General features: G+C 54.6%; 49 protein-coding genes and 1 pseudogene (1 of these 50 running past the window's edge). 39 read left to right on the top strand and 11 right to left on the bottom strand.

All coding sequences use genetic code 11. The annotated features are described in order from the left end of the window. Together KXU80_RS15135 and KXU80_RS15130 are read left to right on the top strand one after the other, a co-directional pair. A protein-coding gene (locus KXU80_RS15135; RefSeq protein ID WP_219834100.1) for a cache domain-containing sensor histidine kinase crosses the window boundary here: on the top strand, positions 1-163 show its end. 1,655 nt of this gene lie to the left of the window's left edge; only the last 163 of its 1,818 coding nucleotides appear in the window; its start codon lies beyond the left edge, outside the window; it ends in the stop codon at positions 161-163. Positions 164-226: 63 nt separating this feature from the next. After that, on the top strand, positions 227-1,618 hold the full coding sequence (locus KXU80_RS15130) for an ABC transporter substrate-binding protein (RefSeq protein ID WP_219834099.1): 1,392 nt from the start codon (positions 227-229) through the stop codon (positions 1,616-1,618). Positions 1,619-1,721: 103 nt separating this feature from the next. On the opposite strand, the gene KXU80_RS15125 is transcribed toward KXU80_RS15130, so the two are convergent. Beyond that, the gene (locus tag KXU80_RS15125; protein WP_219834098.1) at positions 1,722-2,924 is read right to left on the bottom strand and encodes a copper amine oxidase N-terminal domain-containing protein; all 1,203 of its coding nucleotides are present in this window, start codon (positions 2,922-2,924) and stop codon (positions 1,722-1,724) included. Between the two features lie 251 nt (positions 2,925-3,175). Between KXU80_RS15125 and KXU80_RS15120 the strand changes: the two genes are divergently transcribed. The 11 genes from KXU80_RS15120 (at position 3,176) to KXU80_RS15070 (ending at position 17,721) form a co-directional block, all read left to right on the top strand. After that, positions 3,176-4,624 carry an ABC transporter substrate-binding protein gene (locus KXU80_RS15120; RefSeq protein WP_219834097.1) on the top strand — a complete coding sequence of 483 codons (1,449 nt, stop codon included), beginning with the start codon at positions 3,176-3,178 and terminating at the stop codon, positions 4,622-4,624. A 106-nt stretch (positions 4,625-4,730) separates the two neighbouring features. Then, the gene (locus KXU80_RS15115) at positions 4,731-7,709 is read left to right on the top strand and encodes an extracellular solute-binding protein (RefSeq protein ID WP_219834096.1); all 2,979 of its coding nucleotides are present in this window, start codon (positions 4,731-4,733) and stop codon (positions 7,707-7,709) included. A gap of 21 nt (positions 7,710-7,730) precedes the next feature. Then, on the top strand, positions 7,731-8,681 hold the full coding sequence (locus tag KXU80_RS15110) for a carbohydrate ABC transporter permease (protein ID WP_219834095.1): 951 nt from the start codon (positions 7,731-7,733) through the stop codon (positions 8,679-8,681). Positions 8,682-8,697: 16 nt separating this feature from the next. Next, complete coding sequence (locus KXU80_RS15105; RefSeq protein WP_219834094.1) at positions 8,698-9,561, top strand: carbohydrate ABC transporter permease; 864 nt, start codon at positions 8,698-8,700, stop codon at positions 9,559-9,561. Positions 9,562-9,573: 12 nt separating this feature from the next. Further along, on the top strand, positions 9,574-10,998 hold the full coding sequence (locus KXU80_RS15100) for an NHL repeat-containing protein (RefSeq protein ID WP_219834093.1): 1,425 nt from the start codon (positions 9,574-9,576) through the stop codon (positions 10,996-10,998). Beyond that, positions 10,995-11,642 carry a Yip1 family protein gene (locus KXU80_RS15095; protein ID WP_219834092.1) on the top strand — a complete coding sequence of 216 codons (648 nt, stop codon included), beginning with the start codon at positions 10,995-10,997 and terminating at the stop codon, positions 11,640-11,642. Before KXU80_RS15100 ends, KXU80_RS15095 begins: the two co-directional genes overlap by 4 nt. A 9-nt stretch (positions 11,643-11,651) precedes the next feature. Next, positions 11,652-13,895: a DUF5696 domain-containing protein gene (locus KXU80_RS15090; protein ID WP_219834091.1), complete on the top strand. Its 2,244-nt coding sequence runs from the start codon at positions 11,652-11,654 to the stop codon at positions 13,893-13,895. 2 nt (positions 13,896-13,897) lie between these two features. After that, positions 13,898-14,767, top strand: coding sequence for a carbohydrate ABC transporter permease (locus KXU80_RS15085; protein WP_219834090.1), 870 nt, complete (start codon positions 13,898-13,900; stop codon positions 14,765-14,767). A 22-nt stretch (positions 14,768-14,789) separates the two neighbouring features. Then, positions 14,790-15,803, top strand: coding sequence for a carbohydrate ABC transporter permease (locus KXU80_RS15080; RefSeq protein ID WP_219834089.1), 1,014 nt, complete (start codon positions 14,790-14,792; stop codon positions 15,801-15,803). Positions 15,804-15,859: 56 nt separating this feature from the next. Next, entirely contained in the window at positions 15,860-16,855 is a 996-nt protein-coding gene (locus tag KXU80_RS15075) for a Gfo/Idh/MocA family protein (protein WP_219834088.1), read from the top strand. Continuing rightward, positions 16,852-17,721 (top strand): sugar phosphate isomerase/epimerase family protein, encoded by an 870-nt coding sequence (locus tag KXU80_RS15070; RefSeq protein WP_219834087.1) that lies wholly within the window; start codon positions 16,852-16,854, stop codon positions 17,719-17,721. Before KXU80_RS15075 ends, KXU80_RS15070 begins: the two co-directional genes overlap by 4 nt. A gap of 171 nt (positions 17,722-17,892) precedes the next feature. On the opposite strand, the gene KXU80_RS15065 is transcribed toward KXU80_RS15070, so the two are convergent. The 3 genes from KXU80_RS15065 to KXU80_RS15055 form a co-directional block, all read right to left on the bottom strand. After that, complete coding sequence (locus tag KXU80_RS15065; protein WP_219834086.1) at positions 17,893-18,438, bottom strand: DinB family protein; 546 nt, start codon at positions 18,436-18,438, stop codon at positions 17,893-17,895. 55 nt (positions 18,439-18,493) lie between these two features. Continuing rightward, the gene (locus tag KXU80_RS15060; RefSeq protein ID WP_258171021.1) at positions 18,494-18,889 is read right to left on the bottom strand and encodes a VOC family protein; all 396 of its coding nucleotides are present in this window, start codon (positions 18,887-18,889) and stop codon (positions 18,494-18,496) included. Between the two features lie 183 nt (positions 18,890-19,072). Next, positions 19,073-20,098, bottom strand: coding sequence for a substrate-binding domain-containing protein (locus KXU80_RS15055; RefSeq protein WP_219834085.1), 1,026 nt, complete (start codon positions 20,096-20,098; stop codon positions 19,073-19,075). 323 nt (positions 20,099-20,421) lie between these two features. On the opposite strand from KXU80_RS15055, the gene KXU80_RS15050 reads away from it, so the two are divergent. The 5 genes from KXU80_RS15050 to KXU80_RS15030 are packed head-to-tail and all read left to right on the top strand — an operon-like array spanning position 20,422 to position 25,585. Next, positions 20,422-21,774, top strand: a complete 1,353-nt coding sequence (locus KXU80_RS15050) for an ABC transporter substrate-binding protein (RefSeq protein WP_219834084.1) — start codon at positions 20,422-20,424, stop codon at positions 21,772-21,774. 15 nt (positions 21,775-21,789) lie between these two features. Next, positions 21,790-22,665, top strand: coding sequence for a carbohydrate ABC transporter permease (locus KXU80_RS15045; protein WP_219834083.1), 876 nt, complete (start codon positions 21,790-21,792; stop codon positions 22,663-22,665). Next, complete coding sequence (locus tag KXU80_RS15040; protein WP_219834082.1) at positions 22,652-23,491, top strand: carbohydrate ABC transporter permease; 840 nt, start codon at positions 22,652-22,654, stop codon at positions 23,489-23,491. The genes KXU80_RS15045 and KXU80_RS15040 overlap by 14 nt, the downstream gene beginning before the upstream one ends. 34 nt (positions 23,492-23,525) lie before the next feature. Next, positions 23,526-24,473, top strand: a complete 948-nt coding sequence (locus KXU80_RS15035; RefSeq protein ID WP_258171020.1) for an MTP-1 family protein — start codon at positions 23,526-23,528, stop codon at positions 24,471-24,473. A gap of 50 nt (positions 24,474-24,523) precedes the next feature. Beyond that, the gene (locus tag KXU80_RS15030; protein WP_219834081.1) at positions 24,524-25,585 is read left to right on the top strand and encodes a BtaManbiosPhlase; all 1,062 of its coding nucleotides are present in this window, start codon (positions 24,524-24,526) and stop codon (positions 25,583-25,585) included. Between the two features lie 91 nt (positions 25,586-25,676). On the opposite strand, the gene KXU80_RS15025 is transcribed toward KXU80_RS15030, so the two are convergent. Together KXU80_RS15025 and KXU80_RS15020 are read right to left on the bottom strand one after the other, a co-directional pair. After that, on the bottom strand, positions 25,677-26,222 hold the full coding sequence (locus KXU80_RS15025; RefSeq protein ID WP_219834080.1) for a GNAT family N-acetyltransferase: 546 nt from the start codon (positions 26,220-26,222) through the stop codon (positions 25,677-25,679). 104 nt (positions 26,223-26,326) lie between these two features. Then, on the bottom strand, positions 26,327-27,403 hold the full coding sequence (locus KXU80_RS15020; protein WP_219834079.1) for a hypothetical protein: 1,077 nt from the start codon (positions 27,401-27,403) through the stop codon (positions 26,327-26,329). 292 nt (positions 27,404-27,695) lie between these two features. Between KXU80_RS15020 and KXU80_RS15015 the strand changes: the two genes are divergently transcribed. The 5 genes from KXU80_RS15015 to KXU80_RS14995 all read left to right on the top strand — a co-directional run bounded on the left by KXU80_RS15015 (position 27,696) and on the right by KXU80_RS14995 (position 34,942). After that, positions 27,696-28,589 carry an ABC transporter permease gene (locus KXU80_RS15015; protein ID WP_219834078.1) on the top strand — a complete coding sequence of 298 codons (894 nt, stop codon included), beginning with the start codon at positions 27,696-27,698 and terminating at the stop codon, positions 28,587-28,589. Positions 28,590-28,592: 3 nt separating this feature from the next. Next, positions 28,593-29,489: a carbohydrate ABC transporter permease gene (locus KXU80_RS15010; RefSeq protein ID WP_219834077.1), complete on the top strand. Its 897-nt coding sequence runs from the start codon at positions 28,593-28,595 to the stop codon at positions 29,487-29,489. Between the two features lie 84 nt (positions 29,490-29,573). After that, positions 29,574-31,301, top strand: coding sequence for a type 2 periplasmic-binding domain-containing protein (locus KXU80_RS15005; protein ID WP_219834076.1), 1,728 nt, complete (start codon positions 29,574-29,576; stop codon positions 31,299-31,301). Between the two features lie 239 nt (positions 31,302-31,540). Continuing rightward, a complete protein-coding gene (locus tag KXU80_RS15000) occupies positions 31,541-33,349 on the top strand; it encodes a sensor histidine kinase (RefSeq protein WP_219834075.1) in 1,809 nt (602 codons plus the stop codon). Then, positions 33,350-34,942, top strand: a complete 1,593-nt coding sequence (locus KXU80_RS14995) for a response regulator (protein WP_219834074.1) — start codon at positions 33,350-33,352, stop codon at positions 34,940-34,942. It abuts the gene before it with no gap. 111 nt (positions 34,943-35,053) lie between these two features. Here the strand turns inward: KXU80_RS14995 and KXU80_RS14990 are convergent, their stop codons facing one another. Further along, the gene (locus KXU80_RS14990) at positions 35,054-35,932 is read right to left on the bottom strand and encodes a helix-turn-helix transcriptional regulator (protein WP_219834073.1); all 879 of its coding nucleotides are present in this window, start codon (positions 35,930-35,932) and stop codon (positions 35,054-35,056) included. A 304-nt stretch (positions 35,933-36,236) separates the two neighbouring features. On the opposite strand from KXU80_RS14990, the gene KXU80_RS14985 reads away from it, so the two are divergent. From KXU80_RS14985 to KXU80_RS14955, 7 genes are all read left to right on the top strand, one after another. After that, positions 36,237-37,430, top strand: a complete 1,194-nt coding sequence (locus KXU80_RS14985; protein ID WP_219834072.1) for an LLM class flavin-dependent oxidoreductase — start codon at positions 36,237-36,239, stop codon at positions 37,428-37,430. A 30-nt stretch (positions 37,431-37,460) separates the two neighbouring features. Then, complete coding sequence (locus KXU80_RS14980) at positions 37,461-38,756, top strand: ABC transporter substrate-binding protein (protein WP_219834071.1); 1,296 nt, start codon at positions 37,461-37,463, stop codon at positions 38,754-38,756. A 6-nt stretch (positions 38,757-38,762) separates the two neighbouring features. Continuing rightward, complete coding sequence (locus KXU80_RS14975) at positions 38,763-39,638, top strand: carbohydrate ABC transporter permease (RefSeq protein ID WP_219834070.1); 876 nt, start codon at positions 38,763-38,765, stop codon at positions 39,636-39,638. A gap of 23 nt (positions 39,639-39,661) precedes the next feature. Beyond that, on the top strand, positions 39,662-40,471 hold the full coding sequence (locus KXU80_RS14970; RefSeq protein WP_308858092.1) for a carbohydrate ABC transporter permease: 810 nt from the start codon (positions 39,662-39,664) through the stop codon (positions 40,469-40,471). A gap of 203 nt (positions 40,472-40,674) precedes the next feature. Continuing rightward, positions 40,675-41,397, top strand: a complete 723-nt coding sequence (locus KXU80_RS14965; RefSeq protein ID WP_219834068.1) for an SDR family oxidoreductase — start codon at positions 40,675-40,677, stop codon at positions 41,395-41,397. Between the two features lie 50 nt (positions 41,398-41,447). Continuing rightward, a complete protein-coding gene (locus tag KXU80_RS14960; RefSeq protein WP_219834067.1) occupies positions 41,448-42,068 on the top strand; it encodes an NAD(P)-dependent oxidoreductase in 621 nt (206 codons plus the stop codon). Positions 42,069-42,260: 192 nt separating this feature from the next. After that, on the top strand, positions 42,261-42,686 hold the full coding sequence (locus KXU80_RS14955) for a GNAT family N-acetyltransferase (protein WP_219834066.1): 426 nt from the start codon (positions 42,261-42,263) through the stop codon (positions 42,684-42,686). A gap of 142 nt (positions 42,687-42,828) precedes the next feature. Here the strand turns inward: KXU80_RS14955 and KXU80_RS14950 are convergent, their stop codons facing one another. Then, positions 42,829-44,574: an alginate lyase family protein gene (locus tag KXU80_RS14950; RefSeq protein WP_219834065.1), complete on the bottom strand. Its 1,746-nt coding sequence runs from the start codon at positions 44,572-44,574 to the stop codon at positions 42,829-42,831. Between the two features lie 175 nt (positions 44,575-44,749). After that, entirely contained in the window at positions 44,750-45,094 is a 345-nt protein-coding gene (locus tag KXU80_RS14945; RefSeq protein WP_219834064.1) for a winged helix-turn-helix transcriptional regulator, read from the bottom strand. 124 nt (positions 45,095-45,218) lie between these two features. Here KXU80_RS14945 and KXU80_RS14940 point away from each other — a divergent pair, with 124 nt between their 5' ends. The 4 genes from KXU80_RS14940 to KXU80_RS14925 all read left to right on the top strand — a co-directional run bounded on the left by KXU80_RS14940 (position 45,219) and on the right by KXU80_RS14925 (position 47,792). Continuing rightward, entirely contained in the window at positions 45,219-45,572 is a 354-nt protein-coding gene (locus KXU80_RS14940; RefSeq protein ID WP_219834063.1) for a DoxX family protein, read from the top strand. A 202-nt stretch (positions 45,573-45,774) separates the two neighbouring features. After that, on the top strand, positions 45,775-46,674 hold the full coding sequence (locus KXU80_RS14935; RefSeq protein ID WP_219834062.1) for a phytanoyl-CoA dioxygenase family protein: 900 nt from the start codon (positions 45,775-45,777) through the stop codon (positions 46,672-46,674). Next, positions 46,667-46,909 (top strand): hypothetical protein, encoded by a 243-nt coding sequence (locus KXU80_RS14930; protein WP_219834061.1) that lies wholly within the window; start codon positions 46,667-46,669, stop codon positions 46,907-46,909. The genes KXU80_RS14935 and KXU80_RS14930 overlap by 8 nt, the downstream gene beginning before the upstream one ends. A gap of 19 nt (positions 46,910-46,928) precedes the next feature. Next, the gene (locus KXU80_RS14925; RefSeq protein ID WP_219834060.1) at positions 46,929-47,792 is read left to right on the top strand and encodes a helix-turn-helix domain-containing protein; all 864 of its coding nucleotides are present in this window, start codon (positions 46,929-46,931) and stop codon (positions 47,790-47,792) included. Here KXU80_RS14925 and KXU80_RS14920 read toward each other — a convergent pair. Together KXU80_RS14920 and KXU80_RS14915 are read right to left on the bottom strand one after the other, a co-directional pair. Then, positions 47,789-48,766 (bottom strand): DUF2167 domain-containing protein, encoded by a 978-nt coding sequence (locus KXU80_RS14920; RefSeq protein ID WP_219834059.1) that lies wholly within the window; start codon positions 48,764-48,766, stop codon positions 47,789-47,791. The two genes, KXU80_RS14925 and KXU80_RS14920, sit on opposite strands and share 4 nt — an antisense overlap. Before the next feature lie 444 nt (positions 48,767-49,210). After that, the gene (locus tag KXU80_RS14915) at positions 49,211-50,140 is read right to left on the bottom strand and encodes an ArsR/SmtB family transcription factor (protein ID WP_219834058.1); all 930 of its coding nucleotides are present in this window, start codon (positions 50,138-50,140) and stop codon (positions 49,211-49,213) included. Between the two features lie 168 nt (positions 50,141-50,308). Here KXU80_RS14915 and KXU80_RS14910 point away from each other — a divergent pair, with 168 nt between their 5' ends. From KXU80_RS14910 to KXU80_RS14895, 5 genes and pseudogenes are all read left to right on the top strand, one after another. Next, entirely contained in the window at positions 50,309-53,059 is a 2,751-nt protein-coding gene (locus KXU80_RS14910) for a glycoside hydrolase family 2 protein (RefSeq protein ID WP_219834057.1), read from the top strand. A gap of 196 nt (positions 53,060-53,255) precedes the next feature. Continuing rightward, a pseudogene (locus tag KXU80_RS28470) lies at positions 53,256-53,423 on the top strand (YiaA/YiaB family inner membrane protein); the annotation flags it as partial. Positions 53,424-53,555: 132 nt separating this feature from the next. Beyond that, positions 53,556-53,747, top strand: coding sequence for a YiaA/YiaB family inner membrane protein (locus tag KXU80_RS28080; RefSeq protein ID WP_258171462.1), 192 nt, complete (start codon positions 53,556-53,558; stop codon positions 53,745-53,747). A 215-nt stretch (positions 53,748-53,962) separates the two neighbouring features. Next, positions 53,963-55,588: a response regulator gene (locus tag KXU80_RS14900; RefSeq protein ID WP_219834056.1), complete on the top strand. Its 1,626-nt coding sequence runs from the start codon at positions 53,963-53,965 to the stop codon at positions 55,586-55,588. Then, on the top strand, positions 55,581-57,386 hold the full coding sequence (locus KXU80_RS14895) for a cache domain-containing sensor histidine kinase (RefSeq protein ID WP_219834055.1): 1,806 nt from the start codon (positions 55,581-55,583) through the stop codon (positions 57,384-57,386). Before KXU80_RS14900 ends, KXU80_RS14895 begins: the two co-directional genes overlap by 8 nt. The last annotated feature ends 285 nt before the right edge of the window (positions 57,387-57,671 follow it).

Below are 57,671 nucleotides of genomic sequence, written 5' to 3'. Positions count from 1 at the left end.
GATCGAGGGAAGCCATTTTGCACTTCGCAATATTAATGCTCAGATTCAAATCGCTTACGGCTCGCCGTACGGTATCGAAATCGACAGCTGGAGCGGCCAGGGGACGCGGGTCACGCTGACCGTTCCGCTGTTAAGGAGTGATCCCGTCAGACAAATCAGCTAGCGCCGGCAGGCGCCAAGAGGATTCGGATTGCAAGATGCCTGACAGAGGGGGATGAATGTAACGATGAAGAAGCTTCTGATTCGCCGAAGAACACCTGTATCGATCTTGGTTGTCTTCACGGTCGCCGTCATCTTGTTCGTAAACGCCTGCGGGTTCGGCACCGGTTCGAGCACGAAGGCCGGAGCGCTGGATGCAGAAGATCCTTCCCTGAATGAGAACGAGGCAGGCGGCGAGCCCGTTACGATCAGCTTATGGTTTCCATGGGGCGGCGGCTTCAAGAAGGAGTTCGACGACACGGTCGTCAAGCCGTTCGAGGCGGCGAACCCTGATATTAAAGTCCAGCTGACGTTCGTCGAGAACTCGGATAATTCGCAGGCGTCAGACAAGCTGTTGACGGCAATTGCCGGCGGACGGGCTCCGGACGTCGCGATGCTGGACCGGTTCGTCGTCGGGGAATGGGCGGCCATGGATGCGCTGGAGGACTTGTCGGAGAGGGCGAAGCAGGATCAAATCGCCGGCATGTATTACCCTGCCATGTGGGCGGAGGCGCAGTATGACGGGAGAACCTATGCCCTTCCGTGGAATACGGACAGCCGGGCGATGTTCTACAACAAGACCATGATGAAGGAAGCGGGACTCGACCCGGACAAACCTCCGGCCACCATTTCCGAGCTTGATGGCATGGCGGAGAAGATGTTTAGGACGAACGGCAAGGGAGACTACGACCAGGTGGGGATGATTCCTTGGCTGGGTCAGGGCTTCTTATATACGCACGGCTGGAATTTCGGCGGCGAATGGGAGAAGAACGGAGCGCTGACGCCGAATGATCCCGCCATCGTGAACGCGCTGCGTTGGATGCAGTACTATGCCAAGAAATACGGCACGAAGAAACTATTCAGCTTCACGAATGCCTTGAAACAGACCGGGAGAAATCCGTTCCTCTCCGGCAAGGTAGGCTTTATCTACGAAGGCAATTGGCTGTTGAACGAAATCGGGGATTCATCGTTCGACTGGGGCGTAGCACCGATGCCTACCGTGGACAGCAGCTTGGATGAGACCTGGGCGGGGGGCTGGTCATTCGTCATGCCGAAGGGGGCGCGGCATCAGGAGCAGGCCTGGAGGTTCATTACCTTCATTACGGGCAAGGAAGGCGCGCTGCTGTGGGCGAGCCGGGCAGGAAGCAAATTCGATATTACCAGCATTCCGGAGGTAAATGCGCAGCTTGGACTGGATCACAAAGAGAACCTGAGCGTCTTCGTCAATCTGCTGGCGCATGCGCATATCCGTCCGGTTACGCCTGTAGGCGGCTACATGTGGGACGAGATGTACCGCGTGCAGAATCTGGCGGTGCAGCTGCAGGGCGAGCCGCAGGCGCTGCTGAACCAGATGAAGAAGAAGGTCGATGCGGAGCTGGCTCGGGTGAAGGCAGGCGTGTTCGGCGAGACGTCGAAGTAGCGCCGAGAAGGGATACATAGCTGCGGCTCGAGGCGCTGGGCTGTATTCGAAAGGGGGGCTGCCTTTAGGCAGCCCCCCTTTCCATCGTCTGTATACACCTGCACTATGGCGCTAAGGTATACGTCAGGTCTTCATTCGGCCCCGATAAGGTTAGATGTCCGAACGTGAACGTATTCCCGGTTCTCTTCCCGAATTGAAGCCTGTCTCGCGGCGGAATCGTAACGTTTGGTTCTTGCTGCTCGAACAGCGACTGCTCTTCCTTGGAAAGCAGCTCCTTATACAAGATGATCGGCGCTGCTAAGTCGGGACGAACAAGGAGCAGCGTTTGTGAGGAATAAGGTCGAATGACCAGCGTATCATCGGCTGCGGAAGCATATTCCACGGTGTAGTCTTCGTCCTTGCCGCCAAGCTTCTTCAAATCATAGGTTCGGACGGCCTTGCCGGCTGCATCAACAAGGAGCAGCCGCGAACCGTCCACCATCGCGACTAATCCTTCCGCGTTCAGCATGCTCTGCACCTTGCTCACGCCATAATACGAGGCTGACGACGCCCTGACGAGCTTGCCCTCGTGAAGGAGCAGCCGGTAAATCGTATTGGCAAGACTCGGCTCGCCGTAGTTGTGCGTCACCTCTAGAACGACGGTTTGGTTGTCGATGCGGGACACCGACATATCGACGTATTGGCCCGCTCTGACAGCCGAATAGCCGATCTGATGCGGCATCTCGAAGCCTGCAGCCCTATAGACAATGCCGTTGTCTCTTCGCACCCAGTACCGATTATTGCCTTCGCCGGATAATACACTGCGGACGGTATAAGAGACGCCTATCAACTGACCGGGATAGGCTCGGATACTGCCGCCCGCCCAATTCGCGAGCTCCCGAAGCGGCAAGCTTAGGCTGCCGCTTCGGACCATTAATGCTGCAGACATCCTGCGGCTTATGCCGTTAATAACCGCGGTGCGGCTGCCGGCCTTCCAGCTTAGCGTCCGATTCGGACCGCTGATCTTCAAGCTCTTCGACTTCGCGTCGTAGGACCAGACCAAATCCCGGAACATGGCGGACGCCTGCCGGCAGGATAGATACGTTGTCCCTTGATGAACGAAGAAGTCTGCGTTCGGGTGCTTCCCATCGAAAATATAAGTGTCAGGGGAAATACCGGCATCGGGTAAAAGGGTTGACGCTGTGCGGTCGGCTATTGAAGCCGGCGTGTTTGCAGCGGCGGCGCGTGCCGGCTGTGCCTGGGTATTGTATAGTGCGGTGAAAGCGGCAAGGGCAATAACGGTCACCAGTATTCTCTTCAGCTTCATAGGCTGTACACCTCCTTTAGCATTTGTCATCCAGACGATTAACATTGTAAAAAAGTTACAGAACGTACAATTTCACGCATTAAGAAGAGTGCCGGCCGATTCTGGGCAGGCACTCTTCTTGCGTTCAGGCGCAAGGTAGCAAAAATACTACACCAAATCCAAAACCGCTCGCATTACCCCATTAAATAAATCCATCTACACTAAAGCTAGGCTCCAAATTCTCAATAAACCAGTTTGAAGGAGGCTTGTAAGTGGAGAACAAAAGCATGGGCACTCTGCGAGTAAGACCGGGCATGATCAAGTTTTTCGTAACGGCTTTAGCATTAAGTTTGGTATTGACAGGCTGCGGGGGGGCAAACGGAGGCGGCAATTCCAACACGGCGGACACCGATAATGCGGCGAAAACAAACAATGCCGCGTCGACGGACAACGCGGCGGCGGACACGAAAGACGCGAATGCGGCTAACAACGACGCAGGCAAGGACAGCGGCGAGAAAGTCACGCTCGACTTCTGGTCCTGGAGCGGCAAATTCCAGACCGATTTCACGAAGATCGTCATCAGCGAGTTCGAGAAGCTGCACCCGAATATCAAGATCAAATACATCCCAGACCAAGGCGGCAACGACAAGCTGACCACCTTGATCGCCGGCGGCACGCCTCCGGACGTCGCGATCCTCGACCGTTTCATGGCAGGCGCATGGGCAGCCAAAGGCTCGCTTGAGAGCTTGCAGCCCTACCTCGAGACTGACAGTGAAGTCGGCGCGGACGACTACTACCCGGCCGTATGGGCGGAAGGCAACTACAACAACGAACTGTACGCGATGCCGTTCGGAACGGATAACCGCGGCATCTACTATAACAAGACGCTGATGAAAGAAGCGGGCCTGGATCCGGAGAAGCCGCCGACCACGGTCAGCGAGCTGGACGCCATGGCGGAGAAAATCTTCAAGAAAACGACGAGCGGCGGGTATGAGCAGGTCGGCTTCATTCCTTGGATGGGACAAAGCTACCTGTACACGCAAAGCTGGAACTTCGGCGGCGAATGGACGAAGGGCGATGAGCTGACGCCGAACGATCCTCAGATCGTCAAGGCGCTGGAATGGATGGCCGGTTACGCCAAGAAATACGATATGGCCAAAATCAACAAATTCAACGACGTCATGGGCAAAACCGGCATCAACCCGTTCTGGACAGGCAAAGTCGGCTTCATGGTCGACGGCAACTGGATTCTGAACGACCTGAAGAGCAACGCGAAGGTCAAACCGACGTTCGAATGGGGCGTCGCGCCGATGCCTTCCGAAGATGGCTACCCGCAAACGACGTGGGCAGGCGGCTGGTCCTTCGCGATGCCGAAGGGTGCGAAGCATCCGAAGGAAGCGTGGGAATTCCTGAAATTCATCGCAGGCTACAAGGGTACGCTGCTCTGGGCAAAACGCGCGGATGCCGGCAATGACATTACGGCGATGCCACAAGTAAACGATGAAATCAAAATCGCGGACAACCCGCAGCTTAAAGTGTTCCTGGACATGATGCCGCAAGCGCATTTCCGCCCTGTTACACCGGCCGGACAGAAGATGTGGGACGAGACGTTCCGCGTGCAGGATCTCGCATTGAACGGCAAAGGCGAGCCGAAGAAGCTGCTTGACGAAGTGAAGAAGAATGTCGACAGCGAGCTGAAGAAACTGCAAGCAGCCAAATAGGGAATAGGCGGGGAAAGGGGTAGGTATCAGGCTGCCCCTTTCCCATTCCTGCGCGGATGCGCAGATCGCGGCCTGGTGGAATTGAACGACAAAGAGGTGACGGGGCTTGAAATGGAAGTGGAATAGGGCGTTGAAGTGGAAGAAAATCATGCTGATCTTGTTTGCTTTTCTTCTCTGCTCGGTAACCTTCGGCGAGAACCTGCAATCGTACGCCAGCGATCGTTTGCGGGACCGCAATCAGAACCAGGGCGTGCCGCAGTCGGATTCGGATCAGCTGTCCATTGACGATATCCTGCAGCCGACGTACGGCAAGACGCTTGCGGCCTATCAGCAGAAGGGCTATAAGCCGGCGGAGCAGCCGGATATCGTGGTCAAGGCCGATCAGTATTCGGCTTTCGGAGGCACGAAACCCGCATCGGAAACAGTCAACGGCCAATCTTCGGCGCTCGTATGGGCGAAGGGAACCGAATGGCTCGAATGGACGATGGAGGTTCCGGCGGACGGCCTGTACAATCTCGAGGCGCGTTACTATCCCCTGGCGGGGAAACGGCTGCCGATTCAGCGCGAGCTGCTCATCGACGGGCAAAGCCCGTTCCGCGAGGCGCAGCGCATTTTTTTCTACCGCAACTGGGTCGATAGGGGCAACCCCGTTCAAAACAATCAAGGCGACGACGTCAGGCCGAAGCAGCTGGAGAAGCCGTTGTGGATTGATCAGTCGATCGTCGACGGCAACGGGTTATATCCAGACGCATTCCAATTTTATTTGACCGCGGGCAAGCATGTGATCCGGATGAATTTCCTGGTCGAGTCGATGGCCGTCGATGAACTGCGTTTGACGGCGCCGGAGCGGCCGCCAAGCTACGACGAAGCAAAGCAAGCATACCAAGCGGAAGGCTACGAGCCGGTAACGAACGTGGATGTAAAGGTACAAGCGGAGAACAATCCGATGAAGTCCGATCCGACGATTCGCAGGGAATCGAACGGCGATCCGCTCATGGAGCCGGCGGGCAACGGTCGGATCAAGCTGAACGCGTTCGGCGATTGGCGCTGGCGCAAAGGCGGCCAGAAGGCGTCTTGGACGTTCACGGTGCCGAAGGACGGATTGTATAAGGTAGGTCTGAAATTTGGACAATGGTGGGGCGATGGGCTTCCGTCCTATCGTCAAATTCTTATAGATGGGCAGGTTCCGTTCAAGGAATTGGAGCTGTACCCGTTCAGTTACTCGCGCAATTGGCGCATCGAAACGCTGCATAAGACGAATGCCAAGACGGATGAGGATGAACCGCTGCTGATGCACCTGACGGCAGGGGAGCATACGATTTCCATGGTGGCCGAGGTTGGCCCGTATCAAGCCATCATCGAAGGGCTGACGGCGGATACGCAGAAGCTGTCCGATCTGTACCGCCGCATCATCATGGTGACCGGACCGACGCCGGATCCGAACTTCGAATACGAGCTTGGGAAGAAAGTGCCCGAGCTGATCAATGATTTGAAAGCGATCGCCGACGATTTGCTCGTCCGGATGGATGCGCTGAACGCCATATCGGAGAAACAGCCGAGCACGGTGAGCAGCCTGCGGATGATGAACCATACGTTCATGAAAATGGTCAACAATCCGGACATTATCCCGAGGCAGCTGTCGGAGCTCAGCAACAGCCAAACGAGCCTCAGCACCCTGCTGATGGGGTTACAGAACGTGCCGCTCGTGCTGGATTACCTGATGATCAGCGCGCCGGATACGCATTATCCGAAGGTAAAATCGAATATTTGGCAGAAGACCGTCAGCACGGTGAAGAACTTCGCGGCTTCCTTCACGAAGGATTACACCGGCGTGGGCAGCGTCTACGGCGAGGACGGAGAAGTGTCCGCCGAAGAAGGTCCGGTCCTCGAAGTCTGGGTCTCCCGCGGCAAAGAGTGGGCGGAGATCATGAAGGAGATGGCGGAGGAGGATTTCACGCCGAAGACCGGCATCCGCATTAATGTGAACACGCTGCCGGCCGGCCAGCTGAACTCCGGTTCCGTCAATACGCTGCTGCTCGCGGCAAGCTCCGGCAAGGCGCCGGACGTCGCAACCGGCGTCGACGCGCATCTGCCCGTCGAATTCGCGATCCGGGACGCGTCCGTGGATCTGTCGCAATTCCCGGATTACAAGGAAGTGAGCAAGCGTTTCCTCCAAGGCGCGCTCATTCCGTTCCAGTATAACGGCGGCAACTACGCGCTGCCGGAGACGCAGGATTTTAACGTGCTCGTGTACCGCAAGGATATTTTGAAGGAGCTCGGCGTCAACGTCCCGCAGACGTGGGAGGACACCTATTCGATGCTGCCGATCCTTCAGCAGAACGGGATGCAGATGTACTATCCGATTTCGTCGCTTGGCTTCATGCCGTTCCTCTATCAGAACGGCGGCGAATTCTACCAGAAGAACGGCCAGAAGTCGGGCCTCGATTCGCCGGAAGCGTTCCAAGCGTTCACAGAATGGACGGAGCTGTACACCAACTACAAATTCCCGGTCCAGGCAAATTTCTTTAACCGGTTCCGCACAGGGGAAATGCCGGTCGGGATCGCGGATTACCTGACGTACGTGCTGCTCTCGACAGCGGCTCCGGAGCTGGTCGGCCGCTGGGGCGTGGCGCCTTCGCCGGGCCACAAGAAAGCGGACGGCACCATCGACCGCACGAGCGGCGGAGCCGTGCAGTCCGTGGCGATCTTCAAGCAATCGAAACATCAGAAGGAAGCGTGGGAGTTCCTGAAGTGGTGGACGAGCGCGGAGAGCCAGGTGCAGTTCGGTCAAGAGCTGGAGGCGCTGCTCGGCGTCGAGGCCCGCTGGAATACGGCCAACATCGAAGCGTTCCAGCAGCTGCCTTGGCCGGAGGACGATCTGAAGTCACTGACCGACCAATGGAAGTACTACAAGGAGCAGCCGTACGTGCTCGGCGGTTATTTCACGGCGCGTAACATCGACAACGCCTGGAACCGCGTCGTGCTGGGCGGCCAGAACATCCGGGAATCGCTCGAGCAGGGCATTAAGGATATTAACAAAGAGCTTGAAGCCAAGCAAAAAGAATTCGGATTCACGCCGGAGTAGCGGCGCGGAAGGAGGAGCGGTATGCAAAGCAGCGTGGAAGTAAATAGTCCGCTTCAGCTGACAGCCGAAAAGGAAAGACGTTTCCGATTAACCCAGGCGGGGAGGAAGGCCGCGCTCGGTTACTTGTTCCTGAGCCCTTTCCTCATTCTCTTTATCATTTTCACGGTCATACCCGTCGTCCAGTCCGTCTACTTAAGCTTCACGTACTACAACATGCTCCAGCCTGCCAAATGGGTCGGACTCTCCAACTACAGCGTGTTGTTCCTCGAGGACGACACCTTCATCAAATCGCTTAAAAACACGTTCGTCTTCGCCATCATCGCAGGACCGCTGAGCTACTGCCTCTCCTTCCTGCTCGCGTGGGTCATCAACACGCTGCGGGCCAAGATGCTGTTCTCGCTCGCCTTCTACGTGCCGTCCATTACGAGCGGCATCGCGCTGTCAATTGTCTGGCTGTACATTTTCTCGGGCGACCGGTACGGCCTGCTGAACAACTGGATGCTGAACTGGGGCATGATCAGCGAGCCGATCCTATGGACGACGGATCCAGACACAATCATGCCGGTCATCGTCATCGTATCGCTCTGGATGAGCATGGGCACCGGGTTTCTGGTCTTCCTGGCGGGGCTGCAGAACGTATCGCCGGAGCTCTACGAGGCCGGCGCGATTGACGGCATTTCCAGCCGCTTCCAAGAGCTGTGGTACATTACGCTGCCGCTCATGAAGCCGCAGCTGCTGTTCGGCGCGGTCAACTCCATCGTCGCCGCCTTCGGCGTCTTCGACATCGCCGTCGCGATCGCCGGCATGCCGAGCCCGAACTACGCAGGGCATACGATCATCTCGCATTTGTTCGACTATGCCTTCATCCGCTTCGAGCTCGGCTATGCGTCGGCCATCGCGGTGTTCCTGTTCTTCCTGACGTTTGGCCTCGGCCGCATCGTCATGAAACTATTATCGTCCAAAGACCAATAGAGGAGGGCCAGCGTTCGTGACGATTAACTATGCGAAGTTTGTTGCCCGCTTCAACAGGGGATTGTTGTACGCATTCATGATCGCGCTGGTCGGCTTCACGGCCTTGCCGATCATCTACATGGTTTCGACGGCGTTCAAGCCGCTTGACGAGCTGTTCCTGTATCCGCCGCGGTTCTTCGTGCAGAAGCCTACCCTGCGCAGCTTCTTCGACTTGCTGACGGCGACCGACAGCTCGGTCGTTCCGTTCACGAGGTATATTTTTAACAGCCTGTTCATCTCCGGCTCGATCGTGGCGCTCAGCTTGTTCGTATGCAGCCTTGGCGCGTACGTGCTGTCCAAGTTCAAACCGCCGGGCGCGGGGTTTATTTTCTCCGTGATTCTGTCGGCACTCATGTTCGCGCCTCAGGTGACCCAGATTCCGACGTACATGATCGTCTCCAACCTGGGTCTCGTCAACACGTACTGGGCACTCATTCTGCCGAAAATCGCGGTCGCGTTCAACATTTTCCTCATGAAGCAGTTTTTCGATCAAATCCCGGATGCGCTGATCGAAGCGGCGCATATCGACGGGGCGTCAGACTGGAAGATTTTCTGGAAGGTCATCATGGCGGTGAGCAAGCCGGCTTGGGCGACGCTGATCATCTTCTCGTTCATCGGCAACTGGAACGATTACTTCTCGGCGCTCGTCTTCACGACCAGCGAGACGATGAAGACGCTGCCGCTCGCCATCCAGACGCTGGCCGGTGGTCCAGGTGTGGTTGCGAGGTCGGGCGCGCTTGCCGCGGGTACCTTCCTCGTGACTCTGCCGCCGATTGTGATCTTCTTGCTGTTCCAGAAGCTGATCATGAATACGATGGTTCATTCGGGAATCAAATCTTAGGGGGCGGACACGTTGCTGCACAAACGAATTACGGCGGGCATCATCGGCTGTCTGCTGCTGCTGATCGGCGGGTTACCCGCCTACGCACTCCCGCAAATGTCGTATACGCTTGACCCGATGTACGGCTACAGAATCCCGATTCCGCTCACCTATACCGTCGACCGCGTCGTGCTCGACATCGGCGATCTCGGGTTTAACAAGCCGAGCGATATGTTTCTCGATGATCAAGGGCTGCTCTATGTCGCGGACACGGACAATAACCGGATCGTGAAGCTGAACGGCGACGGCAAGGTGCTCGCGATCTTTGGCAAGGATCAAGGCGTCGAGCTCGATCAGCCGAGCGGCATCTTCGTCGATCAGCTGGGCGATATGTTCGTTGCGGATACGGGCAGCGGGCGGGTTATTCACCTGTCGCCGAAAGGCGAATTCGTCGAAGAGTTCGTCAAGCCGAAGTCGAGCCTGCTCAGCGAGGATCTCGAATTCGCGCCGGATAAGGTCATCATGGACCGCCGCGGCTATTTATACGTCCTGAATAAGAACGACTACAGCGGCTTCATGATGATCGATGCCATGAACCGGTTCCGGGGCTACATTGGCGCGAACCGCGTGCCGTTCGATTGGAAGAACCTGCTTATCCGCCTCCTGGCAACGCCGGAGCAGCGGGAGCAGCTGAACAACGCAGTACCGGCGCAGAACGCGAATCTGACGATAGACACCAAAGGCTTCATCTATTCGCCGACGGTACTTATCGACGCGGATCAGATCAAGAAGTTTAACGCCATGGGCGAGAACATCTACAAGAAAGCCGCCTTCGGCCAGCCTTCCATCGACAGCGGCACGCTGGAGCAGCCGTACTTCGTCGATCTTGCGGTTGACCAATACGGCGTCGTGAACGCGCTCGACGCCATGTCGCGCAAAATCTACCAATACGACCAAGAGGGTAATCTGCTGGCCGTATTCGGCGGCCAAGGCGACGTGAAGAGCCGGTTCGAGTACCCGACCAGCATCGTGGTGGATAAAGCCGGCAAGATCTACGTGCTCGACCGGGACCGGAACAACATCCAGGTGTTCCAGCCCACGCGGTTCGCGGAGTTGATCCATCAGGCGAGCCAGCTGCATTTCAACGGCCGCTACCAGGAGGCGCTCGTCCCATGGAAGGAAGTATTGAAAATCGACGAGAACTATCCGCTGGCGCATCGCGGCGTGGCCAAGGCGCTGATGAAGGAAGAGCGCTGGAAGGATGCCATGAAGGAATTTAAGCTGGGCGAGGATCAGGACGGCTATTCCAAGGCGTTTGCCGAGTACCGGCACGATATCATGCGCAAATACTTAGGCTGGCTGCTCATCGGCGCGGCGCTCATCGTTTACGCGATCTACCTCATCGTGAAAGGAATGATTCGCGTCACGAATACCGTCATAAGGAGGTATGGATTTTGACCAAAACGGAGCTCATGAAACAATCCGGGCTGCGGTCGCTGCGGCTCGGCATCGCCATCCTCTTCCATCCTGCCGACGGGTTCGAGGAGCTGCAGAAGAACAAGAGCCTGGTCTCGGCATTCGTGCTCATCGTGATGACCCTGTGCGTTCGGATCATCACGATCTACATGACGAGCTTCCACATTACGGCGCTGCAGCCGCAGTACGCGGATTTGAATCTGGAATTGATCCGCTTCGTAGTGCCGCTTATTTCCGGTGTCGTCGCTTGTTATTTGATTACTGCGATCATGGACGGCGAGGCGTATTTCAGCCAAATTCTGACCGCGATGTCGTACGCCTTGATTCCGTATATCGTGTTTGCCATTCCGCTCGCGGCCATCTCTCAGGTGCTCTCGAGAGGCGAGATCGGACTCTATCACAGCATCAATCTCCTGATTTGGATATGGGTCGCCCTGTTGATCTTCATTCAACTGAAGGTGCTGAACGACTATTCGTTTAAGAAATCGGTCGGCGTGCTTCTTCTAAGCGTTTTTGCCTTCATCATCTTCTGGGGCACCGTCGGACTTGTCTTCGCCTTGACGAACCACGTTCTACAGTTCGCGCGCGAAGTCTTCATCGAAGTCCGCTATTTAATGGAGAATTAAGGGGGTACCATGAATACGAGAAAAGCCAAACAATGGATCTATTATTCGGTAGTCGGCTTGGTCATCGCTGCGCTCGTTCTCCTGGCGCTCCCCTCTGTGAAAAGCGCGGTCGAACGAGCGAAGCAGGAGATCAAGGTGAAGACCGCAGCCGCCGACGAGGCCGCAGGAGACGCGCCGGAAGACGACAGCCAGCCTGAGGAGCTGGGCTCGTACGAGAAGGTAGCGGAGACGGACCGTCTCGAGCTCCGCTTCCGGGCCGCCGACTCCGCAATAGAGGTGGAGGACAAGAGCAACGGCCATGTCTGGCAGTCGACGGTGCCGCTGCAGGATGTGAACACCGACGGGAATGAGCTGTGGACGGCCAGCAGTCAGTCGATATTCCATTTGACCTTCACGGACCCGAACCTGCCGGCACTCGAAACACAGGAGACGAACTCCGTGCTGGAGAAGCCGAAGATGAAGGCAACGCCGCTTGCGGACGGTATTTCCGTCCATTATGAATTGGAGCGGCTGAAGATCAGCTTCGATATGAAATTCCAGCTGAAGGGCGACGCCCTCGAAGTCACTGTTCCGGGTCAATCCGTACAAGAGTCGAAGAACAACTGGCTGATGGCGATCGCGCCGCTTCCGTTCTTCGGGGCGGCGACGGACCACGAGCAGGGCTACTCGGTCTATCCGGACGGCCCCGGCGCGCTGTCGACCTTCAAGCCGATTCATCCTTCTTATCTGAACCCTTACCGGGCCAGCGTTTATGGTCCGGACACGATTACGTTCGAGAATTACAAACGGGAAATGAACGCGATGCTGCCGCTCTTCGGGCTGAAGGTCAGCGACAACGCATTCGTCGGCATGATCACGAAGGGTGAATACGATGCTAACATTTTGTACTCGCCGAGCGGGTATTTGATCAACTTGAACCGCGTATCCTCGGAGCTGGTGTACCGGCGCGAATACGAGGCGGTGAAGAAAGACGGGAACTTGACCAAGAAGCCGGAGAAAGACCTGCTGCGCGAGGACCATACGATCCGCTACGTATTCTTAAGCGGAGAAGAGGCCGACTACAGCCATATGGCTTCGGCCTACCGGAACTATCTGGTGAAGGAGCAGGGCGTGCAGCCGCGCATCAAGAAGGGAGATCCCGTTCCGTTTGGTCTCGATCTGCTGATGGGCATCACGGAAAACCGCATTCTGTTCGATCATCTCATTCAGACGACGACCTACGAGGAAGCGCAGCAAATCATGGAGGATCTCGGCAAGAAAGGCGTGCAATCCATCTCCGCCAACCTGCTCGGCTGGACGGGCAAAGGATACTTGTCTTACCCGTCAGGCTATAAGCCTTCCACGAAGCTGGGCGGCATGAGCGGCCTGAAGAAGCTGAGCGAATACGCCAAAGCGAAGGGCATTCCGCTCTACTTACAGGACAATTACTTGATGGCCTTCAAAGGGATCAAGGGCTTCTCGACCCGCAGCGACGTCGTCGTCGGGGCGAATCATTTTGCCGTGACCGACCGCTACAGCGAGCTCTTCTACTTGAGCGCTGGCAAGCAGAACGACGAGTTCCAGAAGAAGATCGTGGATCCGCTTAGCAAGCTGTCGATCACGGGCATTAACTTCGACGGCGTCGGCTACGAGGACTATTACGACTACAACGACGGTTACGAGCAGACGCGCGAAGGGACGGCCGGGCAATGGATGGAGATGATGGCCAAGTCCGAGAAGCAATTCGGCGGCGCCGCTTCCATCGGCGGCAACGGCTATACGCTTAAACACTCCTCGCGCCTGTTCGGCATTCCGATGGAGGACAGCGGGTTCTTCTTCACCGACGAGACGATTCCGCTCTATCAGATGGTCGTGCACGGGCTGATTCCGTACTCGGGCGATCCGCAGAACCTGTTCTACGATCCGCAGCTGCAGTACCTCAAGATGGTGGAATACGGCTATATGCCTTACTACCAGTTTACGGCGAATCACGCAGAGGATCTGAAGGACACCTACTATAACGATCTGTTCAGCTCGTCGTATACCAATTGGTCGGCCCAGTCGGTCCGGCAGTACAAGGAAATGAACGAGAAGCTGCAGTCCGTGTGGTCGCAGACAATCCGCGAGCACCGCAAGCTTCAGAAGGACGTGTACGAGGTGACGTACGAGGACGGCACCCGCGTCATCGTCAACTATACGCCGCGCGAGGTCCGCACCGATGACGGCCATGTCGTGCCGGACAACAACTTTATCGTCGTGCCGAAGGGAGGATAAGCATGAGAGGGCAGAAGATGAGTTTGGAACGTAAGAAAATGATGGCGGGCTATGTCTATATCGCGCCGTGGGCAATCGGTTTTGCGTTGTTTATGCTCTATCCGCTGGTCTATTCCCTTTGGCTCAGCTTCCATGAGGTGGCAGGGGTCGGCAATTTCGAGCTGACCTCCGTCGGCTGGGGCAATTTCAACAAGGCTTTCGTGCTCGATACGAAGTTTATCCCGCTGTTTATCTCGGTTATTCAGGATGCAGTTATCAATACGCCGCTCATACTCGTATTCTCGCTCTTTATCTCCATCCTGCTGAATCATAACATCCGGGGGCGCGCATTCTTCCGGGCGGCGTTCTTCCTGCCCGTGCTGATCGGCTCCGGTCTTGCGATGCAGCAGCTGCTGTATGCAGGCGTCGGCAAGGATACGCTCGTGAACGGGATCGGCGTGCCGGATGAGGTATTCCTCTACATGGGGCCGACGTTCTCGCAGATCGTCTTCGACATGCTGAGCCGGCTGACCGTGATTTTCTGGAAGACGGGCGTGCAGATTCTGCTCTTCCTGGCTGGTCTGCAGGGTATCTCCGTATCGCTCTATGAGTCGGCAAGATGCGACGGAGCGACGGAGTGGGAGATGTTCTGGAAGATTACGCTGCCGCTTATGACGCCGATTATTCTGCTCAATCTCGTCTATACGTGCGTCGATTCCTTCACGGATATCAACAACCGAATGATGGTGTATATCAAGGATACGGCCTTTACCAATATCGAGATGGGCTACGCTTCAAGCATGGGCTGGATTTACTTCCTGTTTATTTTCCTGCTGCTCGTCCTTGTGTTTGTGTCTACCCGCCGACTGATTATTTATACTGGCGAAAAATAAGCTGCAAGGAGGTATCCGCATCATGCTGTCGAACCCGATAGGTAAGACCAAACCGCAAAAAGCAGCCGCTCATGCGCAAGCACCTGCACAAGCACAAGCAAGAGCAGCCGGCAGTAAAGTCAAGGCTCTGCGAAATCATACAGTATTAAGCCGCATCGGAAGCAAAAGCCGCTGGATCGGGCTCATTTACCGCATCTTCGTTTACGTCATCCTGATCGACTTGGCTTTCGTGTTTCTGTATCCGTTTATCTATATGATGACGACCTCGCTCAAGCAGCCTGTGGATCTGATGAATTTCACGATCAAATGGATTCCGACGAGTCTAGCTTGGGAGAACTTCTATTACGGCATGAAAGGGCTGCAGTTCTTGACCCATTTCAATAACTCGGCGCTGATCGCGGTTCTCAGCGTGGTGGGTCAAGTGCTGTCCTGCTCCTTCATCGCGTATGGCTTCGCCCGGATCAAGTTCCCCGGGCGCGAGGTGCTGTTCGTGCTCTGCATGTTTACGATGATTATTCCGCCGCAGACAATTATCGTGCCGTTGTTCATGCAGTACAAGACGATGGGCTGGCTGGACAGCGTGCTGCCGCTTATCGTTCCTTCCTTCTTCGGCAACGGGCTTAGAGGCGCGCTCTTCATCTTCATCTTCCGGCAGCTGTTCCGGGGCTTGCCCTGGGAGCTGGAGGATGCTGCGCGGGTGGATGGCTGCGGCAGCTTCCGGGTGTATTGGAAGATTATTATGCCGCTGACGCCGCCCGCGATCGTCGTCACGACGCTGCTTTCCTTGGTCTGGCATTGGAATGATTTCTTCGAGCCGTCCATCTATCTGACGTCCGAAGAGAAATTCACGCTGCCGATGATGCTTCCTCGGCTGTATCAGTCGCTCGATACGTTAACGGGAAGCACGTTCGAAGTGTTCAGTTTACCCGTCGTCATGGCCGCAACGTTTTTTGCATTGTTTCCAATGCTCCTTGTCTATCTATTTCTTCAGCGCTATTTCATTCAAGGCGTGGAGCGTTCTGGATTGGTGGAGTAAGCCGAATACTGAAGCAATTGAGCTTGACAGTTCACTCACTTACAGGAGGTTAGGAAATGAGTAAAGTGCGCATTGGGTTTATCGGTACAGGCGGAATCGCGGGGCTGCATGCCCGGCAGCTGCTGGAATTGACGGAAGCGGAGATCACGGCCATTACGGATACAAGCGAGAGAAGCCGGGAGAGCTTCGTGACGAAGTTTAACCTCCAAGGCGTAGAGCAGTACACGAACTATCAAGATATGCTGGAGCAGGCGGAGCTGGATGCCGTCGTCATCTGTTCCCCGCACACGCTGCATTTCCAACAAGCCTACGATGTGCTGGACAGCGGGCTGCATGTGCTGATCGAGAAGCCGATGACCTGCTCGTCTGCGGAAGCAGAGCTGCTCATCCGCAAGGCGGAGGAAGCAGGCAAAATCATGCAGGTATCCTATCAGCGCCACTTCCAGCCGGAATTCTTATACATCCGCAATGCGATCGCAAACGGCGAGATCGGCAAGCTGACGTCCATCACGGCGTCGCTGTACCAGGAATGGAGACAGGGAACGCCGGGCTCCTGGCGCGCCAACCCGGCGCTATCCGGCGGCGGCTTCCTGATGGATTCCGGCAGCCACATTATCGACGTGCTGCTGTGGACATCCGGCTTGACGCCGATCGAAGTGAAGCCGCAGCTGCATATGCACGGCGCGGACGTGGAGATCGACACGTTCACATCGATCCGCTTCGCGGAAGGGCCGGTTGCCGGCTTGAACCTCGTCGGTTACTCCCCGTGTTGGCACGAGACCTTCGTCTTCTGCGGCGAGGAAGGCGGTATCTTCTACGACAACGGCAAAATCACGCTGCGCCGCTTGCGGCAGGAGCCGATCGTACCGGAGCTGCCCGTGCAGGAAACGAACCAAGACAAGAGCTTCATCGATTCGATTCTCGGACGGCATGAAGTGCTCGTGCCTGGCGAGTTTGCCCTGAAGGTCGTGAAGCTGTCCGAAATGATCTATCAAGCGGCCGGTTATGTGCCGGACGCAGCACTCGATTCCGAGGAGGAGCAAACAGCATGAATGTAAAACTTGGCATGCGGATTCCGCCGAAGATCGGATCGGAAGGCATTGAGAAGACCGCGCAATGGGCGGCAGGCGCTGGACTAAACGTTCTGGACGTCTCGCGGCTTACGCCGGAAGTGAAGGCAGCCTGCGAAGCGGCTGGCCTTGGCATCGGCTCGATCGATGCGCACCATACCGGGCAGCTGCTGAGCCGCGACGAGGGCCGCCGGGCGGATGCTTTGGAAGCGGCGAAGCGGGAGATGAGCGAGATCGCGGCGCTGGGCGGTCGCGTGCTGTTCATGTGCCTGGTACCGGAGGATCATACGCTGCCGCGCAAGGAGGGCTTCGCGATCTGGAAGGAAACCTTCCCGGAAATCGTAAGGCATGCGGAGCAGCAGGGCATCTATATCGCCATCGAGGGCTGGCCGGGACCTGCGCCGCACTATCCGACGCTTGGCTGCACCCCGGAGATGCTGCGGGCGATGTTCGAAGCGATTCCGTCGAAACACTTCGGCTTGAATTATGATCCGTCCCATTTGGTGCGGCTTGGCATCGATTACATTCGGGCGCTTGGCGAATTCGGCGAACGGATCAACCACGTCCACGGCAAAGATACTGAAATCCTGCATGATGAGCTGTACGAATGCGGCGTGCTGACGTCGACCTTCGGCGAGAAGTACGGATTCTCCGAAGGTTCCTGGCGCTACACGATTCCCGGTCATGGGGACGTCGAATGGGGCAAGGTGGCCGTTCGTCTCGACCGGCTCGGCTATGCGGGCGCGGTCAGCATCGAGCTGGAGGATCACCGCTTCTGGGGCTCCCTCGAGGCGGAGCGCCAAGGCATCGTGAAGGCGGCGGAGCATCTAGCACGCTGGTTTAAATAAGCTATCGAGGTACAGAGGAAGCCCCAAGCATTGTCGCTGACGATGCTTGGGGCTTCTTATGCGTAAGCGCCTGTTTATCTGAAATGGTACGTATCGGCCTTGCGGCTTGGAGACGCAGCTTTCTTGAAGCTGTACAACGCATTAACCTAATCCAGCGCTCTCTTATAATAATTATTCTACCTTCTCTAAATGCGACGAAGTATGCGTCCTATACCATTTGCGAAGCTGATTGATGTGCGCCTGATGATAGCGGCTATGGTCGGCCATATGCCACAGTCCCCAGCGCAGTGTTGCTTGTTTCTCATCGTCGTGTCCGAAGGTGACAACCCGAGCTAGATCAGCATCGGTTAACGAAGCACATGCTTCTTGCAGCAGATCTACTACGCTTTCATAGGCGGAGATAAGCGAATGCAAGGATTTGCCCTGAACCATCGGAAGCTTATTGTTGGTATCGATCATAGGGCCGTATTGTTCTCGTAGAGCATGAGGAAGCGGTTGTTCCATGATGCGATAAACCCAATTCAGATCCACGTACATGACATGTTGAATTAACTGGGCGGTACTATTGAAGCTGTGTGCCGGCCCTTTGTAATCGACTTCTTCTTGCGACATGCCGTCCGTGATGAGTTGCAGCCGTTTGTTATTCGTTTTCACCGCGGAATATAAGATTCCCACCAGAGGCGACATAGCTGCTTCACCCTGTAAATCGTAAAGCATGTTGTCTGTTTCCTCCTTCGTGCTTCGTGTATATTTCATATTCGATGGGGTGCAATCAGCTGCTGGATTTGCTCCCAGAACCGAAGCCAATCACATAGGCATCCGGGTCTTGTATACTAAACTCCTTCCAAGCTCCCCAATCATGCTCGGTTACATAGGGTTCGGAGACGATAATGGCTCCGCTTGCTTCGAATTCCGCATATAACTGGTCCAGCTCTTCGTGGGTCTTGACGTAGGCATAGGTATTCCAAGTCCCCTTGTTAGGTCGAACATCGGCTGGATCTTGCGCTTGAATGAATTTAAACCCTAATCCGAAATCATCTCTAATGGCCCAGTGTTCGTTCACTTCACATCCCAGTGCTTTCTCATAATACGTCTGCGTCTGTTCGAGATTAGAAACCAATAAGACAGTAAGCGAATTTTCGATCTTAGCTTTGGTTGTTTCCATCATAGATCGCTCCTTAATGGGAATTATATCCAAGTCAATATTAGCGAATATACGTTCGGTTGTAAAGGTTTTTTTGGAGGTGACTTACATGAAAGCGATGCTGTTTAAAGACAAACAAAAGAACCCCCGAGCATCGACGATGCTTGGGGGTTTTTGGTCGTGCAAGTCACTGCAGCCAGCCGGCAGCTATCGGCCTTCCGGAGCGGGACCTGTCGACTGCCGGACTAACAGGGACGTGGAGAGGAGCATCTCTGTCTGAGGCAAATCGGGCTGTTCAATCCGGCTTAGAAGACGCTCGACGGCGCAAGCTGCATAAAGCGGCAGGTTCACATCGATGGTCGTGATGGCAGGCATGGCGATCCGGGACAAGTAGCCGTTGTCGAAGCTGACGATAGAGACATCCTCCGGCACGCGCAGCCCCATTTGCTGCAGCGCGGAATTCACGATGAAGCCGAAGCCGTCATTGATGCAGAACCAAGCTGTTGGCTGCGAGGGCAGGCCATTCAACCGGCTGCGCACGGTCTCGTTGTCTTCGACAGCGTCTGTAATCAGCCACTGCTCCTGCAGAGTAAGCCCAAGCTCGTAAGCGGCGAGCCGCATTCCTTCCAAGCGCTCGTAATAGCTCGGGGATAGGCGGATGTTGCCAACAAAACCGATGTCGCGATGGCCGAGCTCCGCGAGATGCCGGATCGCATCGAACGCGCTGAAGCGGTTGTTCGTCAGGATAGAATCAGCGTGAAGCAGCGGATGGTGATGGTCAATCATGACCGCTGGAATGCCGGTATTCAGCACGGCTTGCAAATAAGGAGTCGTGATATGGGACAGAATCAGTACACCGTCCACGGAACGCTCCTCCAGAAATTCGGGCAGCGTAATGGATGCTGCGTGTGCCGGACTGATGGATTGTATCGTAAGGCTGCAGCCGTGTTTACTTAATTCTTTGTCGATGCTCAAATAAATGCCGCCGAAGAAGCTCTTCATGGAAAACGCATAATCCGATGCAATGAGGGCAATGGTACGTTTAGCATTCCCTTTAGCGGCATAATCAGGCAGCCGCTTTGCATAGGTGTAGCCCATTTCATCCGCGGTTTGGATGATCAGGCTGCGCGTTTCTTCGCTGACGCCGGGTTTGCCCGTGAGCGCTTGAGAAACGGAATTTTTGGATATGTTAAGCTTATCCGCTACATCCTGCATCGTTACTTTCGTCTTCAAAAGGGTAACCTCCGTTGTCGGCCGTTCAAAATGAAAAGAGAAGACCTGTATCTTTCATTGTTTCTATTTTCGCGTGGAGTGTCAAGTGGAATCATGCTTAGCGGTGTAGAGTTTGTAAAACTTATGTTTATATTGTAACGTTACTTAAGATTATTATCAACATTACATATTGATTATGAAAACGTAGCCATCTTTATTTTGTCACTTGACTTATATAATTACAGAGAGCATAATGAGACTCGTTCCTACATGACAGGTAAGTCCCGTAAGTTAAGATTGGTTAAAGCGGATTCATCACAACACTATGGAGGGGTTATGTGAAGATGAAAAAGAGAAATTCGGTTTTGCTGGCTGCCACACTTACAGCCGGATTGTTGTCGGCTTGTTCAACGGGCCAAGGTACTGCAACGAATAACAACAGCAACAGCAATAGCAGCAACAACGGTGCTTCCGCCGGCGGTGTGACGACCATCGAATTCTGGGCGGCGCCGAATCCGACGCAGCAGGCTTACTGGCAAGAGATGGCTAAGGCATATGAAGGTGTTAACAATAAAGTCAAAATAAATGTAAGCGCAATTAAAGAATCCCCAACTTCGGAAGCGAGCATTCAAGCAGCGATCGCCGCGAAGAGCGCGCCGACGATTTCCGAGAATATTAACCGGGGCTTCGCCGCACAGCTATCCGATAGCCAAGCGCTTGTGCCGCTGGACACGATTCCTGGCTTCACCGATGTTATCAGCGGTCGAGACATGACGAAGACGATCGAGCCTTGGAAATTCGCGGACGGCCATCAATACGTGCTGCCGATCTACTCCAACCCGATGCTGTTCGGCTGGCGTCTGGACACGCTGAAGGAACTCGGCTACGATGCGCCACCGAAGACGTACAGCGAAATCCTCGATCTGACGAAGAAGCTGAAAGCTAAATACGGCGACAAGAAATACCTATGGGCGAAAGCTGACCTAGCAGATCCTACGGCGTGGAAGCGGTGGTTCGACTTCTACATGCTGTATGATGCGGCATCCGGCGGCAACAAGTTCATCGAAGGCAGCAAGTTCACGGGGGATCAGAAGGCTGGGGAGCAAGTCCTGACATTCGTGGATAACCTTCGTAAGGAGAAGGGCATTCTTGCCCGCCAGGTAACGGATCCGTTCGAGACAGGCACAGGCATTTTCACCGACATTGGCCCTTGGACATTCTCGACATGGGCGGAGAAATACCCGAACCTGAAGTTTAACGATACGTACACGCTGACCATGCCTCCGGTACCGGATGGCGTAGACCCGGCGCAAAGCAAAACGTTCGCGGATACGAAAGGCCTCGTCATCTATGCTTCGGCATCCAAAGAGCAGCAGCAGGCTGCGGTCGACTTCATTAAATGGGTCTACAGCGATGCGGCTAACGACGCCAAATGGTTCAAGCAAACGAACCTGCCGCCGGCGCGCGACGACTTGTCCACGAATGATGCGTTCAAACCGATTTTGGAAGAAAACCCGCAGTTGAAACCTTACGCGGAGAATGTACCAAATGCAGTACCGCCGATGGACAACGCGAAATATAACGATTTGCAGACAATTATCGGCGTAGAAGCGTTCAACAAGGTCGTGAAAGGCCAAATTGCACCGGCAGATGGCTGGGCAGCGATGAAAACCGCCTTGGAAAACGCCCTGAAATAAGGGAGGCTCCACCACATGGACCAACGTAACAATAAATTGGGCTGGCTGTTTACCAGCCCTTATCTCATTTACTCGATCATTTTCTTTTTCATCCCGCTGATCTGGACGCTGTTCCTCTCCGCGACGGATTGGAATATGATCAAGCCAACGTTTAATTTCGAGGGTATCAGCAATTTCGCGGATGCGCTGAAGTCGCCAAGCGTTCACGCGGCATTCTGGAACACGTATCGCTTCATGCTTATCTTTGTACCGATCGTCACCGTTCTTGCCATCGGCGTAGCCGTGCTGGTGCATGGGCTTTCGCGTTTTAAAGGATTGTTCCTGATCGGATTCTTCCTGCCTTACTTGAGTTCCGGCGTTGTTTCGGCGCTGATCGTAAAAGGTTTGCTTTCCTATAACAGTCCGATTAACGAATTCTTTCGCAGCATGGGATTCGACATCGACTGGCTTGGGACGCCGTTCACGGCGTTATTCATCGTAGGGCTCATTCTCGCTTGGAAGTTCACGGGCTATTATGCCCTTATCATAACTTCGGGTCTTGAAAGCATTGATAAAGAGGTTTATGAGGCTGCGGCGATCGACGGGGTCAAGGATAGTCAACGGTTCTGGCGCATTACGCTGCCACTTCTGTATCCGTCGATGTACACGACGCTCATTCTGGCTTTCGGCGTCACCTTCGGGATTTTCACCGAAGTGTACCAGCTCACCGGCGGCGGTCCGGGCAATGCCACCAATACGTGGCAGATGGAAATTTTCAAACAAGCGTTCACGAACCTGCAGAGCGGTTATGCTTCCGCTGTAGCCTTGCTGGCTTCCATCGCGACGTTCATTTCCATTTTCATCATCCGCAAATTACTGGAGGTTTGGGGGAAGCGCAATGGTTGGGTCTAAACGGCACAGCGGCACAAAGCGGGCGATACGTTATATCCTGGCCATCGTGCTTCTGCTCATTATGGTGTATCCGTATTTATATATGGTGCTCAGTTCGTTCGCGGATTGGTCCCAAATCGATAAGACGCTTATTCCGACGAAATTTACGACCAAATCGTACGATTGGTTGTTCCACGGGGGAGAGACAGGCGTTACGCGGCCTTGGCTGCATGCTTTCCTGAACAGCGTGATTGTTTCCATCAGCTCCACGGTGCTGATGATGATCTTCGGCGTTATGGTCGCTTATGCGCTGGCGAAGATGAACTTCTTCGGCCGCAATGCCATTAACAACTTTGTATTGTTCCATATGTTCTTCCCGGCGATTATTCTGCTGATTCCGACCTTCCTGATCGTGCAGCGAGTGGGCTTATATGACTCGTATTTGGGGCTTATTCTTCCTAAAGCAGTCAGTCTGTGGGCGATCTTCATGTATACGAACTTCTTCAAGGCAGTGCCTCAAGTGTTCATTGAAGCGGCACGCTTAGATGGAGCGACCGATTTAAAGATCATGTTCCGCATCATGCTGCCGATGTCGAAGTCGATTACGACCGTCATCTTCCTGTTCCTGCTCATGGAACGCTGGACAGAGCTGTTGTGGGATCTGATCGCCGTTAAGAGCGATTCCATGCTGACCTTGAACGTGCTGTTGTCGCAGATGTTCGGGCCTTACGGCTCGTTCCCGGGACCGCTCTATGCGGCATCGACAATTCTGACGCTGCCGATCATTATCATGTTCTTGTTCTTCAGCAAGAAATTCAAAGAAGGCATGCAGTTCAACTTGAAATAATAGCAAACAGCTGAACAAGCGAGGAGAGAGAAGAATGGCTGCTAGTTGGGGAAAAAGCATGGGGCCGCAATTGTGCGGCGAGCTGCTTAGCGCCTACCGCGCTTCTGGCGCACGGGCCGAACAAGCGGAGCGTATCGCATTCGGCGGTTATGCGGATAAGGACGTGTACAACATTGCTGCTCCATTCATGGATAATGGCGTGGAAATTATTGCAGGACGCGTGGAATCGCGCGACAGCGAGCATTCCGAGGTCGTCTTCTTCGCGGAGCGGGAAGGCACATGGCTGCCGCTCGCAGATGCACCGGTGCTCGTGCTGCAGGATCCATTCCACTGCCGGATCGGCGGGGAGCTGGTGGTCGGCGGCGTGGAAATTTATCCGCATCCCGTGAACGAGGGAGCGCTGATGTGGCGCACCGTCTTTTACCGGGGCGGGGATATCCGCAGCCTGAAGCCGTTCTTCAAAGGGCCGGACGGCATGAAGGATCTCCGGCTCGTCGAGCTTGCGGACGGCAGCATCGGCATTTTCACGCGTCCGCAGGGCGAGAAGGGCGGCCGCGGCAAGATTGGCTACGCCCGCGTTGCGACGCTTGATGAGCTGACGCTGGATGTTATTAATGAAGCACCGCTGCTGGTCGGCCAATTCGCGGAAGGCGAATGGGGCGGTGCCAACGAAGCGCATCTGCTGCAGGATGGCCGCGTCGGCGTGCTTGGGCATGTCGCGAAATTCGATGAAGCGGGCGATCGCCATTATTATCCGATGGCGTTCCTATTCGATCCGGCGGACGCCTCGTTCTCGGTCATGAAGCTCATCGCGGAACGCAGCCGCTTCCTGCCTGGCCCGTCCAAGCGGCCTGATCTGCAGGACGTCGTCTTCAGCGGCGGGCTGGTTCGCCGTGCGGACGGCAGCGCCGTGCTGTATGCGGGCATCAGCGATGCAGATGCCCAGCGGATCGTTATCGAAGATCCATTTCGAGGCCTATAATCTTCTTCACCGAAGTCACCGAAGAGTTAACATGTAGAGGAGTAAATGCTATGAATATTTACCGTTATGAACAAAATCCGCTGGTTACGCCGGCTGACGTAAAGCCGCATCGCGACGATTTTGAAGTCATCGGCGCGTTTAACGCTGGCATAGCGGAATACAACGGCGAAGTTATTATGCTGCTTCGCGTAGCCGAGCGTCCCATCAGCCCCGACCCCGAGGTTGTGCTGGCGCCGGTGTACAATGTGGAGACGTCGGAGCTCGAATTGATTCCCATTCGCAAGGACGACGAGCGTTATGACTTGTCCGATCCGCGCGTCATTATTTTGAAGGAACATGCTCCGGCATTCGAATACCTGACTTCGCTGTCCTACCTGCGGATCGCCCGCAGCTCGGACGGCCATCATTTCACCATCGACGAGAAGCCGTTCCTGTATCCGTCGCAGACGCTGGAGACGTTCGGCATCGAGGATCCGCGCATTACGCAAATCGGGGACACGTATTATATTTATTATTCCGCCGTGTCTCCGGTCGGCATCGGGGAATCGCTTGTTTCGACGAAGGATTTCGTGCATACGACGTATCACGGCATGATATTCGGACCGGATAACAAGGATGTGCTGATCTTCCCGGAACGCGTGAACGGCAAGTATTACGCGCTGCACCGCCCGACGACGAAGAGCGTCGGACGGCCGGAAATGTGGATCGCCGAGTCCGATAACCTGCTGTACTGGGGCAATCATAAGCATCTTATCGGCCTGCGCGACGGCATGTGGGACAGCGGCCGCCTCGGCGGCGGCGCGGTTCCGTTCCGGACGGAACGCGGCTGGCTGGAGCTGTACCACGGCGCGACCAAGGATCACCGCTACTGCATGGGCGCGGTGCTCTTGGATCTGAATGACCCGTCGAAGGTCATTGCGCGTTCCGTGAAGCCGGTCATGGAGCCGGAGGCCGATTACGAGGTGAACGGTTTCTTCGGCGGGGTCGTATTCTCATGCGGCGTGCTTGTCGACGGCGATCGCGTACGGATGTACTACGGCGCCGCGGATACGTCCATGGCTTGCGCGGAGCTGAGCCTGCAGGAAATTCTGGACAGCTTGGAGCCGGTATAAGGGCAGGCTGAATAGGAATAGAGAAGGCTTCCGAGTGAATCGGAAGCCTTCTTTTGCATCCCTAGGTCGAAGCATTCGGGGATTACCCACGTCAGGTCAGCATATTATTACAGTTTTTTAGAATGGCATACACATACGTATCGTACGCGTTGCCATTCTGATACATATAATCGCGAAGCAAGCCTTCTTTTTGGAAACCCAGCTTCGTCAGTAAGCGGTTGGATACTTCGTTGTCGATGAACACAACAGCCCCGATGCGAGTAAGGCTCATTTCATTGAATCCATATTGAATGACGGATGATACAGCTTCGGAGGCATACCCTTTTCTCCAATGTGCAGGGTTTAATTCATACCCTATTTCTGCCCGTTTATGTTTAGGCGACCAGGCATTAAAGCCAATCGTACCCATTAATCCTCGAGTGCCTTTTAGCTCAATCCCCCACCGTATGCCTCTCTTCTCGATATAGCTTTTGGCAAAGAAATCAATAAGCACCTTCGCTTGCTCGCTATGATTGAATGTCTCTTGTCCGTAATAACGTGTAACCTGTTCATTAGAAAAGCAATCAAATAAGTCCTTTTCATCATCGACAGTAATTTCTCTCAATCGTAATCTTGTCGTTTCTAATCTAGGAAACATCGCTTTCCCCCTCGTCCATTTACCGTATTAAGAAAAAAGGGGCGATCCCAAATGTCATTTCCCATGACGTTTGGGACAACCCCTTTTCCATCTAACACGCCGTCCTATTCGACGACGACATCGTTGTATTTATTGGCGCGCAGCGCTTCTTCAAGCGCGGCTTTCCACTCCGCTTTGCTTTCGCAGGACGGCGAAATGACGATTTTCTTCAGCAGGCCGGTATCGAAGCCGACAGGCAGCTGTTTTTTCGTCTGATTGAACTGCTCCTTGCTTTGCGGAAGCAGGACCGCTCTGACCTCGTTCTCCGCTTTAAACGCCTCGTCCTTGACCAGAACGCTGCGAATGCTGAGCCACGTCGATTCTGCCATTTCCGGATGGTCCTTCAGCCTCTGCTTAATCTCGTTCTTGGTCAGCGGTTTCTGGCCGGTTTCCTGACGGAATAACGTCGTGTATTCCTCGACGATGCGGCTGTGGATGGCATCGACGGCTCCTTCATGGCTTTTATAATCGAGCGGCGTATACGCGTCGGTCTGATCCTTGCTGCTCAGCTCGTCGATAATTTCATGGATGATGCCGGCGTAAGCCTGCTGCTGCTTCTCCAGCCGTTTGATGTAAGCGGCGAGAATACCCGCATACGACATACCGGGCTCTTGAGAGATGCTCTCCATGAACTTGGCAAGGTTGTCCCCGCCGGCTGCCTGCAGACGATCTACCTTCTCGGCATCGGCGTAATGGACTTTATTGAACAGCAGCTCGAAGCCGCGCGGCGCGCGAAGCGGGTTGCCGTCGAACACGAACGCGATCTCTCCGCAGGCCGTGCTCGGGAACGAAGCGGCTACCTCCTCGGTGAATGATGCGACGTAGCTGTTCTGCTTCAGCACGCGAGAGAGCGAACCTTCTAGCGATACGCCGGCTTGATAGGCTTGCTTCCGCAGCTGAGCGGCCGTCAGCGTATGCATGAAGAATTGCTGCTGATTCACGCCCGGCATCGTGCTGATCATCACGAGAGCCTGCTGGAAGGTGCTGATGAGATCCTGCATGTAATGCAATCGATTGAATTCTTTTAAATAGTGCAAAATGTCGTTTTGGCTGTCCAAGCTGCCGATGCGCGAAAGCAGCAATTCCTTGGAGCTTAGCATGCCGGAGGCGCTTTGAATATCTCTTGTGTAATGTACGATCATTGTTCTGTGCTCCCTTTTTTTCATGGAAAAATAGTCAGTGTCTATTTAATTATACAGAATCTATCGTGGTTTATCCAAGTTTCGCGGGAACCTCAACAAAATTCGGATTAATTGGGAGTTTATTCAAGATGGCTGCGCCCGTATTTTGTCGCGATAGCGGTGGGTTTTGTACACTTGAGCCGCGTCTGCGCCTAGGGCGTATCATTCTCTAATCATTACGATAAAAATCCAATCGTTGTCATATCGATCGCTTGCCGCTCTATTTGTATAATTAGCGTACAGAGGTGATCGCATGCTTGAGAAACTGGCAAAATACCGCTACCAGTACATTATGATTGCCCCAGCCGTCGTGCTGCTGCTGCTGTTCAGCTACATTCCGATGGCCGGCATTCAAGTCGCTTTCAAAAACTTCCATATCGGCTATACGATCTGGAACGCCCCGTGGGTGGGACTGGGCAACTTCTCTTTTCTCCAGGACGACCAGTTCTGGATCGTCGTGAAGAATACGGTCATCATCGCGGTGCTCAAATTCATATTCGGTTTCCCGGCGCCGATTCTGCTCGCCCTGCTCATTAATGAGGTGAAGCACAGCGGATTCAAGCGGTTCGTCCAATCGGTCAGCTACCTGCCGCATTTCTTCTCCTGGATCGTCGTTGCTTATATTTTGCAGTCGCTGCTGACGCTTGACGGCGGGCTGGTTAATCAATTCGTCGCGAAGACGGGCAACGATCCGATCTTCTTCCTGGGTTCGACAGAATGGTTCCGTCCGATGATCGTGGCTAGCGGGCTGTGGAAGGAAGTCGGCTGGAACACGATTCTGTATTTGGCGGCCATCACGACCATCGATCCGCAGCTGTACGAAGCGGCCAAGGTGGAAGGTGCCGGCAGACTCGCGCAAATCCGCCATATTACACTGCCCGGCATCCTGCCGACGATTTCGATCGTCCTGATCCTTAGCATGCCGAGCTTGATCGCGGTCGGAATGGATCAGATTTATCCGTTAATGAATCCAGCGAACCAGCCGGTCGCTGACGTACTCGACACGTACATTTTACGAAGCGGACTACAGCAGGGGTACTTCGGCATGGCGACGGCTGTCGGCCTGTTGTCATCCGTCATCAGCTTGATCCTCGTGCTCATCACGAATGGGATGTCGCGCAAACTCAACGGGGAGGGGCTTTGGTAAAGCATGAAACGTTCGGTAAGCGACCAAGCAGGTCAATTCATCATCATCGCGCTTCTCTTATTGCTGTGCTTCTCAGTCATCTATCCGTTTCTGTATATGCTGGCGATCTCCCTGAACGTAGGGAGCGACGCGGCCAAGGGCGGCGTGTACCTGTGGCCGCGCCAGTTCACGTTGTATAATTTTCGGATCGTGCTCGGCAACGAAATCATCCGACATGCCTATTGGATAACGGCAGCCCGGACGATCGCGGGCACGGTCATCGGGCTGCTCGTTACACTGCTCGCCGCGTTCGGCTTGTCCTACCGGGCGCTTCCCATGCGGAACACGCTGCTCGGTTACGTGCTGATAACGATGCTGTTCAGCGGCGGCTTGATCCCTTTCTACATCCAGCTTCACGATCTCTCGCTTCTGAACTCGTTCTGGGTGTATATCGTGCCAAGCGCGTTCTCGGCCTGGAACATGTTCGTCATGATGAAATTCATTCAAGGGGTCCCGGAGGCGTTGATCGAATCGGCCGAGATGGACGGCGCGCAGCCGTTCCGGGTGCTCTGGTCCATCATTTTGCCGCTGTCGAAGCCGATGCTGGCAGCGCTCGGCTTGTTCACTGGCGTTATGCACTGGAACGATTGGTTTGCGGGCGCTTTCTTCGTCTCGAAACAGAGCCTTATCCCGGTGCAGACGTTTCTGCAGCAGCTGCTATCCGCGCAGGATATTTCGGCCGTGCTCGGCTCGGGCAATAACGTGGAATCGATCGCCAGGGGCACGAGCCTCGCGAACGTGACGCTGATGTCCGTGAAGATGGCGACGGTTATGGTAAGCGCTATTCCGATTCTATGCGTTTATCCATTCCTACAGCGGTACTTCGTCAAGGGTGTACTCATCGGTTCCGTCAAAGGCTAAGGCGGATGGGGAGCCGGCAGCTATTAAACAACAGGTGTACGGAAACACCATATAACTGGAGAGACAGAAAGGGGAAAGCAACGCATGAAGATGCTTACGGCAAGAAAACGTATGGCGGCGGGGCTGGCAGCGCTTGTGCTTGGCCTGACGGCTTGCGCCGGCGGAGGCAGCTCCGGCGGCGATAATACGGCTGATAATGCAAAGGCGGGATCGAACAGCGCCAGCGCGAACCAACCGGCAGGCACGAATTCAGATGCAGGGGAATCTGCCGGATCCAAGGCGTTCAAGCTGTGGCTCGGCTGGACAGCGACGATCAACAACGACAGCATGGTGCAGAAGTATTGGAGAGAGCATGAACCGGGCATTGACGTCCAGCTTGAAGCGACGCAGGGCGACGCCATGACGGCCCTGAACCTGAAGCTGAATACGGGCGGCTTCGAGGATGCGGCACTATTCGGAAGAAGCGACATCGTCAATTCCTCGATGATCCGCTCCGGCAGCATTCTTCCACTCGATCAGTACTTCAATATGCCGGACAAATATCCGGGCCTCGCCTCCATTCCGAAGCTCTATCTGGACGGGATGAAGGACAAGGACGGCCATATCTGGTCAATTCCGACGTGGTTCGACCAGAACCCCGAAGATCCGTGGCCGGGCTGGGCTTCACTCGGGTGGTTCGTGCGGAAGGACATCCTCGATAAGACGGGCATGACCATGGATGATCTAAAGACGATCTCCGGAGTGGAGAGTTACCTCAAGGCCGCGGTCAAGCAGAAGGACCCGTCCGGTAAGGCGTATATCCCGCTCAGCTTCCTGTCGGACGCAAGCGACGAGAACGTTATTCTGAGCACGTTCGGGGTGTCGACAGCTACTGCCGGTGGTGTCATTCCAGTGGAGAAGAAGGGTGATGACTATCAGTTCATTTACGATAATCCGCAGTACAAATCGGCCTATCAATGGATGAACAGTATGTATCGCCAAGGGCTCATCGACGCCGAGGCGATTACGGACAAAGCGGAGCGCTACAAGGAGAAGACCAAATCCGGACGCATCGCGATGAACGCAGGCGGATTCTTCAACATGGATGCGCATATCTGGGAAATTCTAGACGGTCCGACCGAACCGGCGTGGTTCTATGAGACGATTCCGTATCCGCAAGTAACGGGCGTCGATCACATCGGAGCGAATCAAATCGTCAATCCGTTCCCGGGCAACGACCTATATATCAGTAAAGATTCGAAAAACCTCGATGCTATTCTTGCCTTCGTGGACTATATGCTGCAGCCAAAGCCGGAACAGCAGCAGGTCGCGAGCGAAGGCCCGGCCGGCGTGTTCTGGAATTGGGTAGATAAGCCGCTTGGCAAATGGCAGTACACGGATGCCAACTACCAGCAGCTTCACGATTCCGGGGATGCCGCCAAATTCGCGAGCACGAACCCGGGGCTGTACGGCATCTCCTCCTACAGCAACGCCTGGTACCCGTGGTGGAACTATGCCGTGACGAACCCGAAGGGTCGGCAGAAAACGATCGATTTCACCGAGCAAATCGGCAAAATGGGCGGCGTTCGCGTCGCGCAGCCGTACGACATGGTGAAGGCGAAGCCGGGCGGCGTGTGGGAGAAATATTTGCCGGAGCTCGAGAACGTCCGTAAGGAGTATAAAGCGAAGCTGCTGATGGCCAAAGACGACAAGGCGTTCGAAGCGGCATGGGCCGACTTCCAGTCCGCTCTCGAAAAACGCGCGCATTGGAGCGAGCTGAAGCAGGAGTGGAGTACATCCCTCCAAGAGCAAGGCGCCGCGGCGAAGGCATAAGAAGGCAGCGATTGCATCGAAACGGGCATGTTTGCTTGACCAAGGGGAGCCGTCTATCCGACGGCTTCCCTTTCGGCACGATTCGGCGCGGTTGACGTGATGGATTGACGGTGGGAGAGCAGGGGGCGCTTGACGGCATTCCGCGGGTGCAGTCGCCCCGAGCAGGTTCGATCTGGCTCGAACCGATAACCGGCCGGCCCGGGCGTATGATATACTGCGTTTAGAAAGGGGAGGGAGCCTTGCGGCTACGACTCGACAAATGGATTCTGGGCTTCACCCGCAGACTCAGCCTCCGCGGCAAAATTGTCGTGCTCTACGTGCTGATTCTGCTGCTGCCGACGCTCGTGTTCAGCAGCGGTGCCGTCTATCTGGTCATCCGCAGCTTTCACCACAGCTACATGAACACGGCGGAGGAAGCTGTACGGCAGACAGCGCAGATCGTTGATTTCAGCAAGAAGAGCTATGATCTATTAGCCGTTCGCACGGCGACCGACGGCGAGCTGATCGCCCGGCTCGGACGTGAGTACGCGGACATGACCGAGATCGTGGACACGGTTAATTACGTGGACAGGACGTTTCAAATCACGAGCAAATATTTGCCGGGCATCACGGATTTCCGCATCTACCATACGAACGGGACGCTGGTGCAGGACGGCCAGCTGCTGTGGCGTCCAGAGGCGCGGATGCTCTCCGGCATGGACGAGAGCGCTTGGTACGAGCAGTCGAAGAGGTCGCCGAACCCGTTATTCTGGAGCAGCGTGCCTGGCAATCCGAACCAGAGCATCCTGACGCGTAAAATCATCGACAATACCGGGGAACTGCTCGGCAGGGTTTATATCCTATTAAACTACGATACGGTGTTCGGCGAGCTGCTGGACCATCCGTTCAACGACGGCAGCCTGTACATCGTCGACGATTCCCGCCGCGTCCTGGCCGCAACGAACCGCGCGGAAATCGGAAAGCGCTTGCAGTTGAAGGTGTGGCCGGACGATAACGTGAGCACGAAGCAGACAGCCGCTCCGGACAAGAGCAGTGACGTGCTGGATTTGACCGGGACGAAGGAAATGCTGATGACGCAGCCTTTATCCTCCCATTGGACGCTTGTGGCGCTCATGCGCACGAAGCATCTGGACAATCAGAACCGGACGATCCTCATTGTGATCGTGGGGATCGTTACGTTCTTCCTCCTGCTTTCGCTGTCGTTGATGACAACGATCGTCCGCAATATCGTCCGGCGGATCCGTAAGCTCGGCACGCGCATGGGCGACCTGTCGCGCGGGGAATTCGAAGCGGTCGTCCGATACAGCGAGAACGACGAGCTGGGCGAGCTGGAAAACCGGTTCAATTCCATGTCGGAGCGGCTCGGCAAGCTGGTCGAGGACATCACGAAAGCAGGCCTGGCGGAGAAAGAGCAGGCGTTCAAGGCGCTGCAGGCGCAGATCAATCCGCACTTCATTTACAACTCGCTCGGTCTTCTGCGCTGGCGGGCGATGGACGCGGACGATCGGGAGCAAATTCAGATCATCGATGCACTGACGACTTTTTACCGGATTACGCTGAACAATCAGATCAGCGTCATCCGCATCTGGGATGAACTCGAGCACGTCAAGGCTTACCTTGAGATTTGCCAATTCCGGTATCCGGGGCGCGTGCGGGTGGAGTGGGACATTGACGAAGGTGCGATCGAGAGTTACACGATCAAAACCGTGCTGCAGCCGATCGTGGAGAACTGCTACCTGCACGGGGCTATTACACGCAGGCCCGGCGCGCTGATTCGCATTGCCGTAACCCGGCAAGCGGATACGATCCGCATGTCCGTCTACGATAACGGACAGGGCATTCCGGCAGATGTGCTTCGGGACGTCGAGAGGGGCACGCATGTCGGCAAGGGAAGCGGATTCGGAACGCCGAACATTAAAGAACGGCTCGCGCTGTATTTCGGCAGCGACGCGGCACTTGCGATTGAGAGCGAGCCCGGCGCATGGACGCGGGTATCGATCACGTTCCCGGCTTGCAGCGCGGAGCCGGCGATCAGGAGGGAATCCTAAATGCTTAAGGTGCTTATCGTGGACGACGAGCCTTCCAATATTCAAGGCCTTGTGCGTTATATCGATTGGCTCGGGCTCGGGTACGACAAGCCGGCCGCGATGGAATCGGGAGAGGAGGCGCTGGGGGCGCTGCGCGATGCTGCGTTCGATGTACTCATCTCCGATGTGTCGATGCCCGGCATGAACGGCATCGAGCTGGTGGCGGAGGCCAAGAAGCTGCACCCGCACCTGCAAGTGCTCATGATCAGCGGCTATAACGAATTCGAGTTCGTGCAGGACGCAATCCATGTCGGGGCGCAGGCGTACGTGCTCAAGCCGCTCAAGATGGAGGAAGTGTCGGGTCGGCTCGCGGGGTTCAGAGAGACGCTTCAGAAAATGCGGAGTATCGTCGAACAGACGAGCGAGCTGGAGAAGCGGGTGTCGGAGAGTCTGAAGCTCGTGAAGGAACGGTTCGTGAATGATCTACTTGCGGAAATTCCGCAGACGAACGACATGCTCGCCTCCTGGAACAGCCTCATCGCGCTGCCGGACGCTGTGGGAGGGTTTCAGCTGCTCGTCTTCGGGCTGGACCATTTCTTGTCGGCAGGCAAGGAGGCGAAGGACAGAATTTTGCTGGGCAGCGGATTCAAGCAAACGGTGGATGTCGGTTTATCCGACGCGGAGCCGATGTACTTGGCGCAGATTGCGCCGGATGAAATCGTCGTATTGCTATTCGGTCAATCGCCGCAAGAGCGGGCAAGAATCGAGAAGCGTGTATCTTTTATCCAAGGCATGATGCGCGAGCAGTACGGCCCCACCGTGACGGTCGGCTGCGGACGGGAGGGAAACCGCTGGGCGGAAGTACCGCTCTTGTACAAGGAAACCAAGTTCATGATGGCCAAGGCGCGGCTGATCTCCGATGGTCAGATCGTTCGGCATAACGACATGGACGTTAACGAATTCCAGGATTTTCGGCTGCGGGAAGAGCTGATGCCGAATATCGTGAAGCTTATGGAAACGGGCGATGCAGCGCAGGTCAGAGCGTATATGAATCAGATCTTGGATCTGCTGCTGGCGCAAGAGCCGGCTTCATTCTCCTACGTGCAGGCGTTCGGTATGAGCTTCCTGAGCGAGTTGATCCGGAATTTGAAGTGGAAGGACGAACCAGAGGGCAATTTGAACATTCTCATGTGGCGGCGGATGCTGGATTGCCGGAGCACGGGGGAAATCATACTTCTATTGGTCGATTATGTGGAACGGTACATGACGATTGAGAAGAAAGCGCGAATCCATCAGCAGCATAACTTGATCAAGCGGGTTGCGCTCTTCATCGAAGAGCGGCTGCAGGAGAATTGGACGGTGAAGCAACTGGCGGAGGAATTCAGCTTGAATGCCAGCTATCTGAGCGTCCTGTTCAAGCGGGAGCTCGGGAAGACCATCTCCGAGTTCGTCCAGGAGACGCGCATCCAGCGGGCGCGGGAGCTGCTTAAGAATCCGAATATTAAAGTCTATGAAGTAGCGGACCGGGTCGGAATTCAGACCTCGGCGTATTTCACGTATTTGTTCAAGAAGCTGGTCGGCTGTACGCCGCAGGAATACAGGGATTATCACTAGAAGCTCTCGCGCAGTCAGCGCCCGAGCTGCAGCTCCGCGCGCAGTCAGCGCAGGAACTGCAGCTTGGGCTTTTTTTGTTTATCACGTGCATCAAGGCTGCTGAATCAGACCTTATTCCTCACCCGGCTGCCCGCGGTACGCATTCGGTGACAGGCCGACAAGCTTCTTGAATGCTTTGGAGAACGTAAACAAATCGGGGTAACCGACGGATTGCGCGATTTCGGCTATTTTGTAGCTTGTTTGGGCAAGCAGCAGACGAGCTTCGTTCATGCGAAGCTGCTGCAGGAACTGGATCGGCGTGACGCCGTAAGCTTTGCGGAATTGCTTGGTGAAATGCGTCCGATCCACGCCGGCGTATTCTGCCACTTGTCCGATCGAAATTCCGTCCGCGTAGTGGATTTCCATGTACTCGGTCCCCTTCTGAAGCCAGCTTGACGGAGGGGCTGTTTCAAGCATCTCTGCTGCGCGGCAGGCGGACAAGGCATCGAATACGCGCAGGATGTATGCCAGCCGAGTCAGATCGGAAGATTCGCGTTCGGACGGCTCGCCGTGATGCAGCACTTCTATGAACTGCTCCATAAGCGCCAAAATCTCAGGCGTGAGCGAGCTGGGGGCATGAGGGTTCTGCGGCCGCAGGCCGATCCTTTCCAGCAGCTGCAGCGCGAGCTTCCCGTCGAAGGCAAAGAAAATTTTACGGAGCGGCTTCTCCGCATCCGTGAAATATTCATGTGTCACCTGCGGGAAGAGGCAGAACATATCGTTTGGCCGAAGCGGGTAAGTCCGTCCATTCTGGATAAAAGTGCCGTGGCCATCCTGCACGAAGATGAGGTAATAATACGGCGACGTTCGAGGGCCGATATGGTAGTTCGGCTTGGCGATGTTGCGGCCGAGCCGGATTGGCCAAGCGGCGCCGGCTTTCTCGAAGGAAGACGGCGTGAAGTAATGAATCTCCAAGAATTCATGATGATCCTCGCGTAAATGGCCGACCACGTTCTTCACCTCATTTTTCCAAGTTAGTAGTTGGAATCTGTTACTGTCAATATGAGTTTACAAAAGAATAGTAAGGCAATCAATCGATCGCGATAACTTATACCACGCAAAATGACAAAAATACTTAGACACGAATTGACATTGACGGGTCATGCGCAGGCTTGCTATGATTCAAATACAAATTAAACCTAGTGTATTTATCGGATATCTACCGGACCGCTGGAGATGCCTCAGCTAGAGACATAGCCGGTGGGAGGGGGATATTGAAACCATTGATGCATACAACGGAGAGGGGCTTTCCGAAATGACAGCGATACGAGAGGAAATCAGCTTTGGATGGTTTTTACCTACAGCTGGCGACGGCAAATACGTGGGGGTAGCACCGGAGCGTGAACCTTCGCTCTCCTATCTCATCGAAGTGGCGCGGGCGGCGGAACGCTCCGGCCTGGAGTACGTCCTTATACCGACGGGAGGCGCTTGCTTGGATGCATGGGTCGTCGGTTCGGCCGTCATGAGCCACACCAAGACGCTGCGGCCGCTTGTGGCCGTAAGGCCGGGTCTCGTAGCGCCGGTGCTTGCCGCACGTATGGGAGCCGCGCTCGACGTACTCTCGAATGGCCGGGCGATGATTAATGTCGTGACAGGCAGCTCGGTGCAGGACTTGGAAGAGCTCGGCGACCCGTTGGCGCATTCGCACGACGAGCGGTACATAAGAGCGCAGGAATATCTCGAAGTGATGCAGCAGGCATGGACGCAATCGGAAGGCCTCGCAGCGACGGAATTTCAGGTTAAGGATGCCTCCGCCCGCGCGGTTTCGGAAGAGAAGCAGCCTTTCCACGGGAAGTATTATCAATTTACCCGAGCGGTAAGCACGCCTCAGACGGTGCAGAAGCCGCATCCGCCGTTTTTCCTCGGCGGCAGCTCGCCGATCGCCAAGCGCGTCGCGGTGGAATATGCGGATACGTACCTGATGTGGGGCGAGCCGCATGCATGGATCGAACAGCAAATCGAGGAAATCGAAGGCATCCGTAAGCAGGTGGAAGCCGAGAAGGGCATTGAGAAGGTTATGAAATACGGTCTCCGCGCGCAGGTGCTCGTCCGGGATACGGAAGAGGAGGCTTGGGCAGCCGCTTGGGAGATTATCAGCAAAGTATCGCCAGAAGCGATCAAGCAGGCTGAAGCGGCATTCGCCAAGACGGATGCAACGAACCAGCAGCGCCAGAACGAGCTTCGCGAGCAGTCCAAGGGCCAGAACTTCGTCGTCGGTCCGAACCTGTGGACAGGGCTGTCCCTCGTCCGTTCGGGCGGGGCGATCCTGATCGTCGGCACGGCAGAGCAGGTTGCAGACCGTCTGATTGAATACGCGGAACTAGGCATATCGACCTTTATTCTATCCGGTTATCCGCACTTGGAAGAGGCCGAGAACTTCGGTAACAAGGCATTGCCGGTATTCCGGGAGAAATGGAAGCAGCGTCAGGCGGCTTCGGCACCCGTATAACACTTTTAATTCAACGGAGGTTATAAATTGATGAAACAGATCAAATTCAGAGCAGCTTTGCTCATTCTCAGCGTGCTTATCGTATCGGTGCTGTCTGCTTGCGGCAGCTCAAATGCGAATAAAAGCAACACGGCATCCGCTGGGAGCGATGCCGGCAATAAACCTTCGGGCGATCCCGTGACCATCAGCTTCATCCACTGGCGCGGCGAAGACGTGGAGGCGCTGAACGGCATTATCCAGAAATTCGAAGCAGCCAACCCCGGCATCAACGTCGAAATGCAGACGATGCCGTCCGAACAATATCAATCCACCGCGCAGGCGAAGCTGGCAGATGCCTCCGTAGGCGACGTATTCACGTCATTCCCGGGCGCGCAGTTTGGCGCCTTGGCCAAAGCCGGCGTTTTCGCGGATCTATCCGGCGAATCGTTCCTATCTAACTACAATCCTGCCCTGATCGAAGCAGGCAAGCAGGACGGCAAGCAGCTGGCGGTTCCTTATCAGCTTGTTTATAACGATCCCATCTATAACGTGAAGCTGTTTGAGAAATACGGCTTGACGACCCCGAAGGATTGGGATGGATTCCTGGCGCTCTGCGAGAAGCTGAAGTCCGAGGGCATCATTCCGATCGCATTCGCAGGTGCCGATATCGGTCCCGGTCAGCTGATGAACAGCATGGTGATGAACAATGAGCCGAGCACGGATATTTTTACGAAGGTGGAAGCGGGCGAAGCCAAGCTGACCGATCCGTTCTGGGTCAAAACACTGTCGCAATTCAAAGAATTGAACGATAAGGGTTATTTGCAAAAAGACGCTTTGGGCACGAAGGATGCCGCTGCAGGCGCGCTGTTCATTCAGGAGAAAGCGGCCATTCTAGCGAGCGGGTCGTTCCAATTGGCGCAAAACAAGAAGCAGAATCCGAACTTGGAGCAGCAGCTTCTCGCTCCAATTACGGTAGCCGCGGATCAAGCGAAGTATGAAGGTATTCATACGACGACGTTCATGCTGGCCGTGAACAGCAAGTCGAAGCATCCGAAAGAAGCGAAGAAGTTCATCGCGTTCCTGAGTGGTAAGGACATCGCAGGCGAATACGCGAATGCAACGGGCCAGAACGTGACTGTGAAAGACGTGCAGTACACCACGCCTGAATTGCAGGTCGCAACGGCATGGGCGAGCAAGAAGACGCTCTTCCAACCGCGCTTCACCATCACCAACGCGGATAACCAGAAGGCAGTCACGAATTCCATCCAAGCCGTGCTGAGCGGAAAGTCGCCGGAAGACGCCGCGAAAGAGGCTCAGGCGATCGTCGACCAGCATCTGACGAAGTAACACGTCATGCGGAATCGAAAGCTGTTATGGTTGTTCCTGCTGCCGGGCTTACTGCTCTATCTCGCAATATTCATGTATCCGACAGTCACGGGATTATTCTATTCCTTCACGAATTGGGACGGCGTTTCGCCGTCCTATCATCTCGTTGGACTGGATAATTATAAGGACACATTGACGAGCATCGTGTTTAGAAAAGCCTTATTCAATAACGTGAAATTCATGATTGCCGTCGTGTTGGCCCAAACAGCCGTTTCTCTCGGCCTTGCGCTGCTGCTGGTGAAGAACCACCGGATTCACGTGGTGCTGCGGGCGCTTTTTTTCTTCCCGGCGGTACTGTCCTCGGTCTCGGTCGGTCTGATTTGGTCGTTCGTGTACGATCCTTCCCTCGGCCTTATCAATGCCGCTTTAGATCGGCTTGGCGCTGACGCCTGGATGCAGAACTGGACGGGAAGCACGCATATCGCGCTCTATGCCATCGCTTTCGTACAGGTTTGGGCGCATGCCGGGCAGATGATGATCGTGTTTATCGCCGGGCTCCAGACGATTCCAGAGGAGCTGAACGAAGCTGCGCGAATCGACGGGGCAGGGAGATGGCAGATCTTCCGGAGGATAACGTGGCCGCTGCTCGCGCCATCCGCGACGATCGTGGTCGCCTATACGACCATTCAATCGTTCAAGGCATTCGACCTTATCTTCACGATGACCGACGGCGGGCCTAACTACGCTACCGAGATTTTGACAACGTACATTTACCATACGGCGTTTGCCAGTTATGCTTTCGGGCCGGCGTCAGCGGGTTCCGTGATTTTTCTGATCGTGCTCTCCGTGCTGACAGCGCTGCAATTCAGATTGCTGCGCGGCAACCGGATTGCCTATTCCTAACATGAAGGATGCAGTCTATGCGTATGAAAATAATGAAAAGGACGGTGCTGCTCCTCTATGGAGGTGTGATCGCGGCTCCGCTCTATATCGTATTTATCTCGATGTTCAAGTCGTCGCAGTCGTTCTTCGCGAGCCCGCTCGGCTGGCCGAAGCCCTTCACGCTGAACAATCCGATTACGCTGTTTCGCGAGCAACCGATGCTGCAATATTTTTTGAACAGCGTGGAAGTGACCTTCAGCACCGTCCTTTTGGAGCTGCTGCTCAGCACGCTGATTGCCTTCGCAATCTATTGCTTCGGCGGCAAGATTAGCGCGATCGTGTTCGCGTTGTTTACGGCTGGGCTGATCGTCCCGTCGCAGGTTAACATGCTGCCGATTTATTCGCTGAGCCATAAGCTCGGCTGGACGGATCACCATTACGGCCTCATGCTCGTATCTGTTGCGCTGCTCATGCCGGTGTCCGTATTTATGATCGCTGGTTTTATGAAGCTGCTTAGCCATGAGATTATGGAGGCGGCGAGCATTGATGGAGCGGGGGAGTGGCAGCTTTATGCACGCTTCGCGCTGCCGCTGTCAGCGCCGTCGATTGCGGCAGCCGCAACGTTCTTGTTCGTCTTAGTATGGAATGATTTGCTCATTCCGATGCTGATGCTGAACGGAAAGTCGAAGCTGACGCTGCCGCTTGCCATGCTTCAGTTTCGGGGAGAATTCGTCACGAATTACCCCATGCTGCTAACAGGCGTTGTTGTGACGGCCATTCCCATGACGGTGATGTTTCTGTTTCTGCAGCGGTATTTTGTTGCCGGGATGATGGCCGGGTCATTGAAGGGATAACTAATTGAGCATCATATCGTATGGAGGAGGCAGCGTAAATCGCTGCCTCTTCTTTGGTGTTTCTAAGCGTTCTACGCCATGTAGGAGAGATGTGGCGGCAGAAAGGAAGGCGTATAACTTGGGAGCGGCGCTGTCGTTCTTCCATGACCAGCGTTACAATGTAACCGTGACGCATCAGATTGCGGAGGGAGATGGGACGCTTCATGAAACGATATGCGATTGTAACCGGCGCGGACCGAGGATTGGGACTGTCGCTGGTCAAAGGACTTTTGCAGCGGGGGTATCATGTCATTGCGGGTAAATTTATGGAGGGCCTGTCGCAGCTTGATGAGCTGGCGGCCTCGTTTGGGGAGCAGCTGATGCTCGTCGAACTGGACGTTTCCAGCGACGGGAACGTGGCGTTGGCAGCCGAGCGGATCGCGGCCATGACGGAGTCGGTGGACGTGCTGATCAACAATGCCGGCATTCTAGGCGATTGCGAATCGACGATCCTGCAGCCGCTGCCTTTTGCCGAGATGCAGCAGGTGTTCAACGTCAACACGCTCGGTCCGCTTCGCGTGACGAACGCGCTGGCACCGCTTGTGCTCCGCAGCGATGAGAAAATGTTCGTCTATATTTCGTCCGAAGCGGGGAGCATAGGGGCAAACGCGCGAAGCAGCTGGTTCGGGTACTGCATGTCGAAGGCCGCGCTCAATATGCAGGGCGCGCTCATTCACGAGGGCGTGAAAGGTGCCGGAGGCCAAGTGCTGCTCCTTCACCCGGGCTGGGTCCAGTCGTACATGCACGGCGAGCTGAATACGGCCGCGCATCTGACGGCCGATGAGTCCGCAGGTCATATTATGGAGCGGATCGGAGAAGCCGCGGCGGCGCCGAGGACGGATAAACCGGTCTACATGGATTATTTGGGTCAGCCGCTGGCGTGGTAAGATAAATAGATATACCGAGCTATAGGCTCGACGAGAAAGCAGGACTTACGATGAAATTATTGATTCTAGGCGCCACGGGGCGCATTGGCAGGCATTGGCTTAGTCTGGCGGCGATGGATGGGCATGAGGTGACGGCGCTCGTCAGAGATCCAAGCCGCATGCCCCTGACGCATGCGAATATTCAGGTCGTTCAAGGCGATGCAACGAATCTGGAGGACTTGATTCAAGCTTCTAAAGGCGCTGACGCCGTGTTGAGCGCGCTAAGCACGGACGGCGGCCAAGTGCTGTCCGACTGCGGGCCGCTTCTTGTTCAAGCGATGCAGCTGAACGGCATTAAGCGCATCCTAACCATCGGGACGGCCGGCATTCTGGACAGCCGCACGGAGCCGGGGCTTCTTCGCTACCAATCAAACGAATCCCGCCGGACGTTAACGCGCGCGGCGCAGGAGCATCATCGGTTTTACTTGGAGCTGCTGCAGTCCGATCTGGATTGGACCATCGTATGCCCCACGTATTTGCCGGATGGCGAGCAGACGGGGCAATACCGGGTCGAGCGGAATATGCTCCCGATGGATGGGAGGCAAATATCGGTGCCGGATACGGCCGCATTCGCCTATATGCAGCTGTATGAGGATACGTATGTGCGTGCGCGCGTCGGAATTGCGTATTGACCACGCTGCGGCACGTCACGATCTCAATTTCACCTATACGATGACGTGGGAGCAGGGGATACGCGAAGTCGTTGCGGAGCACTAACTCATATGCAACGGTCCGAGGGTTTTGATATCGCTGCGTGCAGTCCGAAGGCTTCTGCTTGTGGTATAATAAATCGCAACGAAAACAAGCAAAGGCGGTACATAACGATGTTCATCGATATACGGTCCCGGCTGAACGAAGCCGATATTCAGGAGCTGCTCGGATGGTCGGTCTTTCCAGATCCGGAGCGGCTGAAGCAGGCCATCACGTTATATGCACAGGATACCCACAGGCTGTTCGGCTATGAATCCGAGGGCGAAGTAGTCGGCTTGATCGGCTATCACGCCGTGGACGGCGGCACGATCGAGATCGACCATATTGCAGTGGCGCCGACAGAACGATACAAGGGCTTCGGCAGAGGCTTGATTCTGGAGCTGTTGGAGCTGGAGAAGCCGGATGTACTTATTGCGGAGACGGACGAGGAAGCCGTCGACTTCTATCGAAGCAGCCGTTTCACGGTGGAGAGCCTCGGTGAGCTGTATCCCGGCACGGAGCGATTCAGGTGTACATATTACGCGGAAGACGAGGAATAGGCTGCAGCACCTGCCGTATAGGAAGGCGTGAAGCAACAAACCCCGTATGCATCGTTTAGCTGTGGCTGAACCATGCATACGGGGTTTGTTTTGCATGAACAAAAAAAGTTCTGCGGCAGGATTGCCGGGAACCTTACTGGTATTATTTAATGACACCTACATCATCGATGAACACGGTTCCTGTCGGCCCCCAGCCTCCGTAGAAGGCAATGCCGTTAATTGTGGAAGCAGGATTCGTAAAGACGACGTTGCTTGCTTTCAGTATGCCGTCTACGTAGATGTCATAGGAATTGGTGAGTATATTTGCTGTGACTTTGATCGTATACCAGGTATTTGGTTTGAAACTCTGGACATTGATATAGTTGCCGTTATTCAAGCGATAAGCTAGATTCGGTCCGGCGGTGTACAGTTCAATAGCGAAGTTCGTGCCGCTCTTTAATCCGAATTTTGCGTAAGGAAACAGGGCCTGCTCCATTACGCTCCATTGCGCGGTAACGGTACCCGACTGAGCGGTAAAGTTTTTTTGTACCAGCGAGGCGCCATTTGCATTGGTATCCGTGATCTTCAAACTTAGCAGCTTATCCTGGGACACATTAACGATGGATGCACTTGAATCGGTCGAATTCGTAACGGTCCAACCTACGGGCGGAGTTCCCGTCGGCATATTATCAAAGGTTTCGCTAACCAGCGTACGTGTGCTTTTCATTACGGTTGGAAACGTCCATGCGTAGTGATGACCTGTTTGCATTAGTGGACGTTTGGAAGCAGCAAAGGCTTCATAGGCCGGATCAGGATAATAATTTGCCATCGCTTCGAATAAATTGCTCGGCCAAGGATCGGATGCCGATGGAAGTTCTGGATTCGCAGCGTAGGGCCACGAAGATGGATGCTGCATGTAGTAAAGGAGGTAATCCAGCGCACTCTTAATTGTCTTCCCTTGCGGAGAAACCCAGTTAAAGAGATCCACGCCTTCCGAATCCAGTGCAACTTGGGCAGCTGCCGTCAATGGAGCCAGATAGAAGTACGTATACTGCAATCCGCTGGCGCCGCGTTTGACTTCCTCGGTAATCGCACCATTCGATGCAATTTGAGCGTCGATTTTCGCTTTGATGAGATCGATTTCGCTCCGAACATGGGCAGGGTCGTCCAAGTAGTGATAAGCCGAAATCGAACCCAGCACGCCCCACATACCCCAATTGTTTGTACGCATTTTATTCGCGTTGGCCACTTTGTCCAGAAACACATCGGATACCCAGCTTTTAAATTGAGCCTTGTCTGACGCATTCCAACCGGAGTAGTTTTGTAAGAGTTCAGCCGATTGGATAAACGCAACTCCTGCATAAGACATAACAAGCGAGCTGTCGTCGCCGCCCACGCCAGTATTGACTCGAGCCCAATTGTTCATGATTTCAATCGCCTTGTCGGCAAAAGAATTCGTTCCGGTAAGCGCATAGGCAGCAGCAGAGACATAAGCGGCCTTCACGTCATCTTGTAATAGGGCGGATGCAGCTATATGGGCGGCAGGACCTGAGTAGTAGGCGGGAACATAGAAGGTTTGTACGGCGCTTGGAACTTCAGTCTGCAGCCATTTTGCTTTGGCTACAAGACTGTCATAGGCAGGTTTCCATGGGGATAAATTAGCTTTTACATTTGATTTAATGGAATCGATTAAGGCTTGTGAATACAAACCGCCCGGATGGGGATAAGCGAATGCTTCTCCGATCATCGAAATCGGGATAAAGAGGAGTGAAGCAATTGTTGCAATCGTTATCTTTCTGAATAAAGATGATTTCATTCTTGGAGCCCCCGAGGAAAAGTATAGGTAAGGAAGGATGAGCAGGATAGAAATGCCTGCGACTAATCGCGTTTGAGTGAAAGAGGAGATCATAAAACCGTTTGTTTTACAAGTTTCGACAGTATCCTGCTGCTCATGATTATATAAGGGGAGGAAGAAATGAGCATCTAACTTTGGACCTATATCGTTACCATAATTATGAACAATTGCCTAAGGAGGCGAAGGTAAAAGGTCGAATGTTCTCCTAGAACGAACAAAGAGCAGCGGCTTATTTAGCCGCTGCTTCTCCTGCACCATATTTTTCCTCTAAATGTAGGATGTGCTTATGGCCCCAATCGTTCATCATTTCGACAATGGGGAAGATGGTCTGACCGTATTCGGTAATGGAGTATTCTACCTTGGGCGGGATCTGCATATAGATTTCACGATGGACGATGTCGTGGTATTCCAGCTCTCGTAGCTGCGCGGTGAGCATTTTCTTGGTGATGTCTGGGATGGCCTTCTGCAGCTCGCTGAACCGAAGCGTACCTCCGGTGCCTAGATGGTAAAGAATGATAGGCTTCCATTTTCCGATAAGGATATCAAGTGCCGCTTCTGCTTTACATTCGACCATATCCAGTCCTCCTCTATGGTATCTAAAATGATACTAAGATACATTAATGTGCCTACTTCCGAAGATGGCTTCTAGAGCGTATTATACGCCTAAAGACATACAATACACAAGGGAGCTGGTCAAAATGAATATCGCGTTGTGGATCGGTCAAGCATTGTTGGCATTAATGTTTTTGAATGCAGGGGTTATGAAGACGATTCAGTATGAGAAGTCGAAAGCTAAAATGCCATGGATGAAGGAATATTCCAAAGGGCTGGTTCATTTCATCGGCATTGCCGAGCTGCTTGCTGCTGTGGGATTCATTCTGCCGGCTGCACTTGGCGTGCTGCCATGGCTGACTGGCGCCGCGGGCGTAGGCATCGCTATCATTATGGTGCTCGCGATCGGCGTTCACGGCAGAAAGGGAGAATACGGCGCCGTCGTGATGAATATCGTCCTGCTAGCGATCAGCGTATTTATTGCAATTGGCCGTTTCTAAGCGGAGGGAGGTTCCTTCCTCCTCCTAGGTATAGTTTAACGACAAGACGCCGGTGTTCATCCCTCAGGGGTGAGCTGGCGTTTTTTGCGTCCTTGCATGCCGCGGCATGCTAACACCGATAGGAAAAGGGTGGTAAACTAGTGAGAGCGCGCTGCGTCCGAATAAAGTGGAAATCGTACAATGAACCGACGGAACTGCGCCATTGAGCGAACGGCTGTTATCATGGAGAATAAAAGCATGCATCATATTCGGCAAGCCCCGCAATTCCGCTTCCGAAGTCGTGTTCATGCAATCGGAAGCGCCGCGGGCTGCTGTACGCGAAGGGGAGATCGGCATGCTGACGCAAGAGCAGTTGAAGCAGTACGATGAGCAAGGGTATATCATTATGGAGCACCTATTTTCCGAGGCGGAGATGGATGGCATTCGCTGTCATATCGACGCGCTGGACGAAGCGTCTTCGCGCCGCTTGGAGCAAGGACGGGACTTCATCAGCCAGGCTAACCAGATTAATTTTACGAGCCATTTGAATTATCAGCATCCTGATCTGCAGCGTTTTATCGCGGACGATCGGTTTGTGGCGATTACGACGGCGATTCTGGGACCGAATACGCGGCTTTATTGGGATCAGTCCGTGTACAAACGCCCTGAGGCTAGCCGAGATTTCCCTTGGCATCAAGACAACGGCTATGTACCGACCGAGCCCGTGCATTACGTAACCTGCTGGCTGGCGCTGGAAGATGCCACGATCGCGAACGGATGCATTTGGGTTCAGCCGGAGAGCCATAAGCAAGGATTCGTCGAGCATGTGTATTCGGAAATCGGTTATGTGTGCTATCAGGGCGAGGACCCCGGCATCCCGGTCGAGTTGAAGAAAGGCAGCATGGTGGTCTTTCATTCCTTACTCTTTCACCGCAGTACGCCGAATCGGAGCCAGACGACACGCAAGGGCTATGTCATTCAATATTCCGTAACAGGCGCCTTCAACCCGGATACCGGCAAGGAATTTTTGAGCGGCCCGTTGATTGCCAAGAACGGCCAAAGCGCGTACAACGGCTTCGTAACGCAAGCGCAAGTCGAACAGGGCGAGCACTTCCATGCCTAGCGTGGTCCGTTGCTGCGCGAACAATGTGCGGCAGTTTCAATACGGCGTTACGCTGCAGGCGCTGGCTGACCGCGGCGAAGACGTGAAGCTGGAGCGCTGCGTAAGCTTCTGCATTGGCTGCCGGCGAGAGCCGCAGGCGATGATCGACGGGAGGCTGCAAGGTTCGGATAATCTGGCGGCGTTTAAGGTAATTCTGCTCGGCGAGGGACAGGAAAGAAACGACGCAGCGGGCTGAAAGCGAGAGGAGTATCAACATGATTGGACTGGCAGTTGAGGACGGGTGGCGGATAAGGCCGTCGGTGGTGGGCCATGCGTATTACGATACCTTGGATATCCAAGATATCGTCTATCCGCACTGGGTGGTGAGTTACATTACCGAGGGAGAGGTTGAGACCCATGTAGGCAGCGTGGCTAGTGCCGCACATGCGGGACAAGTGATGCTGCATGCCCCTCATCTGCCTTTCTCGGAGTATGCTAGCCGTGGGGGCAATCATCGCTGGTTCGCCGTGGAGGCTGTCCATGCGCACGAGGTGGATCTGTTCCGCAAATACCCCGTTAGCGAAGTGACGACGATTGCAGACCCCGGCAGGTATATGCAAACGTTCGATCAGATGCTGGCCGCTTGGGAACGCCAAGACGGACCGTTTCGTGAAATGGAAATATCGAGTCTATGTCAGCTGCTGCTCGCCCAGCTGCTTCAGAGCTGGGACAACGGCGGCAGAGAGCCAAGGAAGCTACCGAGCGAGAAGAACGACGATCGCTTCCAATTACTCATCACCTATATGAGCTCTAATCTGAATGAGAAAATCTCACGCGAACAGCTGGCCGGCCTCGTGCATATGAATCCGAATTACTTGGATCGCGTCTTCGCCGAGAAGTTCCGGCTGACGCCGATGCAGCTGCTGCGGGAGCTGCGTTTGCGAAGAGCAAGCCGCCTGCTGGAGGGTACGGAGCTGCCGCTATCGCAAATCGCGGCCCAATGCGGTTTGGGCGATGCGGCTTACCTTAGCCGCCAGTTCGCCAAGCGCTATGGGCTGACGCCAGGTGCTTACAGGGAACGGGCTAAGCGAAAGAATCAGCATTACTATGGCGTGTCCGTGCTTACGAAAACGAACTAACTCACATGCTCCGTTGTTGTTTCCTCTTGAGCTGCTTGGGCTGCAGCTTCTTTCTTCTTGGCAGCTTTGCCGCGTAAGAACCTCCACAGCGCGCCGCCTCCGGCAATCACGATAATCCAGAATTTTTTGGCGAAGAGCAGAATGGCCGCGAGCAGGCCGACCTTCTTGGCAACGAGCAGGCCGCCGCCTCCGAGAATCAATGCGGTCAGGCCGTATTTGGAGGTTTTGTCTGTCGAGGCGTCATAGTCCTCGTATCGTTTGCCGCTCTTCAGCGCGAAGGCAGGAAGGACCGACTTCTCCATCGTCACGCGGTCGGCATCCAGATGCGCCGGGTCCGATACCAGAATGGCCGATACGACGCCTTCGCGCGTTAGAATCCGGACGTTGTGGTTAATCAGCTTATTGCCTCCTGCATCATGCGCGAGAAGCGACCAAGACAGGCTGTGAAGCTGTTCGTCATAATGGGGCGGCACGCTCCAGCTGTCCACATAGAGCTTATTGGCGTCCTCCAAATCTTTATTGGCTTCTTCCGTTCCTATCTTGTAGCTGTCAAGGAGAGCATCCGCATCGATAGCATCTTTCTCGTCGTCTGCCACGTGGCCCGATTCCTCATATTCGATATAAACAACCCATTGCTGCGCTTCATCCACAGGGAAGACGCTGCCGATCTCGTTCTCGTTCGGCTTGCCGCCGATGATCGTCTCGTAGGTCATGGTGTCCGCTTTGTTCAAGAAGACGAGCTCCTTCGGCAGCGTCAGCTCCGCGAGACCGTCACCCAGCTCAAGCTTCTGTCCTGCGCCTTGGACCCAATTTAGTTTGGCTGCATTGGCAGCATTGGCAGCATTGGCAGCGGGTGCTGCTTCTTCTGCGGAAGCGGATTCCGGCAGTGCAAGCTGAAGCAGCAGCAGCGGCAGAATAAAGGCTGTTCCGGCTGCACCCTTCAGCCAAGTCGGCCAATTGCGTTTGTCGTTCATTTGTTCATGTCCTCCCCGGTTCTCTTGTTCTCTCTAGGATATAACTGGATTTCATTCCAACAATATCCGTTCTATTATCGGACCATCTTCCAGGAACTTTAATATTTTTTTGTAAATAAAGGAGTCAGCCGAAGGGGAACAATGAGTTATGCACAAAGTTATCCCCGTCATGCACATGCACCAAAACCATGAATCATTTGTAAATGAATAACTAATAAACATATCCACAGGACGAGTTATCCACATAGGGATACCGATCCAGGCCGAATAGCGGAGGCGTCGTAGTCCTTTCGTCCGAGGAGGAGCCGCTCCTTTAGAGAGAGCTTGTATCCTGCCATTGCTTCTTCCCTGTTACCCTGCCTCTGCAAACGACAAAAAAGCGTCCCGGCTTCAAACTGCTTGAAGCGGAACGCTATTCTCATATTCACATCTAACTCCGAGCGTCTATTCCGAATATCGGATAAACGAAAGAATCAGGTCCTGGCGATGGTCGCCGAAATCCGCGCCGAACAGATTAAGGCCGCGGCAATTCTCCGAATCCTCGCTTACCTCGAGCCGAATACGGATCGGCTTATTGTACTGCAAATTCAACGCGTCCAGCGCCGCCGCCGCGCTTGGAACACCATTCACGAGACTGCCTTCCTTCGTGATGCGCCACTGCGTCAATTGTCCGTATTCCGTACCGCTGCGCCATTTGTCGGGCGTTAATTTGCCCTTGCGGTCGCCAAGATCGCCTGGGCTTGTCCAAGTGCCGACGGGCACATCATTAATGAAGAGCGAAATATCGGACGGCCATTCCATTTGAAAGGAAGGTGCCTCGGCGCACAGCTCCGCGCTGAAGCAGAGCTCGTCGATCGTAACCCCCGGCGGCATGGGGTTGGCAAAATAATATTCCACGTAGCCGGCTCCGGAGAACCACAGCAGCGATGCATCGGCACGCTCCGGCATATAGAAGGAACGCGGATCGTCCAGCGATCCCACGTGGATGCAGTCCCGGTTGACGAGTCCGCAGGTTGGCTGCACCGAGCAGTGCGCGAACATCCCGATCGGCATATGCAGCTCTTCCGTGCGGTGCAGGCCTTCGCCGAGCTTCACGGGCAGGTCAAGATGGATGGACCGGCAGGTGACGGAACAGATTTTCTCGCGGTTTGCGCCCAGCGTCGAAGAGACCAGCTCCACCGCTTCTAAGATTTGCACATTGATTGAAATCGTCGGCTGCGCTACCCCGATCGCTTCCGCCAGCTGACTGACGCTCATCGGCTTCTCGCCAAGCGCCTCCAGTATGCGGACGCGCACGTCACCGGACAACGCTTTCGCAACGTCGACAATGCGTGCGGAGGGATAGCGTAACGTATCTTGTATAGATTCGCTCATGGGTTTGAATCCGCCCTTCATTGGTCGGTTAATATGCTTCTAGTGTACAAGAAAAATAGTATATTGTAAAAGTATAATACATATTGATAATTATATATACCGATGCTAGAATAGGTTAAAATCCATACCTTCATTCCATTAACCCATTTGAAAGGTTGTGCTCATTAGATGACAGCTCCAGCTTTGCAAACAGCGGCAGTAGAAGTACCGCGTCCCGAATATCCGCGCCCGGATTGGCAGCGCCGGGACTGGGTGAGTTTAAACGGAATCTGGTCGTTCCAGCTTCAGGAAGAACAAAATGAAAGCGGTTCTACGCAGCCGTTGGGCGAGTTCGACAGCGAGATTACCGTTCCGTTCTCTTGGGCAAGCCCGCTGTCCGGCATCGGACGCAATGAGCGCGGCATCGGCTGGTATAAGCGCGAAGTGGCTTGGACGCCGGCGGTTAGCGGCTCCGTGCTGTTCCTGCATTTCGGCGCGGTGGATTACCGCTGCGACGTGTGGATCAACGGTACGCATGTCGGCTCGCATTCGGGCGGTTACGGCGAATTCGAGTTTGACGTGACAGGCGTTTGGCGGACGGATACGGCGAATCTGATCGTTGTGCGTGCGGAGGATTTCGATTTGAAATCGCAAACGCGCGGTAAGCAGGGCTATGGCGAGATTCGCGGCATTTGGCAGCCGGTGTGGCTGGAGTCGCGTCCGCAATCCTATGTTCAGCAGGCGAAGTTCAGCACGAAGCTGGACGGTACCGTCCATGTTCAGGCGACGGTCGTTTCGAGCCAGCCTGGTGAAGCGGCCCTTCAATTCAGCTTTGCGGATGGTGCCGTGCAGCATGCCGAGAACGTGACGCTCGCTCTGGGCACGAACAGTATCAGCATTTCCTTCCAAGTAGCGGATCCGCAGCTGTGGAGCCCAGAATCGCCGCATTTGTACGAAGGGGAGATTACGCTCGCAAGTAGCGACGGCACAGATTCGATTGCAACGTACTTCGGCATTCGCGAAGTCGGTACGGCATTGTTCGGCGACCGCAAGTACCGCTGGATTACGCTGAACGGCAAGCCGGTGTATTTGAACGGTGCGCTGGATCAGTCCTTTCACGAGGAGGGTTTCTTCACTTATCCGACGGATGAGGAAATGCGCAACGAGATTTATTTGCTGAAACGGCTTGGTCTTAACTTTGTCCGCATTCACATTAAACCGGAGGAGCCGCGCAAGCTGTACTGGGCGGATAAGCTCGGCATGCTGGTGATGGAGGATATGCCATGCTTCTGGGGCAACCCGGACGAGACGGCCCGTGCAGGCTACGAACGCGAAGCGAAAGAAATCATCGACCGCGATTACAATCACCCGTCGGTATTCAACTGGATCATGTTCAACGAAACATGGGGCTTGTGGACGGATGCCGAGACGATAAGCTTGACGAGCCAAGGCGCTGACTCGAAGCAGGCGTATTTGCCGGAAACCCAGGAATGGGTCAGATCGATGTACCACTGGGCGAAGAACTATGATCCTACGCGCATTATCGAGGATAACTCGACGTGCAACTGGGACCACGTAGAATCGGACATCAACTCCTGGCATTTCTATATCAATGGCTACGAGAATCTGCGCGAGCATGTCTCGATGGTGGTGGACAATACTTATCCGGGCTCATCCTTCAACTATACCGGCGGCAACGTGCAGTCCGACGCACCGCTGATGAACAGTGAATGCGGTAACGTCTGGGGCTTTAAGGTTGGCGCGGGGGACAGCGACCTCGCATGGCATTACCGCTACATGATGAATGAATTCCGCCGTCACGACCAAATGTGCGGCTTCGTCTTTACAGAGCTGCGCGACGTGACGAACGAGTTCAACGGCTATTACCGCTTGGACGGCCGTGAGAAGTTCTTCGGCTATGAGGGCTTCGTGCCTGGCATGTCGCTTGCAGACCTGCATGCGCCGGATTTTATTGTCATCGACGCGCCGCCTTGCCAAACCGTGAAAGCGGGAGAGCGGGTATCGGTGCCTCTGCTCCGTTCGAGCTATTCGGACCGATACCACGGACAGAAGCTGCAGCTGCATTGGGAGCTGTGGCACGACAACCTCGGGGTGCGCGTAACCGGCGATCGTGGAACGGTCAAGCTGGACTGGAACGGCTACGGCGTAGCTCCGATTGACGCGCCGCTCGAATTCGACCTGCCGAAGCAGGATGCGGTGGCGGTGCTTGCGCTGACGCTGCGCGATGTGGCAGGCACGGTCGTGACGCGGAACTTCACGACCTTCGACGTTCGCGGCGGAAGTGAAGTGCCTGTCTATGATGCAGAAGGCCTCTTCATTGCCGTTCCCGTTACGGGCTTCGAAGAGCAAACCTTCGCCTACCAATGGAATGCCATTCAAGAAGGCAAGGCGAACGGCGGCAAAGAAGGTCGTTTCGTCTACGAGGTTACGCTTCCTGATGCAAGCGAGCATGGGCTGGTGCAGTATGTCGATATCGCTTTTGAAGCAAGCGCGAAGCGTCTGCTTGCGCGTAACGTTGAGGGCGTGAAAGAAGAAGCGCATACGATTTCGTTCATGCACGGCGCCGAGGCGAACGTGGAGTACAACTCCAATACGTACTATATGACGGACAGCGAACGTCATGAGTCGATTGTCCACGTTCTCGTCGACGGCGAGAAAGTCGCATCGTTCTACCTGCCGGATAATCCAGCGGATAGCCAAGGCGTACTCTCGTACCACTATCAGAAGACGCAGGATCAGCTCGATGAAGCAGGCTCCTACGGCTATCTCTGCAAGGTAGCCCTGCCGGCTGCCATCACGGCGAAGCTTGACCGCAGCCGCAGCTTCAAGCTGGCGCTCGAAGCAGGCGAAGGCGGCTTGGCGCTGTACGGCCGCAATGCAGGACGTTATCCGATCGATGTACTCGTGAACGTAAGATAGATTCCGCATAGCAGGTGGAAGTAAACAAACAGGGCAGCCGCCGGCTGCTCTGTTTGTTTTGGCTGTCTATGCCTGTGCAGCCTGAAGCGAGATGGTACCGGTACTAGAAGAAGTTGGTACTTATGGAGATGCGCGAGCCGGATTACAATGAAGCCATAACAAATAACCGCAGGCGGTTATCGGGAGGAACAACGAAATGGACTTGGAAAATATGACTTCGGCACGGAATAAAATGCGCTTCTATCGTCGCCGTAACACCCCGACGTATACCTTTATGGCATGGGCGGCTTTCGTGCTGGCAAGCGGCTTCGAATTCGTAGGGATCTACAATCTGGATGAGCCCTTGTCCGTTCAAGGCTACTACGCGGTAACGGGCGTGCTGCTGATCATAACCTCGTTCCTGCTTCAGAAAGTGGCGCGCGACAACGATGAGGATAACTTCCTGAAGGAGCACAATCCAAGCTACCGCCGGAGAAATACGACCGCGTTCTCGTTCATGTCTTGGGCCGGCTTCGTGCTTGCGATAATGGCACAATATATCGGTCTCTACAATCTGCAAGAGCCGCTTTATGTTAAGGGCTACTACGCGATCGGCGGTGCGTTCCTAATCGTCGCATGTCTTGTGCTGCAGAAGACGATTCGGGACAACGAAGAGGACAAACTGAGTCTTGAAGATACGGAGGAGTAGGAGCGCAGAAATTTGGCGTGATGGATCAGTAAGAAATTAGAAGGAATTATAGGGCTTCTTCCATTAGGGGGGAGCTCTTTGCATCCCGGTAATTAGTTCGTTCTTTATAGAAGAAAGAAGATTAAATCCCCCTTGAAAAGATAAGATCAACGTCTTGTTTCCGCTCGAATCTCGTTATATGCTTTGGTGACAAGATGGAGAGAGGCGGGGGCGCTATGCTGGTTCTGATCGTCGACGATGAGTGGGAGATTCGCGAGGGGCTGCGCCGGAATTTTCCGTGGACGGATTACGGAATCTTGGAAGCGATTACAGCCGATGACGGCGATAGCGCGCTGGAATTGGCTGTGCAGCGGAAGCCGGACCTAATCCTGACGGATATCCGCATGAAGCGAATGTCGGGTCTAGAGCTAATCGAGCGCTGCGGTGCGGTGCGCGCCGAAGGCTGGAAGTCCATCGTGATTAGCGGCTATGACGACTTCGAAATGGTGCGCAGCGCGATGAAGCTTGGTGCAATGGATTATTTGCTGAAGCCGATCAACACGTTGGACCTTGGCGATATTTTAATACGAATGATCGACCAGCTTCAGAAAGAAAAGCGCGACCGGGATAACGAAATCCTACTTCACTCGCATGTACAGAACGCGCTTCCGAAGATGCGCGAAGAAGTACTGCGCGAGCTGGTTGAATTCAAATATAACGCCTATCGGGAAACAAGAATCGCGCATCGGCTCAGGACGCTGGAATTGGATTGGCTCATGAGCGATCGATTGGCGCTGCTTCTTATTGAAGCTGATGATCTGAAGGCGGTCGAGAGCCGTAACGAACGGAATCTGATCTTGTTCAGTATTGGCAATGTCGTCCGTCAGACGCTGGAAGAAGACTGCATGCACCATTCCGTGCTTTATGCCGACGGCAAGAACCGCTGGGTGCTGCTGCTGGAATGCCCGGATGCTGCCAGGCTGGAGTCTTACAAGGAGCTTGGACAGCTGTGCATTCGCCGCATCCACCAATTCGTGAAGATTCATGTGAGCGCAGCGCGCTGTTCTTCCATCGGCCATGCGAGCGATCTGCACGCGCTTTATACGGAAACGGAGGAAATTTTAGAGCAGAAAGCCGTGTACGGCGGCAACCGGCTGTTGACGGGACTCGGCTGGGAGAGCGAGGAAGAGCAGGATAAGCTCTCTATTCGGCAGCCGGCGGAGGTGCTGGACCTGATCCGATACGGAACGGATGACGAGATTCGGACGGCGATGAAGCTTTTCGTGGAGATGGTCCAGTGCTGGTCCTTTACGCAGATCAAGGACATTCAGCAGCGCATCTTCGAATGGCTGCTCGACCTCTTCAAGAAAGCGCGGCATCACGGATGGTCGGACATGAGCTGGGAACGAAATCCGATGGCCGTCTGGGAGCATCTGGAGCAATTCGATACGTTGGAATCGCTGAAGGATCAAGTGGAACAATTTCTATTGGCTATTGCAGATGGCTTCCGTAAGCAAACCATGTCCCCGTGCCATATTATCCAAGAAGCAGAGAAGTTCATTCACAGGCACTATGCCGAGAGCTTGACGCTGCCGAGCGTGGCCGAGGAGGTTCACGTAACGCCGGTTTGGCTGAGCAAGCTGTTCAAGAAAGAAACGGGCAAAACATTTCTTGAATACTTAACCGACATTCGAATGGAGCGGGCGAAGGGGATGCTCGAAGAGGTGCAGTACAAGATTTACGAAGTATCCTCGGAGGTGGGCTACAAGGATCCCGTTCATTTTACGAAGCTGTTCAAGAAACAGACGGGCTACACGCCGAAAGAATACCGCAGGCTGCAAGGGATTGCAGGCCATGAATAGCCCCGTTTCGCTCCGCCTTGCGTCGTCGTTTCGAAACCGGATGATACTGATCTTCTTCATGATCATTATCGTCCCCTTTTTATTGTTTGCTTATTACGCGCATATTAAGGCCATCGAAGGGATCTCCAATGCGAACATGACGGCATCTATTAATTACTTGCGCCAATCGCGGGGCAACTTCGAGAGCTATTTGGAGGCATTGAACGATCAGGTCAACGGTTTGATCGGCAATAAGCAGCTTCAGCGCCTGCTTGGCGAGCCGCCGCCGGCTAACGCCGCATCGGAGGATGCGTTCACGCTGAATATGGTTAGCTTGATTTACCAGAAGACATCAACAATCGATGCCTTTCGGATCCATGTGTATCCAATCGATCCGTCCAAATACACGGATTACATGAGCACGATCGGCGAGCCGGACCACGTGCAGGACGAGCCGTGGTTTCAAAAATCAATCGGGACTGTCAGTCCGACCTGGCGGTTATCGATGCCGGAGAAAGGCAAGTTTCAACGGCCGCTGCTTACCTATATCAAGCGTTTCTCTGGTTTGTATGATCAGGCTCCGAGAGGCATCATCGCCACCGACTTGTCCGAGGACCAGCTGAAACGGTTCTTTTCTTCCGGTAGGGGAATGAGTAAACAGAAGGTGCTGCTGCTGGACGAGAAGGGGACGGTCGTCTACGACTCACAAACGAACGAGTGGACGGGCCGTCCGTTTCCTTCAGAGCCGTTTACTCGTCACGTCTCGGACGGCTCCCAGGGTTCTGGTTCGCAGACCGTTACGATCAATGGCAGCAAGTATCTAGCGACGTATGTCCGCATGGATAGCTATCCATGGGCAATCGCAAGCCTGACGCCGCTGAATGAACTGACGGGAGCCATTGCGGAGATTAACCGGCTGCTTGTTATTTTTCTAGTCATTTATTTGATCTGCTGTATTGGCGTGGTCCTCTATATTACGGCGTATTTTACCCAGCCCATTGCCCGGCTTGTCCGTTATATGAGAAGGCTGGAGGCGGGCAACTTGCAGCAGCTCATTCCGACTTCAACTCGTCAGGACGAGGTTGGCTGGCTGTACCGCGGCTATGGCAGCCTGATCCGCCGGATCGAAGGGCTAATAGAGGAGGGCGCGCGGGCGGAGCGGCAGAAGAAAGAGCTGGAGTTTCAGGTGTTGAGTCATCAGATCAATCCTCATTTTCTATATAATACACTGGAGTCCATTCGTTGGAAGGCGGAGAATCATGGCCGCAGCGAGATTAGCGAAATGGTTTCCGCACTTGGCAATCTGCTTCGGCTTAGCTTGAACCAAGGTAAAGAGGTTACGACACTCGGGCGCGAAATCGAGCAGGTAAAGGCCTACGTACAAATCGAGCAGGCGCGCATGCGGCAGGCGATCCGCATCTTGTATTCGGTCGACAATGAACTAAAGGACATACCGTTTCTTCGCCTGCTGCTGCAGCCGCTCGTCGAGAATGCCATTCAGCACAGTATACGGGACAACTTCGAGCAGGGTAAAATCCTGCTGTCCGCCCGCCAAGAAGGCAATGAACTCGTGGTCGATCTCGTTGACAATGGCAGCGGTATTCCTGTGGAGGTGCTTGAGAAACTGGAACAGGGAGCCAACCCGCACGGGAAATCAGCGGAAGGAGCCAAGGGCGTTGGTCTGCGCAATGTCAATGATCGTCTGAAGCTCTACTTCGGCGACAACTGCAAGCTGAGCATCGAGACCTCCCCGGGGCAGGGCACACGTATAACGCTTCGACATCCCATCTTAGGAGAGGATGCTCTGGGCAAGTCTTAATATGACTGAGGAGCATGGGCTGCGCAATCGAAAGTATGACCAAAAGTTGCTGTGCTATTCGCGTACGTTGATTGGGCTTCTCTCAATCAGTCTTGTTATAGAAGAGAAGGAGAAGCCCCGCTATTCCGTAGAGTCAATAACGTGAGAGATTCCACTTGTAGGGAAGGGGCTCGCTTATCTGCACCTGCATTTATAGCTAGAAAGCATGAGCAGAAAATGGATTTGAATATTTTTAAAAAACAGTTGCATCTTTCGAGAGGTATATGGTATATTCTAATTCCGGCC

Source organism: Paenibacillus sp. R14(2021), from assembly GCF_019431355.1.
GTDB lineage: Bacteria > Bacillota > Bacilli > Paenibacillales > Paenibacillaceae > Paenibacillus_Z.
The sequence above is the reverse complement of the archived record's forward strand: the minus strand, read 5'-3'. Positions and strand labels throughout refer to the sequence as shown.

Coding starts and splice junctions, on each gene's coding strand:
- KXU80_RS15130 (WP_219834099.1), top strand. CDS start 227: ATGAAGAAGCTTCTGATTCGCCGAAGAACACCTGTATCGATCTTGGTT.
- KXU80_RS15125 (WP_219834098.1), bottom strand. CDS start 2,924: ATGAAGCTGAAGAGAATACTGGTGACCGTTATTGCCCTTGCCGCTTTC.
- KXU80_RS15110 (WP_219834095.1), top strand. CDS start 7,731: ATGCAAAGCAGCGTGGAAGTAAATAGTCCGCTTCAGCTGACAGCCGAA.
- KXU80_RS15090 (WP_219834091.1), top strand. CDS start 11,652: ATGAATACGAGAAAAGCCAAACAATGGATCTATTATTCGGTAGTCGGC.
- KXU80_RS15085 (WP_219834090.1), top strand. CDS start 13,898: ATGAGAGGGCAGAAGATGAGTTTGGAACGTAAGAAAATGATGGCGGGC.
- KXU80_RS15080 (WP_219834089.1), top strand. CDS start 14,790: ATGCTGTCGAACCCGATAGGTAAGACCAAACCGCAAAAAGCAGCCGCT.
- KXU80_RS15075 (WP_219834088.1), top strand. CDS start 15,860: ATGAGTAAAGTGCGCATTGGGTTTATCGGTACAGGCGGAATCGCGGGG.
- KXU80_RS15070 (WP_219834087.1), top strand. CDS start 16,852: ATGAATGTAAAACTTGGCATGCGGATTCCGCCGAAGATCGGATCGGAA.
- KXU80_RS15065 (WP_219834086.1), bottom strand. CDS start 18,438: ATGCTTTACGATTTACAGGGTGAAGCAGCTATGTCGCCTCTGGTGGGA.
- KXU80_RS15060 (WP_258171021.1), bottom strand. CDS start 18,889: ATGATGGAAACAACCAAAGCTAAGATCGAAAATTCGCTTACTGTCTTA.
- KXU80_RS15050 (WP_219834084.1), top strand. CDS start 20,422: ATGAAAAAGAGAAATTCGGTTTTGCTGGCTGCCACACTTACAGCCGGA.
- KXU80_RS15045 (WP_219834083.1), top strand. CDS start 21,790: ATGGACCAACGTAACAATAAATTGGGCTGGCTGTTTACCAGCCCTTAT.
- KXU80_RS15040 (WP_219834082.1), top strand. CDS start 22,652: ATGGTTGGGTCTAAACGGCACAGCGGCACAAAGCGGGCGATACGTTAT.
- KXU80_RS15035 (WP_258171020.1), top strand. CDS start 23,526: ATGGCTGCTAGTTGGGGAAAAAGCATGGGGCCGCAATTGTGCGGCGAG.
- KXU80_RS15030 (WP_219834081.1), top strand. CDS start 24,524: ATGAATATTTACCGTTATGAACAAAATCCGCTGGTTACGCCGGCTGAC.
- KXU80_RS15025 (WP_219834080.1), bottom strand. CDS start 26,222: ATGTTTCCTAGATTAGAAACGACAAGATTACGATTGAGAGAAATTACT.
- KXU80_RS15020 (WP_219834079.1), bottom strand. CDS start 27,403: ATGATCGTACATTACACAAGAGATATTCAAAGCGCCTCCGGCATGCTA.
- KXU80_RS15015 (WP_219834078.1), top strand. CDS start 27,696: ATGCTTGAGAAACTGGCAAAATACCGCTACCAGTACATTATGATTGCC.
- KXU80_RS15010 (WP_219834077.1), top strand. CDS start 28,593: ATGAAACGTTCGGTAAGCGACCAAGCAGGTCAATTCATCATCATCGCG.
- KXU80_RS15005 (WP_219834076.1), top strand. CDS start 29,574: ATGAAGATGCTTACGGCAAGAAAACGTATGGCGGCGGGGCTGGCAGCG.
- KXU80_RS14995 (WP_219834074.1), top strand. CDS start 33,350: ATGCTTAAGGTGCTTATCGTGGACGACGAGCCTTCCAATATTCAAGGC.
- KXU80_RS14985 (WP_219834072.1), top strand. CDS start 36,237: ATGACAGCGATACGAGAGGAAATCAGCTTTGGATGGTTTTTACCTACA.
- KXU80_RS14980 (WP_219834071.1), top strand. CDS start 37,461: ATGAAACAGATCAAATTCAGAGCAGCTTTGCTCATTCTCAGCGTGCTT.
- KXU80_RS14975 (WP_219834070.1), top strand. CDS start 38,763: ATGCGGAATCGAAAGCTGTTATGGTTGTTCCTGCTGCCGGGCTTACTG.
- KXU80_RS14970 (WP_308858092.1), top strand. CDS start 39,662: ATGAAAATAATGAAAAGGACGGTGCTGCTCCTCTATGGAGGTGTGATC.
- KXU80_RS14965 (WP_219834068.1), top strand. CDS start 40,675: ATGAAACGATATGCGATTGTAACCGGCGCGGACCGAGGATTGGGACTG.
- KXU80_RS14960 (WP_219834067.1), top strand. CDS start 41,448: ATGAAATTATTGATTCTAGGCGCCACGGGGCGCATTGGCAGGCATTGG.
- KXU80_RS14955 (WP_219834066.1), top strand. CDS start 42,261: ATGTTCATCGATATACGGTCCCGGCTGAACGAAGCCGATATTCAGGAG.
- KXU80_RS14950 (WP_219834065.1), bottom strand. CDS start 44,574: ATGATCTCCTCTTTCACTCAAACGCGATTAGTCGCAGGCATTTCTATC.
- KXU80_RS14945 (WP_219834064.1), bottom strand. CDS start 45,094: ATGGTCGAATGTAAAGCAGAAGCGGCACTTGATATCCTTATCGGAAAA.
- KXU80_RS14940 (WP_219834063.1), top strand. CDS start 45,219: ATGAATATCGCGTTGTGGATCGGTCAAGCATTGTTGGCATTAATGTTT.
- KXU80_RS14930 (WP_219834061.1), top strand. CDS start 46,667: ATGCCTAGCGTGGTCCGTTGCTGCGCGAACAATGTGCGGCAGTTTCAA.
- KXU80_RS14925 (WP_219834060.1), top strand. CDS start 46,929: ATGATTGGACTGGCAGTTGAGGACGGGTGGCGGATAAGGCCGTCGGTG.
- KXU80_RS14920 (WP_219834059.1), bottom strand. CDS start 48,766: ATGAACGACAAACGCAATTGGCCGACTTGGCTGAAGGGTGCAGCCGGA.
- KXU80_RS14915 (WP_219834058.1), bottom strand. CDS start 50,140: ATGAGCGAATCTATACAAGATACGTTACGCTATCCCTCCGCACGCATT.
- KXU80_RS14910 (WP_219834057.1), top strand. CDS start 50,309: ATGACAGCTCCAGCTTTGCAAACAGCGGCAGTAGAAGTACCGCGTCCC.
- KXU80_RS28080 (WP_258171462.1), top strand. CDS start 53,556: ATGTCTTGGGCCGGCTTCGTGCTTGCGATAATGGCACAATATATCGGT.
- KXU80_RS14900 (WP_219834056.1), top strand. CDS start 53,963: ATGCTGGTTCTGATCGTCGACGATGAGTGGGAGATTCGCGAGGGGCTG.
- KXU80_RS14895 (WP_219834055.1), top strand. CDS start 55,581: ATGAATAGCCCCGTTTCGCTCCGCCTTGCGTCGTCGTTTCGAAACCGG.